The 46229-nt window shown below is 41.9% G+C and carries 35 protein-coding genes, 7 tRNA genes and 2 other annotated features (1 of these 44 running past the window's edge); of the genes, 10 read left to right on the plus strand and 32 right to left on the minus strand.

Annotated elements, in window-relative coordinates; all coding sequences use genetic code 11:
- From DW019_RS04265 to DW019_RS04295, 7 genes are all read right to left on the minus strand, one after another.
- A protein-coding gene (locus DW019_RS04265; protein ID WP_118442622.1) for an RICIN domain-containing protein crosses the window boundary here: on the minus strand, nucleotides 1-920 show its 5' portion. The gene continues 649 nt to the left of window position 1, outside the view; only the first 920 of its 1569 coding nucleotides appear in the window; its start codon is at nucleotides 918-920; the stop codon falls past the left edge of the window.
- Between the two features lie 31 nt (nucleotides 921-951).
- Nucleotides 952-2334 (minus strand): aminopeptidase, encoded by a 1383-nt coding sequence (locus DW019_RS04270; RefSeq protein WP_118442623.1) that lies wholly within the window; start codon nucleotides 2332-2334, stop codon nucleotides 952-954.
- A gap of 52 nt (nucleotides 2335-2386) precedes the next feature.
- Nucleotides 2387-2626, minus strand: a complete 240-nt coding sequence (locus DW019_RS04275; RefSeq protein ID WP_118442624.1) for a hypothetical protein — start codon at nucleotides 2624-2626, stop codon at nucleotides 2387-2389.
- 18 nt (nucleotides 2627-2644) lie between these two features.
- On the minus strand, nucleotides 2645-3385 hold the full coding sequence (truA, locus tag DW019_RS04280; RefSeq protein WP_118442625.1) for a tRNA pseudouridine(38-40) synthase TruA: 741 nt from the start codon (nucleotides 3383-3385) through the stop codon (nucleotides 2645-2647).
- Entirely contained in the window at nucleotides 3382-3924 is a 543-nt protein-coding gene (locus tag DW019_RS04285) for a hypothetical protein (RefSeq protein ID WP_118442626.1), read from the minus strand. Before DW019_RS04285 ends, truA begins: the two co-directional genes overlap by 4 nt.
- Nucleotides 3925-4031: 107 nt before the next feature.
- On the minus strand, nucleotides 4032-5228 hold the full coding sequence (locus tag DW019_RS04290) for a hypothetical protein (RefSeq protein WP_118442627.1): 1197 nt from the start codon (nucleotides 5226-5228) through the stop codon (nucleotides 4032-4034).
- A gap of 143 nt (nucleotides 5229-5371) precedes the next feature.
- Nucleotides 5372-7156 carry a hypothetical protein gene (locus DW019_RS04295; RefSeq protein ID WP_118442628.1) on the minus strand — a complete coding sequence of 595 codons (1785 nt, stop codon included), beginning with the start codon at nucleotides 7154-7156 and terminating at the stop codon, nucleotides 5372-5374.
- Between the two features lie 634 nt (nucleotides 7157-7790).
- On the opposite strand from DW019_RS04295, the gene nadA reads away from it, so the two are divergent.
- From nadA to DW019_RS04320, 5 genes are read left to right on the plus strand one after another with little or no spacing between them, the layout of a single operon-like run.
- A complete protein-coding gene (nadA, locus tag DW019_RS04300; protein WP_118442629.1) occupies nucleotides 7791-8699 on the plus strand; it encodes a quinolinate synthase NadA in 909 nt (302 codons plus the stop codon).
- Between the two features lie 17 nt (nucleotides 8700-8716).
- Entirely contained in the window at nucleotides 8717-10003 is a 1287-nt protein-coding gene (locus DW019_RS04305; protein ID WP_118442630.1) for an L-aspartate oxidase, read from the plus strand.
- Nucleotides 9996-10850, plus strand: a complete 855-nt coding sequence (gene nadC, locus DW019_RS04310; RefSeq protein ID WP_118442631.1) for a carboxylating nicotinate-nucleotide diphosphorylase — start codon at nucleotides 9996-9998, stop codon at nucleotides 10848-10850. Before DW019_RS04305 ends, nadC begins: the two co-directional genes overlap by 8 nt.
- A 15-nt stretch (nucleotides 10851-10865) precedes the next feature.
- On the plus strand, nucleotides 10866-11399 hold the full coding sequence (locus DW019_RS04315) for a transcription repressor NadR (protein ID WP_181974994.1): 534 nt from the start codon (nucleotides 10866-10868) through the stop codon (nucleotides 11397-11399).
- Nucleotides 11396-11791: a thioesterase family protein gene (locus tag DW019_RS04320; RefSeq protein WP_117478913.1), complete on the plus strand. Its 396-nt coding sequence runs from the start codon at nucleotides 11396-11398 to the stop codon at nucleotides 11789-11791. The genes DW019_RS04315 and DW019_RS04320 overlap by 4 nt, the downstream gene beginning before the upstream one ends.
- 53 nt (nucleotides 11792-11844) lie before the next feature.
- Here the strand turns inward: DW019_RS04320 and DW019_RS04325 are convergent, their stop codons facing one another.
- The 3 genes from DW019_RS04325 to tyrS all read right to left on the minus strand — a co-directional run bounded on the left by DW019_RS04325 (nucleotide 11845) and on the right by tyrS (nucleotide 14941).
- Nucleotides 11845-12885 (minus strand): Ig-like domain-containing protein, encoded by a 1041-nt coding sequence (locus tag DW019_RS04325; RefSeq protein ID WP_243024094.1) that lies wholly within the window; start codon nucleotides 12883-12885, stop codon nucleotides 11845-11847.
- A gap of 400 nt (nucleotides 12886-13285) precedes the next feature.
- A tRNA-Pro gene (locus tag DW019_RS04330) sits at nucleotides 13286-13359 on the minus strand.
- 358 nt (nucleotides 13360-13717) lie between these two features.
- Complete coding sequence (tyrS, locus tag DW019_RS04335; RefSeq protein WP_117478912.1) at nucleotides 13718-14941, minus strand: tyrosine--tRNA ligase; 1224 nt, start codon at nucleotides 14939-14941, stop codon at nucleotides 13718-13720.
- Nucleotides 14942-14997: 56 nt separating this feature from the next.
- Nucleotides 14998-15267 (minus strand) — a binding site (T-box leader).
- A gap of 187 nt (nucleotides 15268-15454) precedes the next feature.
- Between tyrS and DW019_RS04340 the strand changes: the two genes are divergently transcribed.
- Nucleotides 15455-17551, plus strand: coding sequence for a L,D-transpeptidase (locus tag DW019_RS04340; protein ID WP_182431039.1), 2097 nt, complete (start codon nucleotides 15455-15457; stop codon nucleotides 17549-17551).
- Between the two features lie 63 nt (nucleotides 17552-17614).
- On the opposite strand, the gene DW019_RS04345 is transcribed toward DW019_RS04340, so the two are convergent.
- Genes DW019_RS04345 through DW019_RS04355 form a run of 3 tightly spaced genes read right to left on the minus strand, consistent with a single transcriptional unit; the run spans nucleotide 17615 to nucleotide 19882 of the window.
- Nucleotides 17615-17875 carry a hypothetical protein gene (locus DW019_RS04345; RefSeq protein WP_022376242.1) on the minus strand — a complete coding sequence of 87 codons (261 nt, stop codon included), beginning with the start codon at nucleotides 17873-17875 and terminating at the stop codon, nucleotides 17615-17617.
- A gap of 1 nt (nucleotide 17876) precedes the next feature.
- Nucleotides 17877-19208: a replication-associated recombination protein A gene (locus tag DW019_RS04350; protein ID WP_118442633.1), complete on the minus strand. Its 1332-nt coding sequence runs from the start codon at nucleotides 19206-19208 to the stop codon at nucleotides 17877-17879.
- Nucleotides 19205-19882 (minus strand): YigZ family protein, encoded by a 678-nt coding sequence (locus DW019_RS04355; protein ID WP_118442634.1) that lies wholly within the window; start codon nucleotides 19880-19882, stop codon nucleotides 19205-19207. The genes DW019_RS04350 and DW019_RS04355 overlap by 4 nt, the downstream gene beginning before the upstream one ends.
- Nucleotides 19883-20007: 125 nt before the next feature.
- On the opposite strand from DW019_RS04355, the gene DW019_RS04360 reads away from it, so the two are divergent.
- Nucleotides 20008-22554: a transglycosylase domain-containing protein gene (locus DW019_RS04360; RefSeq protein ID WP_182431040.1), complete on the plus strand. Its 2547-nt coding sequence runs from the start codon at nucleotides 20008-20010 to the stop codon at nucleotides 22552-22554.
- Here the strand turns inward: DW019_RS04360 and DW019_RS04365 are convergent.
- From DW019_RS04365 to ftsH, 4 genes are read right to left on the minus strand one after another with little or no spacing between them, the layout of a single operon-like run.
- Nucleotides 22551-24389 carry a YgiQ family radical SAM protein gene (locus DW019_RS04365; RefSeq protein WP_118442636.1) on the minus strand — a complete coding sequence of 613 codons (1839 nt, stop codon included), beginning with the start codon at nucleotides 24387-24389 and terminating at the stop codon, nucleotides 22551-22553. The two genes, DW019_RS04360 and DW019_RS04365, sit on opposite strands and share 4 nt — an antisense overlap.
- Complete coding sequence (gene uvrC / locus DW019_RS04370; protein WP_118442637.1) at nucleotides 24373-26244, minus strand: excinuclease ABC subunit UvrC; 1872 nt, start codon at nucleotides 26242-26244, stop codon at nucleotides 24373-24375. Before uvrC ends, DW019_RS04365 begins: the two co-directional genes overlap by 17 nt.
- A 2-nt stretch (nucleotides 26245-26246) precedes the next feature.
- On the minus strand, nucleotides 26247-27059 hold the full coding sequence (locus DW019_RS04375) for a Cof-type HAD-IIB family hydrolase (RefSeq protein ID WP_118442638.1): 813 nt from the start codon (nucleotides 27057-27059) through the stop codon (nucleotides 26247-26249).
- Nucleotides 27059-28993 (minus strand): ATP-dependent zinc metalloprotease FtsH, encoded by a 1935-nt coding sequence (gene ftsH, locus DW019_RS04380; RefSeq protein WP_118442639.1) that lies wholly within the window; start codon nucleotides 28991-28993, stop codon nucleotides 27059-27061. Before ftsH ends, DW019_RS04375 begins: the two co-directional genes overlap by 1 nt.
- A gap of 213 nt (nucleotides 28994-29206) precedes the next feature.
- Here ftsH and DW019_RS04385 point away from each other — a divergent pair, with 213 nt between their 5' ends.
- Nucleotides 29207-30814, plus strand: coding sequence for a CTP synthase (locus DW019_RS04385; protein WP_117478944.1), 1608 nt, complete (start codon nucleotides 29207-29209; stop codon nucleotides 30812-30814).
- A 185-nt stretch (nucleotides 30815-30999) separates the two neighbouring features.
- Here the strand turns inward: DW019_RS04385 and DW019_RS04390 are convergent, their stop codons facing one another.
- The 5 genes from DW019_RS04390 to DW019_RS14960 form a co-directional block, all read right to left on the minus strand.
- Nucleotides 31000-31623 (minus strand): phosphoribosylanthranilate isomerase, encoded by a 624-nt coding sequence (locus DW019_RS04390; protein ID WP_118442640.1) that lies wholly within the window; start codon nucleotides 31621-31623, stop codon nucleotides 31000-31002.
- A 58-nt stretch (nucleotides 31624-31681) separates the two neighbouring features.
- Entirely contained in the window at nucleotides 31682-31816 is a 135-nt protein-coding gene (locus DW019_RS04395) for a FeoB-associated Cys-rich membrane protein (protein WP_117478902.1), read from the minus strand.
- A gap of 111 nt (nucleotides 31817-31927) precedes the next feature.
- A complete protein-coding gene (feoB, locus tag DW019_RS04400) occupies nucleotides 31928-34456 on the minus strand; it encodes a ferrous iron transport protein B (protein WP_118442641.1) in 2529 nt (842 codons plus the stop codon).
- Nucleotides 34457-34547: 91 nt separating this feature from the next.
- Nucleotides 34548-34766, minus strand: coding sequence for a ferrous iron transport protein A (locus DW019_RS14955; protein WP_022376254.1), 219 nt, complete (start codon nucleotides 34764-34766; stop codon nucleotides 34548-34550).
- Between the two features lie 12 nt (nucleotides 34767-34778).
- Entirely contained in the window at nucleotides 34779-34991 is a 213-nt protein-coding gene (locus DW019_RS14960; protein ID WP_182431041.1) for a FeoA family protein, read from the minus strand.
- A gap of 228 nt (nucleotides 34992-35219) precedes the next feature.
- Between DW019_RS14960 and DW019_RS04410 the strand changes: the two genes are divergently transcribed.
- On the plus strand, nucleotides 35220-35588 hold the full coding sequence (locus tag DW019_RS04410) for a metal-dependent transcriptional regulator (RefSeq protein WP_022376256.1): 369 nt from the start codon (nucleotides 35220-35222) through the stop codon (nucleotides 35586-35588).
- Nucleotides 35589-35648: 60 nt separating this feature from the next.
- Here the strand turns inward: DW019_RS04410 and DW019_RS04415 are convergent.
- Nucleotides 35649-35722 (minus strand) — tRNA-Arg (locus tag DW019_RS04415).
- A gap of 210 nt (nucleotides 35723-35932) precedes the next feature.
- Nucleotides 35933-36169: a binding site (T-box leader), on the plus strand.
- Between the two features lie 108 nt (nucleotides 36170-36277).
- Between DW019_RS04415 and DW019_RS04420 the strand changes: the two genes are divergently transcribed.
- Nucleotides 36278-38269 carry a 2-isopropylmalate synthase gene (locus tag DW019_RS04420; protein WP_118442642.1) on the plus strand — a complete coding sequence of 664 codons (1992 nt, stop codon included), beginning with the start codon at nucleotides 36278-36280 and terminating at the stop codon, nucleotides 38267-38269.
- Between the two features lie 59 nt (nucleotides 38270-38328).
- On the opposite strand, the gene DW019_RS04425 is transcribed toward DW019_RS04420, so the two are convergent.
- The 9 genes from DW019_RS04425 to DW019_RS04465 form a co-directional block, all read right to left on the minus strand.
- Entirely contained in the window at nucleotides 38329-40686 is a 2358-nt protein-coding gene (locus tag DW019_RS04425; RefSeq protein ID WP_182431042.1) for a leucine-rich repeat domain-containing protein, read from the minus strand.
- Nucleotides 40687-40751: 65 nt separating this feature from the next.
- Entirely contained in the window at nucleotides 40752-41888 is a 1137-nt protein-coding gene (locus DW019_RS04430) for a glycosyl hydrolase family 18 protein (RefSeq protein WP_118442644.1), read from the minus strand.
- A gap of 94 nt (nucleotides 41889-41982) precedes the next feature.
- Nucleotides 41983-42068 (minus strand) — tRNA-Leu (locus DW019_RS04435).
- A gap of 39 nt (nucleotides 42069-42107) precedes the next feature.
- A tRNA-Asp gene (locus tag DW019_RS04440) sits at nucleotides 42108-42181 on the minus strand.
- Between the two features lie 7 nt (nucleotides 42182-42188).
- Nucleotides 42189-42262, minus strand: a tRNA-Ile gene (locus tag DW019_RS04445).
- A 23-nt stretch (nucleotides 42263-42285) separates the two neighbouring features.
- Nucleotides 42286-42357, minus strand: a tRNA-Glu gene (locus DW019_RS04450).
- A 102-nt stretch (nucleotides 42358-42459) separates the two neighbouring features.
- Complete coding sequence (locus DW019_RS04455; protein WP_118442645.1) at nucleotides 42460-44415, minus strand: leucine-rich repeat domain-containing protein; 1956 nt, start codon at nucleotides 44413-44415, stop codon at nucleotides 42460-42462.
- A gap of 77 nt (nucleotides 44416-44492) precedes the next feature.
- Nucleotides 44493-45965: a sodium-dependent transporter gene (locus DW019_RS04460; RefSeq protein ID WP_118442646.1), complete on the minus strand. Its 1473-nt coding sequence runs from the start codon at nucleotides 45963-45965 to the stop codon at nucleotides 44493-44495.
- A gap of 74 nt (nucleotides 45966-46039) precedes the next feature.
- Nucleotides 46040-46111 (minus strand) — tRNA-Asn (locus DW019_RS04465).
- Nucleotides 46112-46229 lie beyond the last annotated feature (118 nt).

Raw genomic sequence — 46229 nt, forward strand, 5'->3', positions numbered from 1 at the left:
TTTCCCGATTTGTCATATACCGAAACACTAAATAAGGAAATTGAATATCTGGAAGCAATCATCCCTTTCAGTGTAAAAGCATGTCCCACTAACAGTCTTGCTGGGTATGTGGCACCGGAAACAAATGCTGCCGGTGTCGGTTTTGCGATTTTCTCCCAGACAAAACGCCATTTTTTATTTCTTTTCCGTGTACCTAACGTAAGCGTATTTCCCTCGGCACATACAAACGCCTTGGCTCCGACACACTTCAGATACGTGCTTCCCCCACTTCCCTGATAAAGGGAAAATATCTGATTGTTATCTTTTTTACTATATTTTTTCTGCACCAGCGAATTTGACGCTTTATGATAAGTAAGATAAAGACTGCTGTTTTCATTTTTCAGGCGAATCTTTTTACCGCCGGCACTTTCAACCTTCCACATACGGCAGGCATTGTCGCCCTTGGTCCACAGAGAAACCGCAGCATTTTCTGCCATGGAAGAATTCTTCACTTCCATGACAAGCTCTTTTTTATCCTGTGAGGCAATATAATAATATCCCACCGATTTATGTACCGTCTGATTTATCGTGATTTCATATTTTTTCTTTTCAAAATACAAATGCGTCAATTTCTTTTTCCCTGAGGTTGTTGTGACGCAGAGTGTGTACCAGCCTTTCTTTTTTATGGAAAGTATTTTTTCACTCTTTTTAATTTTCTTTCCCTTTTTCCATACTTTTCCTGATGTGCTGCGAATTTTCCCTTGTCGAAATGAGATTTTCTTTGTAGATTTCGCCAGCATTTTTTTCTCCAATGCCGCAACCGAACCGTCATCTTTTGCCTTTTCTTTGGCATGAGAAGGCACCGGTGCCAAAATAAGCACCAGTGCCAGAATACTTCCTATAATTCCCACGCATGCAAACCGCAGTCTGTTTTTTATCATTCTTTTGTTTCCTTTACTTTTTCATTGAAAACTACATAATTCGATTCAAAAATTCTACATAGCCTTTTTTCGTTTCATAAACATCAGCTTTGCTTGTAATTTCCCACGGTGCATGCATATTGAGAACGGCAACGCCGCAGTCAATGACATCCATGCCATACAGCGCCATAATATAAGCAATGGTTCCACCGCCACCGACATCTACTTTTCCAAGTTCGGCCGTCTGATAAGCCACCTTGGCATCTTTTAAGATACCACGGATTTGTGCCATAAATTCGGCATTTGCATCATTACTTCCCGATTTTCCGCGGGAACCGGTAAATTTGTTAAATACCATACCGCGTCCAAAGTAAGCTGCATTTTTCTTTTCATAAGCGGATGCATAAACCGGGTCAAATGCGGCGCTTACATCCGATGAGAGCATTTTTGAATTTGCAAGACATCGGCGAAGGGCAAGGTCTGAATACTGTCCGCACACAGAGAGCACTTCTGCTACTGTATTTTCAAAGACACGGGAACGCATGCCAGTCGCACCGACACTGCCGATTTCTTCTTTGTCTACAAGCAGGCAGCAGGTTGTGTATTCCGTATTTTCCACCTCTAGCATTGCCACCAAAGAGGTATAAGCGCAGACACGGTCATCCTGTCCATACGCCATAATCATGCTGGCATCCAGACCAGACTCACGTGATTTTCCTGCCGGTACCACTTCCAGTTCTGCCGAAAGGAAGTCTTCTTCTTCCATATCATATTTTTCTTTTAAAATAGAAAGAATCTGTTTGCTGACCGCCTCTTTTTCTGCACCTTTTAATGGGCGGCTTCCCACTAAAATATCAAGGGCTTCTCCCTCAATGACTTTGTTGGCTTTTTTCTCCATGTTTTCACCAGCCAGATGAATCAGCAAATCCGTCACACAGAATACCGGATCATTTTCATCTTCACCAATGCACACATCTACAATTGTTCCGTCATTTTTTGCAATCACGCCATGAATCGCAAGCGGCAGCGTTACCCACTGGTATTTTTTGATACCGCCATAGTAATGTGTATCCAGATAAGCAAGTTCGGTATCTTCATACAGTGGATTCTGTTTGATATCCAGACGCGGTGAATCAATATGTGCTCCTAAGATTGCCATTCCTTTTTCAAGGGGCTGTTTTCCTATCTGAAACAAAGCAAGCGATTTCTTCATATTAACAGCATACAATTTGTCGCCGGCTTTCACCTGTTTTCCTTCCTCTATCACTTTTTTTAAGTCGCGATATCCGGCTGCTTCCGCCATCACAACCGCCTGTTTCACACATTCGCGCTCCGTCTTTCCGGCATCCAGAAACTTTCTGTATGACTCATTCAATTTTTCTAATTCAGAAACTTCTGCTTCTGTATATTCTTTCCATGCATTTTTACGTTCCATTTTCATTTTCCTTTCTATTCATAATATCCGCAGATTTTTCTACGGTGTTTTTTCAGACGTCTTCCTCATCAAACTCTACTACAACGTAAAATCCTTTTTCCGTATGCTTTATTTCCTGCACAATGCCTGTCCGCGACTGCAGCCGCTCCCTGAATATATAGTTTCCGGACATCGCAACTGCCGGATTGATTGTGTAATAATAAGCACTTGGCAAAACACCTTCAGTAATGGTGACCTCGTCTCCTTCTTTTACGAGATTCGGACGCTCCATTTTAAATTCCATTCGTCTCATCCAATGCCTCCCGTCTTTTTAATCATAAAGAACCCGCACCAACGTAAGCCCTTTCGCAGGTGCCGTCACGCCCGCAAGCGCACGTTCTTTCTTTGCAAATACTTCATCAATCGATTCTGCCATTCTTTCGCCCATGCCAACCTCGACAAGAGTTCCCGTTAAAATACGGACCATATTGTACAAAAAACCACTGCCATAAAAGGTCAGATAAATCCGATTTTCATCCTCCGTTATCGTGATGTCGTACAAATTTCGTACGGTCGACTTTTTACGTGAGGCTTTGGTGCAAAACCCTTTAAAATCGTGCTCGCCGACAAGTTTTTCCACCGCTTGTTTCATCCGCATGACATCCAATTCTTTGTCCATCTGCCACATGTACTTTCTGCCAAATACATCAAATCCGTCCTTTTTGCAAAGACAGTATTCATATACTTTTCCGGTTGCATTGAGACGGCTGTGGAATCGCTCCCCCGCCTCTTCTACTTTCAGTATCCGTATATCTTCCGGTAAATATTCATTTAACACATCCTGCAATTGCTGCGTTGTTTTTTCTGTATTTAAACGAAAATTTGCAACCTGCTCTTTGGCATGCACACCTGCATCCGTACGTCCGGCTCCATCAATTGTCACAGGAAATCCCATCTGCTTTGACAGCACTTGTTCAATCCGTCCCTGAATCGTATTTTTTTCTCCCTGCTGCCTCTGCCATCCACGGTAACGGCTTCCATCATACTGTATTTTAATGCGGTAATTACTCACAGTCTGTCTCCCCGGTCACTTTCATATTTTTCTCTCATACGAAGTTCCGCCATAATTCTCTCGAATCCGTCTTCGTCATCCTCTAACGACAAATCCAGACTCACGGCAATATTATTCAATATGTGCTCTGTTAAATCATCCTGCATTTCTTCCAGAATCCGAATTTTCTCATGACACGATTCTGCATCCAAGAAGGCAAGCATCTTCTGAATTGCCTCCGGCACTTCCGGTTCTTTTGCTTCTTCCGGTTTCTCGGCTTCTGCCGGCTCGTCATCCATAATTTCTCCCTTGGAAATTCTTGGCTGCTTATTCGGCAAATCTTCTCTTTTTTCAATCTGTTTTCTTCCAACCAGTGGCAATTCTGCAAATTCTTTTACATACTCAGCAAAAAACTGCCGTTTTTCCATAACAAAATGGTCATAGGGTTTTGTCAATTCCTGATAACAGATTACTTCCTGATAAGTAGGCTTTGTCTGGGCTCTTGCAATAATCTGTACAGGCGCCCCTGTCTGCTTGTGGTAAAACAATCTTGATGTCATCCCAAACACTTCCTTTATAGTTTATAGTCAATCTTATCATAACAAAAAAAACGGGAAACCGCAAGAAGCATAAAGCTCTTTAGGGTTTCCCGTTTCGCTTTTATTTTTTAGTATACCGTAGCACTGCTTACGATTTTACTGGATACTTTTTTCTTACCGACCTTTGTCTGGTATCTCAACTGAATATAATATCTTTTTCCTTTTTTCAGTTTTTTCTTACCACACTTTGTAATCGTATAACTGGATTTCTTTGAGCTTAAGGATTTCACTTTCTTAAATCCACCATTTGATTTTGTGGATACATATACCTGATAACCGCTGGCACCGGAAACTTTCTTCCATTTCAAATAAATCTTTTTACCATTACTGCTGCGTTTTGCCGTTACTTTCTTACTGGATGCATGATATGTATATGGAGACCATGCACCATAATAAACTTTATTTCCAACAGTCACATAAGCTCTTACACGGGCTTTTACGAAAATTCCTCTTGGAAATGGTTTTACATAGGTGTAAGAACTTGTTGATGTAGCTCTGAAATATGTCTTTTTGCCATTTGCAGATTTCACTTCATACTGATAACCATCCGCATTGTTTACATCTGTCCAGATATATTTTGCTTCTTTCAGCGAATCCCAATAATACTGCATAGCAATCCGGCTTACTTTAATCGGAATCGCTTTCATCTCTACACCACTGCACTGGTCACCGGTTACTGTGCCGCCGGTCACATTTTTCACAGCAGCTACTGAAAATTTGGTAGATGTCGTTGCAGCAACACCGGTAATCGTTGCAGAATTTGTTGCTGATGTACCAATCTGTGTCCAATTGTAGTTAATATACCCATAAATCACATAAGAAGCTGCTCCTGCAGATGCATTCCATGACATGGAAACTGAATTCACACCTGCTGCTGTCTGTGTTAATCCGGTAACCTCCGTCGGTTTTGTCGATACGATAGCCGTCTCAGAAACACCGACCATCACATGAGTTCCCGAATAGTGACTACCATTGTATGCCACGACACGTGCATAATAGCTGGCACCTTGTGTTAAATTATATACCGAATCACTTGGTGATGAACTGTATTCCATATCGATCCAGTTTTTTCCATCCTGGCTAAACTGTGTATGGTAGTGTCCGGCTCCAAGCTGGGCATTCCATGCCAAATCCACGTAACTACTTCCTGCACCAGTCTGCTTTACACCCATGTTCACTGCTGCTTTACTCTGCGTTCCCGCTGCAAGGAAAACAACAAATGCAAAGACACATGCGGATAAAATTTTCGTGATACCTTTTTTCATCTTTTACTCTCCTTTTCTTTTCAAACTCAATCTGTGATAAATCAGATTAAATAATAATATAATACCGTCTCAATTATATAGCAGGTACATTTTATTTGTCAAGCAACAACGCGCAAAATTCAGGTAAATTTGATGTAAATCATTTAACAATTCTTTTCCTTTATCAGGCGCACTAATTTGTGTCTGAATGCTTTTTCGTAAACGTTTCCGGAATCGAACGCATACTTATTAAAATCGAACCGACTGTTTGCAATACGCTCCCTCGTATAAAATTTGTCTTCACCGTTTTGAAATGTCACCCATACAGCACCGGTCAGTTCCTCTGTCGTATAGTCTGATTTTTCCACCATCATCGGAATTGCCTTTTTACTAAGAAGAAATACGTGAGCGTAAGTGCCTACCGTCTCAGCCAAACGATTAATATTAATCTGACGCTCGGAGTCCTCTTCTTCCACAGCCAGAATAACCGGCAGTGTACGCGAATGGTCTGCGATAAATTCACTCAACATCTCAATTTCCTTCATTTTTTCTACTTTATGAGGCTTTGTCATCATTGGAATCACATCTGTATAACCAATCTTTCTAAAAATTTCATCTACAAAACGAGGTTTGTTAAAACTGTCACGAATCAAACGGTCCGGATTATGACAATAATCACAATCCACTTTCATACGAATATAGTCGCTTCGCTCCAAAATCACCTTAGTACGCCATACCACTCCTTTACGCTCCGCATCCGCGTGCTCAAATGTAAGTTTATAAAATCCAAGGCTTATATTCCCTAGTATTTGTAAATAATATCCTGCTTCATGGTATTCATAATCAATCGGTGTATCCGGTATTCCTTCCACAATATTCTGCAGCCGTCCCTGTGCCCATCCGGCAATGAATTTCACCGCCGTTAAAAATTCTTCATTTAAATCTCTTTGCGGGTCATGCGACAAAGTCACTTTTAGCTGGAATGAAGGCGTCACATCCAAAGGATTCAGTTCCAGTCTTTCATTTCGCTGAGGCTTCTCTACCTTTAATATGTCATGACATATTTTCGCAAGTTTGCGTTTTAACTTTGGCTCGTAATCCGCTACGGAATCATTAATGACTTTTACTATTAAATTGTAAGTAATTTTTTCATGGTAACCATCTCGAAGCAGTGCAAACAATACTTCCGGTCTGTTACATCGGTACAGACAGTAAGCTGCTTCTTCATTTTCATCCAAAAATTGACAGATTTCTTCTGCCAATGGCTCTAAATCAAACCGCAGGCGGAATTTTGCCTTAAGCATCATTTCCCACTTTCGCTCGGTATAATGATAATCTGCCAGCTTTTCAAATACATTTAATGTCGTCCAGTCACAAAGTTCCAGATTGGCAAGAACGCTGTTTAAGGTCCTTGACAAATCCTCGCGCCAAAAATCATCACCATACGGTGATTTGTAACGCATATCGTGTTCAATCTCATGCCATCCCTCGAAAGAAATGGTGCGAAGCTGAACTTCAAACGTCGCATCAATCGGCAGAAAACTAATGTCTCCATTATAGACACGCTGATATTCTTCCGGCACCCAGAACACGCCATTTAACTTAGATGCCTTAAATTCTTCTTCGGTATTGTCCGTTTTAGACCACTCGCCCACCTGCCGAAATGTTTTCTCCAAAATCGTCCGCACAATATCCATATCATCCTGATAATACACAACGACACGCAGTCCAATTAGATCCTGCATCTTCTTGTCGTGTTCCCCAAATCCATACCCCGGTTTTTCTAATTTCTGTGCAATGGAAAATGGTGTCTTCGCACGGCTGAAAATGCGAAAATAGATACCTGCACGGTTCAATATATTGCGAATGTCCTCTTCCAGCCTGTCTCCAATTCCTTCCACCTGTCGTATATGCATATTCTTTTGTATTTCATCTACATTATATTTCAATCCCCCATACCTTCTTTCTCAAAGCAATCTTTTTTTATTTTACCATTGTTTGGGTGAAAAAGAAAGCAGATTCAGAAATTCGTTTGTATCAAGTGTTCGTTGGCACTTTTTTTTGTTTTCCGTAATTCCGTAGAAAAGCTTTGCGTCTCGTGGGCACTCCCGTTTAACAAACACGTAAGGGTATGGGCATGCAAAATACGCAAGCCTCATACCCACGTGTTTGTACCCACGAGTCACAAAGTTTTTCTACGGAATTACGGAAGCCGAATAAAGGGACATCAAACACCCGGAGCAAACTATTTGTTTTACCCTCCACCGCTTTTAACAATCCCCCCAATTTCAATTCACAAACAATTCACAAATTATATTAAATTTGAACACCGTTTCGACACATTTGACTTTTATACTAAAGCCATAAGTTGAAACAAAGAACAACTTCAACTTATATGACAAATGCCAATTTCACATTTTTGATATTTTTTCATAAAACTCCTCTTTCAAAAGGGCGGCTGGGTTACCAGTCGCCCTTTCCCTTTTGTAAAGCTGTTACAGCAAATTTAATTTCTTTCTGTCTTGTCAGATGTAAAGTTTTGTGTTATGATAGGACACAATACACAGAAAGGAACAGATAATTATGTCTGATTTACAAAACCGTATTAAACAATTGAAACAAGAAAAAAATGCTGTTATTCTGGCACATTACTACGTTCATGACGAGGTACAGGAAATTGCTGACTACATCGGCGATTCCTTCTACTTAAGCAAAGTTGCCACGAAAACAGATGCTGATACCATCGTCTTTTGCGGTGTTTCGTTTATGGGCGAGAGCGCCAAAATCTTAAACCCGGAAAAGACTGTACTTATGCCGGATGAAACAGCAGACTGTCCGATGGCACACATGGCGGATATCGACCGAATTGAAGAACTCCGCAAAGAATATCCGGATTTAGCAGTTGTCTGCTACATCAATTCGACGGCAGAATTAAAGTGCCACGCAGATGTCTGTGTGACTTCTTCCAATGCAATCCGCATTGTAAAGGCACTTCCAAATAAGAACATTTTCTTTATTCCGGATGAAAACCTGGGACGTTTTGTTGCTAAACAGGTACCGGAAAAGAATTTTATTTTCAATGACGGCTATTGTCATGTACACGCATCTATCCGGAAGGATCAGGTAGAAGCTGCTAAAAAAGCTCATCCGAATGCACCTTTTATCGTTCACCCGGAGTGCCGCCCGGAAATTCTTGATTTGGCAGATTTCATTGGCAGTACATCCGAAATCATTGATTACGCTTCATCTGCCGATGCCAAAGAATTTATCATTGGTACGGAACTTGGCGTTTTATATGAACTAAAAAAACAAAACCCTGACAAGACCTTTTATTCGGCAGGTTCTGCTCAGTGTTGTCCAAATATGAAAAAGATTACACTCGAAAAAATTGTCCATGTTTTAGAGACAGGGGAGCATTCGATGTCTGTCACGGATGAAATGCGCACACAGGCAAACCGCCCTTTGGAGCGGATGCTTGAACTGGCAAAGTAAGGAAGGGAGATATTCTCATGAAACATACCGATTTTTTAATTGTAGGAACAGGGGCCGCCGGTTTATTCTGCGCCCTTCAGATTCCAAGCGATAAACAGGTTCTCATGATTACCAAAGAAGACGCTGACGAAAGCGATTCCTTTTTAGCGCAGGGCGGTATCTGTGTCTTAAAGTCGAACGATGATTACGACAGTTATTTTGAAGATACCATGCGTGCCGGGCACTATGAAAACCGAAAAGAATCCGTCGATATTATGATCCGCTCCTCGCAATCGATTATTAAGCAATTGGTGGAGTACGGCGTGGATTTCAAACGTGAAAATGGCGAGTTCTGCTACACCAGGGAAGGTGGTCACTCCGATTCACGTATTTTATTCCACGAAGATATTACCGGGGAAGAAATCACAAGCACACTTCTGGCGCGGACGAGAGAACGCGAAAACATTACCATTTTAGAACATACCACCATGTACGATTTTCTTATGGCAGATAATATTTGCTATGGCGTAATGGCTCAGATGGCGGATGGCTCAAAGGAAAAAATCACCGCTGATTATACGATGTTAGCATGCGGTGGACTTGGCGGCATTTACAAACATTCGACGAATTACCGCCATATTACCGGAGATGCTTTGGCAATTGCTAAAAATCATGGCATCCGGTTAGAGCACATTGACTACATCCAGATTCACCCGACTACTTTGTACTCCGAAAAACCGGGACGTCGCTTTCTGATTTCCGAATCCGTGCGCGGTGAGGGTGCGATTCTGCTGAATAAAGAGGGTAATCGTTTTGTCAATGAACTGCTGCCCCGCGACTTATTAACAAAAGAAGTCCACAAACAGATGGCAATTGATGACATGCCTTATGTCCGTCTATCGATGGCACCGATTCCAAAAGAAACGATTATCAGCCATTTTCCAAACATTTACAAACGCTGTCTGGAAGAGGGCTACGACTGCACAAAAGAACCAATTCCTGTCGTTCCGGCACAGCATTATTTTATGGGTGGTATCTGGGTTGACAAAGACAGCCACACTTCTGCCGGACATCTGTATGCGATTGGCGAGACGAGCTGCAACGGTGTACACGGAAAAAACCGTTTGGCAAGCAATTCTCTGTTGGAGAGTTTAGTATTTGCCCGCCGTGCTGCCACACATGCAATGGAAGAATATACCGCTTTGCCGGAAAAAACTTTTGATGATATTTTGCAAAATGATACATTAACAAACCTCACCGGATCCTACCACAAGGAATTGTTAGAGGCCATTGAAAAAGAAAGGGAGAAAACAAATCATGAATGAAATTACAATGCTTACAAATGCAGACCCGTTAATCCGCATGGCTCTTGCCGAGGATATCACGAGCGAAGACATTTCGACCAATGCCGTAATGCGGGAAGCAAAACAGGGTGAAGTTGATTTAATCTGTAAGGAAGACGGCATCATTGCCGGACTTTCAGTATTTAAACGTGTTTTTACGCTACTGGATGCGGACACGGAAATTACTTTTTTCTGTCAGGATGGCGATGAGGTAAAACAAGGTCAGAAAATGGGCGTCGTGCGAGGCGACATCCGTGTTCTCCTTTCCGGAGAAAGAACGGCACTGAATTATTTGCAGCGTATGAGCGGAATTGCCACTTATACCAATTCGATTACAAAACTGCTTGCCGGTTCTAAAACAAAATTATTAGACACGAGAAAAACAACACCAAATAACCGTATTTTTGAAAAATATGCCGTAAAGGCAGGTGGCGGTTATAATCACCGTTACAATCTTTCAGACGGTGTTTTGTTGAAAGATAATCACATTGGAGCTGCCGGCAGTGTGGCAAAAGCAGTTGAAATGGCAAAGGAATATTGTCCTTTTGTCCGTAAGATTGAAATTGAAGTGGAAAATCTTGATATGGTGAAAGAGGCGGCAGACGCCGGAGCAGATATTATTATGTTAGATAATATGTCGCATGACGACATGAAGGAAGCCATCCGTATCATTGACGGACGTGCAGAGACCGAATGTTCCGGCAATGTCACACGGGAAAACATTGCCAAATTAATTGACCTTGGCGTCGATTATATTTCCAGCGGTGCTTTAACCCACTCCGCACCAATTATGGATATTTCCCTGAAAAATCTACATGCAACAGAGTAAATGGAGGTACCGGATATGTCTGGAGAAAAACGACGAGACCGATTGCTTCAATATCTGGAGGAACACGACAAGCCGGTTTCCGGAACCGAACTGGCGAAGGAATTCGGCGTAAGCCGCCAGGTGATTGTGCAGGACATTGCACTTTTGCGAACCGGTCATGTAAAAATTATTGCAACCAACCGTGGATATCTGGTTCCACCGACTAAACCAAGCGGGGTTCGACGTATTTTCAAATGCCGTCATACGGATGAACAGGCAGAGGACGAATTAACCTGTATCGTGGATTTAGGCGGTATCGTAGAAAATGTATTTGTAAATCATAAAATTTATGGTAAAATTCAAGCAGATATGAATATCCGCTGCCGACGAGACATCAAAGAATTTATCGCAGGCATTAAAAGCGGAAAATCCACGCTTTTAAAAAATGTGACATCGGACTACCATTACCACACTGTCACCGCAGAGGAAGAACGGATTCTGGATGACGTGGAAGCGGAGTTAGCAAAGCGTGGTTATCTGGTAGAACAGAAAAAGGAGGAACTGCAATGAGTTTAGAAGTTGGAATTAAAGGAACCTGCACGGTTACTGCCGACGAGTCCAATTCGGCAAAAACAATGGGGAGCGGCACACTGGATGTATTTGCCACTCCTGCTATGATTGCTCTCATGGAAAAAACAGCATGGACAAGCGTGGCTCCGTATTTGGAAGCGGGCGAAGGAACCGTAGGAATCCATTTGGACATTTCACATGATGCCCCAACACCGCTTGGCATGACCATTACCTGCGAGAGTGAACTGGTAGAAATCGACGGACGAAAGCTGGTCTTTTCCGTCTCGGCAAAAGATGAAAAAGGGACCGTAATCGGACGCGGCACCCATGAACGCTTTGTGATTTTGGAAGAAAAATTCCAGGAAAAAGCAAATCGGGCTTTGTTAGGATAAAAAAAGAAGTTCAACCGCGTTGTAGTCTCCTGCGGTTGAACTTCTTTTTATTTTTAGTAAATCAATTCCACATCATCTAAATACCATGCTAAGTATTCTTTATTTGCCGGACCATAACTTCCACCAACTACAAAATCAAAGGTTGTCTGGCTTCGCAAATCTGCGGTCAGTTTCTTGTTAAACAACAGCGTCTTTGTCGCAAAACCAACATCTTTATCTGTCTCCTTGAACTTATGTCCTTTGGCGCTCTTGCCATTTTCCACCTGAGGCATACTGCCATCATCCGGTGTTTCCGGTGTCACCATACCCTCTGTATAATAGAATTTATAATACTCTTTCTCATTTGGAAGGGCATTGCTCTGTGTGGTATATGTGTTAAATGCATATTTTTTATTAATCGTGCCTGCTTTGCCAAAGAATGAGTTGATTCCAATTCCCACATGGCGGGACGCATCGCTGACAACACGAACTTTTACGCGGATTCCTTTATAATCACCCAATTTCTTTGCTGATATGCCTGTCAATTTTTCAAGGTCAACGGTAAATACCGGGCAAAAACTATAGAACTTTGGTATAACCTGAAGGACTTTGTTATTTGCATTTTCCGGATCTGTAATAACCTTCATTGTCTCTCCTTTTGCGAGATAATGTGCCGGTTCGTTTCCACCACTGGTAAGTCCCTCACCAAGTGTGTAATTTCCCCAATCCGTTCCTGCTGTGTAACTTTCAAAGTTTTCGACCATCTGAGACTGATATACAGCCTTTTTCTTTACTACTTTCTGTTTCACGGTAATTTTGCATTTCAGCTTCTTCTTACCGATTTTGGCAGTAATCACAGTCTTACCTTTTTTCTTTGCTTTTACAACACCCTTTTTCGTTACGGATGCAACTGCTTTTTTAGAAGATGACCATTTGACTTTTTTCTTTATGTTTTTCACTTTCAACGTCAGTTTTTTGCCAACATATAACGTTGCCTTTGTCTTATTTAATTTCATCTTCTTTTTGGCTGCCTGCCCCTCTGCCGGTGCAATCAAAAGTGTGCACGCAAGCGTCAGAGATAACACTGCTGCCATCGTTTGTTTCATTTCCCTCATAACGAAACCTCCTCCAATTTTTGATAGTTTAATTATAAGAAGATATGTAAAAAAAATCAACCGGAATTATAATTGAGTTTGTGGCAAGTGTTCGTTGGCACATTTTTTGTTTTCCGTAATTTCGTAGAAAAGCTTTGCGTCTCGTGGGCGCTCCCGCTTATTGAGTGCGTAGCGGTATGGGCGCTTATGCTGTCGCATATACAAGCACCTCATACCGACGTACTCAAAACCCACTCGTCACAAAGTTTTTCTACGGAATTACTGGAATCCAAATAAACTGACACATAACATTTGCCACAATCCAATTATTTAAAAATCCGCTTTTTATACCTTCTTTACAGCCGTTTAACTTTTTTGATATTAAAAAAGATCCTCTCTCCTACTAAGAAAGGACCTTATATCGGCGTGACGGGATTCGAACCCACGGCCTCTTCGTCCCGAACGAAGCGCTCTACCAAACTGAGCCACACGCCGAACAACAAAATATATTTTACTACGAAAATTGCATTTATGCAAGTAAAATTTTTGTCGTTTTTGTATTGGCAACAAAAACCCCCATGAGCGGCCACTCATGGGGGTTTTGTCGTAACTTAACGATTAATACTTATTACTTTTGCCTAATCACAGTATATCAGATTTTTGGCAAAATACAACACTTTTAAGTATATTTATCATAAAAATTTAAACATCCCAAGCCGCCATATCTCCTGAAAAACTTTAGTGGCTGCCATGCATAGGAATACGCGGGTATCCGGCATGCGTCGTGTGCATGCCGATACCCCTGCGCATTCCTCAAGCGAAAGCGTGCATGGTGCCACTAATTTTTTTCTTTTTATTTTAAGACCATCCTTCTAAAGTTCTTCTTACCTTTTTTCAGCACCACACCATCACCGGCTAATTTCCCGCCGTCAATCTGTGCATGAATGTCAGTAATTTTTTCACCATCAATGGCAACACCACCCTGCTGAACGGCACGGCGCGCTTCCGAATTGGATGGCACCATTCCGGATTTATTCAACAGATTAAGAATACCGATTGTGCCATTTTCCAAATCTTCATCAGTTAATTCTACGGTAGGCATTTCTGCCGCGTTTCCGCTGCTAAACAGTGCTTTTGCGCTCTCCTGTGATTTCATGGCCTCTTCTTCTCCGTGAACCAGTTTGGTAAGCTCAAATGCAAGAATTTCTTTTGCTTTGTTTAACTGTGCGCCTTCCCAGTCGGACATCGCATCAATTTCCTCCAATGGAAGGAATGTAAGCATGCGGATGCACTTCAACACATCGCTGTCATCCACATTTCTCCAGTACTGGTAGAACTCAAACGGTGATGTTTTCTCCGGATCAAGCCAGACAGCTCCCTTTGCGGTTTTACCCATCTTTTTGCCCTCTGAGTTTAACAACAGCGTAATCGTCATAGCATGCGCATCTTTTCCTAATTTACGGCGAATCAATTCCGTACCGCCGAGCATGTTGCTCCACTGGTCATCGCCGCCAAACTGCATGTTACAGCCATAATCCTGAAACAGTTTGTAAAAATCATAACTCTGCATAATCATGTAGTTAAATTCCAAAAAACTGAGACCTTTCTCCATCCTCTGCTTGTAGCACTCAGCGGAAAGCATACGGTTTACACTAAAATGCGCTCCTACATCACGAAGCACCTCAATGTAGTTCAAATCCATGAGCCAGTCTGCATTGTTGACAAGAATTGCTTTCCCCTCGGAAAAGTCGATAAAACGACTCATCTGTTTCTTAAAACAATCCACGTTGTGCTGAATCGTCTCCGGTGTCATCATCTGACGCAAATCCGTTCTTCCGGATGGGTCACCAATCATCGCTGTACCGCCGCCTACTAACGCAATCGGTTTATTGCCCGCCATCTGCAAACGTTTCATCAGGCAAAGTGCCATAAAATGTCCGACATGCAGACTGTCAGCGGTCGGGTCAAAACCAATGTAAAAAGTAGCCTTTCCATTATTTACCATGTCTCGAATTTCTTCTTCGTTTGTCACCTGAGCGATTAAGCCTCTGGCAACTAATTCTTCATATACCTGCATTTTTTCCTCCATTCTAAAGCTGCCGCTTTTTATAATAAAAAAATCTCTCACCCTATTCAAAGGACGAGAGATATCATATCCCGTGTTACCACCTTTTTTCACAATCGACTCACATCAACTGCCTCATCAAGTACACCTACCGGATGGCACGAATACTCCTGCACGATAACGTGTGCCGGGTTTCCCCTCTTCCGTCGGCACCTACCTGATTTCAATGCCGAAGCTCCAAGATGTATTCCAAATAAGCGATTTCCCATGCCTCTCACCAGCCGGCTATTCTCTGTTGGCTCTTTCTTACTCGTACTTCTTCTCTTCTTTGCCTATGTGGGTATCTTAATATATCAAAACATTTTTGTCAAGAACACTTTTTGTAAAAGAACTGACACATATCCTTCTTATAATAAGGCATGATTTCTTGACAAACATTAGGAAATGTGCGATTATGAAAGAACTTGGCGTCATGTTTAAAGTCATGCCGTCAAATAGTGAATGGAACAGAATGGAGGTTTTATCATGAAACGTACTTACATAAGAAGTTTGCTTGTGTTCGTATTTGCTTCTTTATTTCTGACATTTTCCTTTGTCAGCACACCGGCAAAAGCTGCGGCTGCTGCCACAGAAGCACCATCTACGCACAAAGCGGTTTTGACTACAAATCGTGCCGCCGGCACAGCAAATTACACCGTAACCGGTCTGGATTTGGCATCCGATACCGCACTTACGATTAATGCAGTAAATTCTTCCACAAAGAAAACTGCTTTTACAAAAAATGTCACTCTCGACGAGACTAACTGCAAAGAAGGCACTTTTACAGGAAACATTACTTTGGCGGACTTAAAATATGCATTTGCCAATTATACAGTAACCGTAACAATTGGTACAAAAACATTGACCGCCGGCACTGCTGACTTTACGATTCATACAGCAAAAGCAGGTCTTTCCATCACAGGAAATACCGGTGCCGCTGTTCGTACTGCTGCCTTCGTATCAAAAGAAGCCACAGGCGGTGTTTTAGTTCCCGGTACCGGAAACCAGATTTCCATCCAGATTTGGAACAAAAACCGCGCAGAATCCACCGCAGTAACCGTAGGCAAAGCAATGGGATTGAATGCGAACCAGAACTGGTCTGTTGATGTTTCCAAATCCGGAAATTATTATGGCAAATGGGGCGCAAAGGCCGTTGTTACAAACAGCAATTGGAAAACACAGTATACTTTAGCTTCTACCGAATATAATGTTGTCCCTTCCTGCACTTCATTTGTTACAAAGAAAACAAAAGCATTGGAGAAGAAAAAGGCATTTGCCATTCAACTTAGCGGATTGACTAACGTATTCGGTGTAAATGGTGTAACATTCCAGGTATTTAACAGCGATGGCAGACAGGTTGCTACACTTTCCGGCAAGAAAAAGACAACTTCTTATTATAAAGAAGTTACGATGAAAACCTTAAAATACAATTTGGATTTATTTACAATTAAAGCGGTTGTGATCGATTCCAACAATAAAACTTATACGCTTGCACAGACAACAAAAGCTGACCAGCGTATGAAAAAGGGAACTCTTACCGTTACTAAAAAGAAAAATGCAACCTGCATCTATAAATTGTCCGGAGCTTATGTTCCCGGCAATATCAAAAAGGTTGAATTTGATATTTACCGGATTAAAAACGGTAAAAAGAAAAAGCTTGGCACATACAAAGCAAAAGCTTCTTCCAATAAAAAGACCTACACCGTAACAGTAAAAAATGAAGCAAAAGGAACTTACGAGGTTCGTGCATTTGCGACATCCGCATGGAAAAGCAGACTGTTGCTGAAAAAGAAAAAGTTCAAACTGAAAAAGTCAGACCTTGGTAAAAACGGCTGGTATTATGAAAAATATAAGGGAAAGAAATACAAATTCTATTATATTAACAATGAAAAACAGACCGACCTTACTAAGATTTTGAAACTGAAAAAAAGCAGTTCCTCTCATCAGAACAAGTTTTACATCGAAGTAAACCGTGCCGCATGTGTTGTTACGATTTACATGTACAACGATGAGACAAACAAATACGATATTCCGGTTAAAACGTGTTCTGTATGTGTCGGCAGTGACATCTGGACCGTTGCCGGTACCGGTGGCCTCCATGAGAAGTCAGCATATACTCCAATAGGTACATATTCGGTATGCACAAACGGCCAGTCCGTAAAATATACGATGAAACCGATGCATGAGCCGGATGGCAGTACTGTATATGCACGCTGGGCAACCCACATTGTCGGCAATGTTTATTTCCACTCGATTGCCGTCGGCACACAGTCTCATTATGCACTGCCTGCTGTCACCTACAACAAGCTTGGCAGACCTGCTTCTGCCGGATGTATCCGTATGGCAGTAGCGGATGCGAAGTGGATTTACGATTATACTTCAACCGGCAATACCATTAAAATCGTAAAGGGAAGCACAAAGAAACCGGGTCCTCTCGGCAAAGCAAAGACCATCAAAGTGAAAGGTGGCATCAACTACGACCCAACAGATCCCGGTGTACCGGATTCCCGCAAGAAAAAAGATTATAAAGCAAAACGAATCAGTGGATATCTGACAAAAAAAGGTAAAAAAATCGGATACTAAAAAAGATAAAAGAAAAGCTGTAAATTGGTGAATTTCATCAGTTTACAGCTTTTTTAATATCTGTTATTTTTCTTTCTTTATGTTTTCCCTATCCCGGTTCATAAACGATTTGGCAAATTGAATATAAAGCCAAAACAGAATTGGCAGTAAAATGCTGGAACCAATACACATTTTAAACAATTCCGGTGCCGCCTTTGATGTGGTGATTCCTGCAATCAAAGTTACAATATACAACGCAACTAAAAAGATTACACCAATAATTGCTGCAATACGCACACCCTTCGGATATGAACTTTCAAATTTTTCTTTTTTCTCTTCTGCCATCTTACCATTCCTCCTTATCTGCTCCAATTTTCTTCATATGCTGCTTAATTTCCTTTTCATAACCATTCTCCGATAAATGGAAAAACCGCTCGGATTCCGCCTCATCCGGCAGATACTGCTGTCTTACATAATGATTTTCGTAATCATGGGAATACTGGTACCCGATGCCATGTCCGAGTTTTGCCGCACTTTTATAATGGGCATCCATCAAATGCGCCGGAATCCGGTAATTCGGATGCGTTTTAACATAATCCATGGCATCATCAATTGCAACAATTGCTGAATTGCTCTTCGGTGCACATGCCACATAAAGCGCCGCCTGTGAAAGCACAATTCTTGCCTCCGGCATACCAAGCCGCTCAACTGCCTGTGCCGCCGCGGTCGCCACGACAAGAGCCTGTGGGTCAGCATTTGAAACATCCTCCGCCGCACAAATCATGATTCGTCTGGCAATAAATTTGATGTCCTCACCGGCATACAGCATTCTCGCCAGATAATAAACTACGGCATCCGGGTCAGAGCCCCGCATACTTTTAATAAATGCCGAAATGGTATCGTAATGATTATCCCCTGTTTTATCATAGCGGAGTACACGTTTTTGAATACATTCCTCGGCAACTTCCATCGTAATATGAATTTTGCCATCTGCACCTCTCTCGGTTGTCAAAACACCAAGTTCAATCGCATTTAAAGCGCTTCTGGCATCACCACCGCTGATGTCAGCGAGAAATTCCAAAGCGTCTTTTTCAATGACCGCATCAAAACTTCCAAGCCCCTTTTCTTTGTCTGTCACGGCGCGCAACAAAAGTTCCTTGATTTCATCTTTTTCCAATGCCTTTAATTCAAAAATAATCGAGCGGGACAAAAGCGCACCATTTACTTCAAAATAAGGATTTTCCGTTGTTGCACCAATCAAGACAATGGTGCCATCTTCAACAAACGGAAGCAAATAGTCCTGCTGGCTTTTATTAAAGCGGTGAATCTCGTCAATAAACAAAATCGTCTTACGCCCATAAGCCCCCCAGTTTTCTTTTGCTTTTTCAACAACTTCTTCCATATCTTTTTTACCGGCTGATGTCGCATTAATCTGGAGAAATGCTGCACTTGTCGTATTCGCAATTACTTTCGCTAACGTCGTTTTCCCGGTTCCCGGCGGTCCATAAAAAATCAGTGAACTTAATTTATCTGCCTGAATTGCCCGGTACAATAATTTATCTTTTCCGATAATATGTTTCTGTCCCACAACCTCGTCCAAGGTAGTCGGACGGAGTCTTGAAGCAAGTGGCGATTCGGTCTCTTTTTTCTGCTCGCTCATATAATCTAATAAATTCATGATTCCTTTCCTTCCTGCCGTTTATCCATCTGTATAACTTCGTCTCCATGGAAACCATAACACAGTTTTTCGCCCCGTTCAAGTTTAGCTTTCGCAGCTGTTTTCTCCGTCAGTGCCGTTTCAAATGAATCAATTTTCTCCTCCGGCACCAAAACCCGAAACACAACCTCATTTCCATATTCACACGATAACTCGCGAATCTCGTTGGTTCTTGCTAAATATTGGATTTTTCCAACCTCGTTATAATCCACTGTAACGGTCAGCGGGTAACCGGTCTCTTTTTCTAAAAGTACACAGTGATTTAATCCCTCTTTCATCGCACCGGAATACGCTCTTACAAGCCCCCCAGTACCAAGAAGAGTTCCTCCAAAATATCTTGTGACGACTGCCACAACATTATAAATTCCCTGTCCATCCAAAATATCCAACATCGGTCGGCCGGCCGTTCCTGATGGTTCCCCGTCATCGCTGCAGCGCACCGTATCCTTATTTTCACCTAAAATATAGGCAAAGCAGTTATGTCTGGCATCATAATATTTTTTCCGCATCGCGGTAATTTTTTCAAGTGCTTCTTCTTCCGTTGTGACCGGAAAAATGTTCGCAATAAAACGGGATTTCTTTTCTATAATTTCCCCTTGTCCACCTTCGTAGAGTATCTTAGATGCTGTTTCCATCCGTTTCGTTCCTTTCTCTTACTTCGTTCCTACTCCTTACTATTATAGTAATTGCCCTTTCCCTTTTCAAGAGTTTTTGTTATACTAAAAAGAAAAGGAAACATTCAGGAAGGAAAGGACCGCACATGAATTTTAGTCATAAGGGAATCCAGAATCGAAAACATCAGCTTGAATCCGCAGCCACTCACCGTCTGCACAAATTACAGCTTATGGGAATTCGTCTTACTCTCATCGGGCTTATTTTTATCAGCCTTTTTGCTGGAAGTTTCCTGATTGGGATGTACACAAGCATCTTATCTTCGACACCGGATGTGAACTCTATCCAGATTGTTCCAAAAGGCTATACAACAACGATTGTGGACAGTGAGGGAAATCCGATTCAGTCCTTAGTTGGAAAAGATGCCAACCGTGAATATGTTACATTGGATAAAATTCCGGAGAATCTCCAAAATGCCTTTATTGCCATTGAGGACGAGCGTTTCCGCAAGCATAACGGCGTGGATACGCAGGGCGTTTTACGCGCACTGACCATCGGCATAAAAAACAAGGGCGATTTTACACAGGGTGCCAGCACGATTACACAGCAGTTATTGAAAAACCAGGTATTTGAGGGTGGCGAGGAAACCACTCTCTTTGAAAAAATAAAGCGTAAGCTGCAGGAGCAGTTTCTTGCTTTGCAGACCGAAAAAAAATACAGTAAAAACCAAATTCTCGAGTATTACTTAAATACCATTAACCTCGGGCAAAATACACTTGGTGTACAGGCAGCATCCAAACGGTATTTTAATAAAAATGTTTCTGACCTCACCCTTTCCGAGTGTGCGGTTCTTGCCGGCATTACGCAGAACCCATCAACGTACAATCCGATTTCCCATCCGGCGAAAAACAGTCAGAAACGCACAACTGTTTTAACCTATATGAAAAATCAGGGATATATTTCCAGTAAAGAATACACCGATACTCTCCGTGACCCGGTTTATGACCGCATCCAAAAAGTGAATAAACAAACATTTTCAAGTTCTTCCATTACCTCGTATTTTACCGATGCTTTGATTGAGCAGGTAATTCAGGATCTGAAAGCCAAATGCGGCTACACGGAAACGCAGGCTTATAACGCACTGTACAGCCGCGGCCTGACGATTTACAGCACGCAGGACAAATCTATGCAAAAAACCGTCGATTCAATGATGAACAACAAAAAATATTATCCTGCGAACTCTCGGTATGAACTAACTTATCAATTGATTGTTACGCACAAGGACGGAACGCAGATTACCTATTCCTTTTCCGATATGAAGAAATGGTTTAAAAGTAGAAAGAAGAAAGTTATATCCGGATTATATAAAAAGAAATCCACTGCCAGAAAACAAATCAAGCAGTTCCGAGCTGCTATGCTGACGAAAGATGATACCGTGCAGTCTGAGACGATTGACCTCGTAATTGAACCGCAGTCCTCCTTTGTTGTAATCGACCAGCATACCGGTGCCGTAAAAGCGCTTGTCGGCGGTCGCGGTGATAAAAACGCAAGCCGCACACTGAACCGTGCAACGGATTCGGTGCGCCAGCCCGGCTCAACCTTTAAGATTTTATCGACATACCTGCCGGCACTTGACACTGCCGGCATGACGCTGGCAACCGTACAGGATGACGCCCCTTATTACTATCCGGGTACAAAACGGAAAGTGAAAAACTGGTACGGAAACTCCTACCGCGGACTTACTTCCCTGCGTGAAGCAATGGCGCAATCCATGAATGTAGTTGCCGTCAAAACATTGAAGGATGTAAGTCCTAAAACCGGATATGATTATTTATTAAATTTAGATTTTACTACTTTGGTTGACAACTATACCAGTCAGGATGGAAACACCTATACGGATATTTCTCTCCCACTTGCTCTTGGAGGATTGACTAAGGGCGTTACCAACTTAGAATTAACGAACGGCTTTGCTACCATTGCCAATCAGGGACTTTATCATCCCGCCTTCTTTTATACAAAAATTGTCGACCATGACGGAAATGTGTTACTCGACAACACAACGAATACGGATACCAAACAGGTCATGAAAGAATCGACTGCATGGCTCCTTACCAGTGCAATGGAAGACGTGATTACAAAAGGAACCGGCAGCCGCTTAAAATTCAAAAAAATAAATATGCCGCAGGCAGGAAAAACCGGCACCTCCACCAGCAACCGCGACTTGTGGTTTATCGGCTACACACCGTACCTCACAGCTGGTATCTGGGGCGGTTATGATTCCGGGCAAAAGCAAACATCTCTCACCTATCAAAAAGATTTGTGGCGTGACACGATGGAGAAGTTAAATCAAAATTACACAAAAGTTTCATTCAAGAAACCGGACTCTATCACAACCGCTGTTATTTGTACAAAATGCGGAAAACTTGCAATCAACGGTATTTGCAACAAGGCTGTTGGCGGCTCCTGCATAAAAAAAGAATACTTTGATAAAGAGTCCGTACCAAAGGAGAAATGCGACTGCCATGTGCGTTGCAAAATCTGCAAAGCCTCCGGACATCTTGCCGGCGACGGCTGCCCATCCTCACAGATTTATACAGCCGTTTACCTGCAAAAAAATGAGTCCACGCAAACCGCAGACTCATCGTTAAGCATTCCCCGCTATCTCGTAGGCTCCACGTGTAAAATCCACAACTAACGGCGCTTACGCTTTCTCGGAGAAATCAGACATTTTTTATCAAATCCAATTAAATCATTCCGCCCTGCCTTGAGCAGGGCCTCTTTTACTAAATCATAATTTCCAGGCTCCCTGTATTGAATTAATGCTCGCTGCATAGCCTTTTCATGGGAAGATTTCGGCACATAAATCGGCTCCATCGTACGAGGATCAAGTCCCGTATAATACATGCAGGTCGAAATCGTTGATGGCGTCGGATAAAAATCCTGCACCTGCTCCGGCATGTAGCCGAGGTCTCTAATATATTCCGCCAGTTCAATCGCATCCTTTAGCGTCGAACCCGGGTGAGAAGACATAAAATAAGGAACTACATACTGTTTCTTCCCCGTCCTTTTATTTACTTTTTCATAGCGTTTGCAAAACTTTTCATAGACCGCATGCGGTGGCTTTCCCATCGCCCGCAAAACATTATTAGAAACATGTTCCGGCGCCACTCTAAGCTGCCCGCTGATATGGTCTCTGCAAAGTTCACTAAGAAACGTATCATCCGTTTCCTGCATCACATAATCAAACCGGATTCCGGAACGGACAAATACTTTCTTAATTCCCGGCAAACGCTTCAGTTTCCGAAGCAGTGAAACATAATCCTTATGGTCAACTTTCAGATTCGGACACGGTTTGGGGAACAAACATTGCTTCATCTGGCAGACACCTTTTTCAAGCTGCTTGTCACACGAGGGTCTTCTGAAATTTGCTGTCGGTCCTCCCACATCGTGTATATATCCCTTAAATCCGGTTTTAACAGTCATCCCTTTTGCTTCTTCCAAAATCGACTCATGGCTTCTGACCTGAACAATTCTTCCCTGATGAAATGTGAGGGCACAGAAATTACAGCCGCCAAAACATCCACGGCAGCTTGTCAGACTAAACTGAATCTCGGAAATTGCCGGAACACCGCCTGCTGCCTCATAGGATGGATGATACGTTCCCACATAGGGATAGGCATAAATATCATCCATTTCCTGCGTAGTAAGTGGCTTTGCCGGTGGATTCTGCACAACCAACACTTTATTCGGATATGCTTCAACTAACGGTTTTGCCGTAAATGCATCAGTATTTTCATATTGCACATAAAAACTTTGTGCGTATTTTTTCTTATCCGTACTAACTTCTTCAAACGCAGGAAGAGAAATCGGCTCATACGCACTCAATTCCCCTTCTTTTGTACGGTACACAGTTCCCGCAACATACGTGATATCATGAATGGAAATACCGGCGTCTAACGCCTCTGCAATTTCAAGCATACTGTGTTCTCCCATGCCATACGAAATCATATCCGCACCGGAATCCAGTAAAATCGAGCGTTTCACCTTATCCGACCAGTAATCGTAATGCGCCAGCCGCCGTAAGCTCGCCTCGATTCCACCAAGAATAATCGGCGTATGTTTATACGTTCTGCGAATCAGATTCGAGTACACAACGGTTGCATAATCCGGGCGTTTCCCCATCACGCCGCCCGGCGTATACGCATCCGTTTTTCGTCTCTTTTTCGCCACCGTATAATGGTTTACCATGGAATCCATATTTCCTGCACACACTAAAAAAGCAAGGCGTGGCTCACCCAATTTTGTGATACTTGCATCGTCTTTCCAATCCGGCTGCGAAATAATTCCAACTTTATAACCATTTGCCTCCAAATGTCTGCTGATAATTGCCGGTCCGAAAGAAGAGTGGTCCACATAAGCGTCCCCAATGACAAATACAAAATCGCACCGGCTCCACCCCCGCCGTTTCATTGCTTTTTTACTCATTGGCAGAAAATCATCTGCCGCTTTTTTTTCATTCAGATTTGTCATCTCTTTCACCTTCTCTCTGTTTCGCTGCAAAAAACTGAACAACGGATTCCGCAGCCTGACGATTCATTTCCGGAATCTCCATCAGCTCTTCCACATCTGCTTTCTGAATCTCAGCTAATGACTGATAGGTCCGCATCAGCGCTTTACGCCTTGTGGCACCAATCATCGGAATATCATCAAGAATCGAATGAACCTGCGTCTTACTTCGAATCTGCTTATGATACTCAATCGCAAAACGGTGTGTTTCATCCTGCACTCTCGTAATCAGGCGAAATCCCTCACCGTGTGTATCAATCGGAATTTCTTCATTCTTAAAATACAGCCCGCGCGTCCTATGGTGGTCATCCTTTACCATGCCGCAGACCGGTATTGTTATATCTAATTTTAACAAAACTTCTTCTGCAATATTTACCTGACCTTTTCCACCATCCATAAAAATAATATCCGGCAGATTGCGAAAAGAATCCATCTCCGACAAACCTTCCCGTTTGCTGTGTTCAAAACGTCTCGTCAGCATTTCCCGCATAGCACCATAATCATCCGGCCCGCTCACGGAACGGATACGAAACTTACGGTAATCATTCTTTTTCGCTTTTCCCTCTTCAAACACAACCATTGAACCAACCGTCTCAAAACCATTGATATTTGAGATATCATACGATTCCACACGGCTGAGTCCGGAAATACCAAGCAAGCCTTCGATTTCCTCCATCGCACCTTTCGTCCTCGCCCGCTCTCTCTGTAACTTCTCAGCATCCTTTTGAAGCACCATCCGGGCATTTTTCTTCGCCAACTCAAGCATGCGCTCTTTCTGACCGCGCTGTGGATAGCGGAAATACACCTTATGTCCGCGTTTTGCCGAAAGCCACTCAAGGATAGCATCTGCATCTTCCACTTCCTGCTCTAACCAGATTTCTTTCGGAATATACGGCGTTCCGGCATACATCTGTTTAATGAAAGCAGACAAAACAGCCCCTTCTGTCTCCTCATTTGTTCCGGTCAGATAGTAATGCTCTCTCCCTAGCATTTTTCCGCCGCGGATAAAAAACACCTGTACTACTGCATCCTCTTTTCCGCGCGCCATCGCCACGATGTCACGATCTTCAAAATCCTCTGATGTAATTTTTTGCCGTTCTGTCACCTGACGGACACTTTGTATCAAATCACGGTATGTGGCAGCCTCCTCAAAATTCATCTCTGCTGCTGCACGCTGCATTTTCTCCTCAAGTTCCTTCAATACCGATTTGGTATCCCCCAGCAAAAACTTCAGGGCGCGCTCAAAATCTGCCCGGTACTCCTCCTTTTTCACATGTCCTTGGCACGGTGCCGGACACTGCCCAATCTGATGATACAGACAAGGTCTTTCTTTTCCTATATCACGTGGCAGCACACGGTGGCAGTTTCGCAGATGAAACAACTGATTCACCAGTTCAATTGTATCACGAATCGCCTTGCCACTTGTAAACGGTCCAAAATACTTACAGCCGTCCCGTTTCATCTGACGCGCAAAAAGAAGCCTTGGGTAGGCTTCTGAAACCGTCGCTTTTAAGAAAGGATAGCTCTTGCCATCCTTTAACATTGTATTATACCGTGGGGAATGTTCCTTAATCAGATTGCACTCTAACACCAATGCTTCCAGTTCACTGTCCGTCACAATATACTCAAACCACGCAATACGGTCAATCATCCGCTGTATTTTAGGCGTCACATGACGGCTCTTCTGAAAATACTGGCGTACTCTGTTTTTTAGACTAATTGCCTTTCCCACATAAATAATCTCATCCGTTTTGTCATGCATGAGATACACGCCCGGCTTACCGGGCAGTTTTTTCAATTCCTCTTCCAGATTAAACACATTTACCAGTCCTTTATAAAACGCGTAATCACATCCACCAGTCCATCTTCGTCACAGGACGGTGCAACATAATCCGCTTTTTCTTTCAATTGTTCCGGTGCATTTGCCATAGCCACGCCAAATCCGGCATATTCAATCATCGGCAAATCATTAAATCCATCCCCACAGCACACCATCTGGCTGCGGCGGTAGCCAAGACGTTCTAACAGTTTTGCCACACCGTATGCCTTATCCACGCCAAGAGGCATCATTTCCAGATAAAATCCTTCGGAGCGGTAAACCGAAAGACGGCCCTCAAAATCTTTTGCCGCCTTCTTCTCCAGTTTTTCCAAATGCGCAGGGTCCCCGGTCAAAATGCATTTATTACCCGCAAACTTCACATCCCGGTGAAAATCTTCCGGTACCCAAATAGGAATATCACAGCCTTTTGCATCAATTGTAATATACGGATCCGTGTCACTGTGCGCCACGATTTTCCCGGCATCATACGTTAATATTCCGGTATGCTCTTTTTTTGAATAATCATACAATTCATGAATCATCCCATCCGGCAGTGTAATATCATATATCACTTCACCGGTTACAAAATTTGTAATGCGTCCACCGTTAAACGAAATAACATAGCCGCCGAACCGGTCAAGTCCAATCGCTTTTGCCTGATGGCTGATGCCCTCTGTGCACCGCCCGGAAGCAATTGCAACCTTGATACCCTGTTCCTGACATTCCCACAAAGCCTCTTTTGTACGCTCTGTAATTTCTTTTTTTGTATTGACTAATGTTCCATCAACATCCAGCACTAACAATTCGTAAGCCATTACTCTTCCTCATTCTGCGGGAGTTCTTTTACTTCTTCTTTCTGTTTTTCCTCGCCGCTTCTCTTTAACTTTTCACCGGTAATTTCTTCGTAAATAGCAACGAACTCTTTTCCGGTAATCGTTTCTTTTTCAATCAAATGCTCTGCCAGTTTATCCATAACCGTCTGGTTTGTCTCGATACATTCCACTGCCTTTTTGTAACTGTCATTCAAAATTGCCATGACTTCTTCATCAATCTGGCTCTCCGTCACCTCGCCGCAGTTAAGCACCGGTCTGCCATCCAGATAACGGCTCTGAATCGTCTCTAAGCCCATCATGCCAAACTTACTGCTCATACCGTACTGCGTTACCATCGAACGTGCAATTGACGTTGCCTTCTCAATATCATTCGACGCTCCGGTCGTAATATCATCAAACTTAACCTGCTCCGCCGCACGGCCGCCCATGAGCGTAACAATCTCTGAAATCAGTTCTTCCTTCTTCATCAGATATTTTTCTTCCTCCGGCACCTGCATCACATAGCCGAGTGCTCCCATTGTACGCGGCACAATCGTAATTTTCTGTACCGGCTCCGCATGTTTCAAATTGGTTGCCACAAGCGCATGTCCAATCTCATGGTAAGCAACAATCTTCTTTTCTTCCTCGCCAAGAATACGGTCTTTTTTCTCTTTTCCGGCAAGCACCACTTCAACTGCCTCAAACAAATCCTTCTGGCTTACAACCTGTCTGCCATCTTTTACTGCCATAATAGCAGCCTCATTAACCATATTGGCAAGGTCCGCACCAACGGCACCGGAAGTTGCCAACGCAATTTCTTCCAAATCTACCGTATCATCCATAAGCACATCATGCGAATGAACCTTTAATACATCCACACGGCCTTTCAAATCCGGTTTTTCCACAATAATCCGGCGGTCAAAACGTCCCGGACGAAGTAATGCCTTATCAAGCACTTCCGGACGGTTTGTCGCACCAAGAATGATAATTCCTTTCGAGGAATCAAAACCATCCATCTCCGACAACAGCTGATTCAGCGTCTGCTCACGCTCATCATTGCCCCCGCCATATTGGCTGTCACGGCTTTTACCAATCGCATCAATCTCATCAATAAAAATAATACAAGGTGCCATCGATGTCGCCTGCTTAAACAAATCTCTTACACGTGACGCACCGACACCAACAAACATTTCCACAAAATCGGACCCGGACAGGGAAAAGAACGGAACACCTGCTTCTCCTGCAAGTGCCTTCGCAAGCAGTGTCTTACCGGTTCCCGGAGGTCCGACAAGCAGCGCACCTTTCGGAAGTCTCGCACCAATTTTTTTGTATTTATCCGGATTTTTCAAAAAGTCAACTAACTCCGTCAGTGACTCTTTTGCCTCTTCTTCACCGGCAACATCCTTAAATGTCACACCGGTCTTTTTTTCTACATACATCTTCGCATTTGACTTGCCGACGCCGCCCATAATGCCGCCGCCCTTAGTTGCTGAGCGCATAAAGAACCAAAGGAGAATCCAAAGTCCCGCAATCGGAAGAATATAAGAAAGCAAAAAGTCCATAATTCCCGAACTGCTCTGAATCTCCGCCGTAAACTCGACTCCGTATTTATTCAGCAAATCCTGCACCAATTTCTCGTCATTGACATACCCGGTATAATAAGTGACCGTAAGCATCGCCACTTTTTCCTTCGTCTTTGGCTCAATGACAATCATATTCGACTGAAATGTAACCTTTTTCACCTGGTCCTTTTTCAGCATTTCAATAAATTTTGTATACGTGATTTCCTTTTCCGTATTTCTTTGAATCTCGGAATTCAGGAAAAAAATCAAGCCAATTGCAAACAGCGCCGCCATTAAACAAATCAAGAGATTGGTCTTGTTTTTCTTGCGCTTGTTCGGATCCTGATTATTTCTTTCATTATTATTAAAATCCATTCTATCTTGTCCTTTCGTATCCTGAATCGTTACTTTAATAAGTATAAAAGATTTTAAATGATAAATCAATGGTTAGTATGTGAAAGATTGGTGAATTTGACACTTGAAACAAACTGGTAAAAAGGGTATACTAGAAATAAGTTTGTTTATTTTCATTAAATATAAAATTTGTAAAAAGATTAAGGAGCTGTTGGCTCCGGAATGGAGATTAAAATGGCTGTAAAGTACGTTTTTGTAACTGGCGGTGTTGTTTCCGGTTTAGGAAAAGGAATTACTGCCGCTTCTTTAGGTCGATTGTTGAAAATGCGTGGCTACAAAGTAACCATGCAGAAATTTGACCCGTATATCAATATTGACCCGGGTACGATGAATCCAATTCAGCATGGTGAAGTATTCGTCACCGATGACGGTGCGGAAACCGATTTGGACTTGGGACATTATGAGCGTTTCATTGACGAAAGTCTCACCAAACAGAGTAATGTCACAACCGGTAAAGTTTACTGGTCGGTTCTTTCCAAAGAGCGCCGTGGTGATTACGGTGGTGGAACCGTACAGGTAATCCCTCATATTACAAATGAATTGAAAAGCCGTTTTTACCGCAACGATGGTGTAAAAGAAACGCAGATTGCCATCATTGAAGTCGGAGGTACGGTTGGTGATATCGAGAGCCAGCCATTTTTAGAGGCAATTCGTCAGTTCCAGTTAGATGTCGGACATGAAAATGCGATTTTGATTCACGTTACATTAGTTCCTTATTTAAAGGCATCGCAGGAATTAAAATCCAAGCCAACACAGGCAAGTGTAAAAGAACTTCAAGGTATGGGAATCCAGCCGGATATCGTTGTATGCCGTACTGAGATTCCTCTCGATAAAGCAATCCGCGACAAAATTTCTTTGTTCTGTAATGTACCAAACAGTCAGGTTATCCAGAACTTAGATGTGGAAACACTTTATGAAGTACCTCTTGCCATGGAGAAAGAAAACCTTGCACAGACTGTCTGCAAATGTCTTCACTTGGATTGTCCGGAACCGGATATCAAAGGCTGGGAAGACATGGTAAATTCCATTAAGAACTTAAACAAAGAAGTAACCGTTGCCCTCGTCGGCAAATATACTGCTTTGCATGATGCTTATATCAGTGTTGTTGAATCCTTAAAGCACGGTGGTTTCGCCCACAATGCACAGGTAAACATCAAATGGGTAAATTCAGAAGATGTAACCCCTGAAAATGTCGCTGATTTTTTAGGCGATGTAAGTGGTGTTTTAGTACCGGGTGGTTTTGGTGACCGCGGTATTGATGGTAAAATTTATGCTATCCAGTATGCACGCGAAAATAACATTCCATTCCTTGGTCTCTGCCTTGGTATGCAGTTATCCATCGTAGAATTTGCACGTAATGTTGTCGGCTGGAATGACGCTCACAGTGCAGAATTAGATCCATCTACAACGCATCCGGTAATTCACCTGATGCCAGACCAGAATGGTGTTGAGGATATCGGCGGCACCTTACGTCTTGGTTCCTACCCTTGTGTACTCGCTAAAGACAGTAAAGCGTATGCACTATACGGCGAAGAAACAATTCATGAAAGACACCGCCACCGCTATGAGGTAAATAACTACTATCGTGATGACTTAGAGAAAAACGGCATGAAACTTTCCGGACTTTCACCGGATGGACGAATTGTTGAAATGTTAGAGATTCCGGAACATCCTTGGTTCGTTGCCACACAGGCTCATCCGGAGTTTAAATCCCGTCCAAACCATCCACATCCGTTATTTAAAGGATTTGTTGGTGCAGCACTTGAGTATCAGGATAAGTAAGAATATATCAAGAGAAGAGAGGATTTGTCACACAAATCCTCTCTTTTTTTAATAATAAACAAAGAAGTCTAGAGCTGGCACTCTAGACTTCTTTCGCACATTGAAAATGCACTTACTTTTCTTAGCTAATATTATTATATACTTTTATTCTCGCAAAATCAACTACCTAACATTCTGAGTTCCTTTTATTTATTTCCCCGCACTGCTCTCACAAAAGCCTCTATTCGCTCTTTACTCTTTCCGTTACCATCTGCGCGCTCTACTCCGGAACTGGTGTCCACACCATCAATTTTCCCCGCGCAGGCAGTCAAAGCCTCTCCCACATTGTCCGGATTAAGCCCACCGGCAAGTAATACTTGTTTCTCTGTCGAAGGAAGCTTTTGCAGCAAATCCCAGTCAAATGTTTTTCCGCTTCCCGGAACTGCAGCATCCATAACAAATCCAGCCACTTCATCCATTTCTTCGTAATGTGAAAAAGCATCCATATCACTTACATTAAAAGCTTTAAAAACCGGAATCCGACAGGACGTAATAACCGAATTCTCTATCTTGCCATGAATTTGAATTGCTAAAAAGCCGGCTTCCACAACCGCTTCCACCTGCTCTTTTGTCGGGCTTACCGTAACCGCAACCGAAACAACGCCTGCCGGAAGTTTCGCAATTAATTTCTTGGCACACTCTAGGGAAAGATTCCTTTTACTTTTCGGAAAAAACAACACAAAGCCGGCATAATCAATACCGGCTTTTGCAATATATCCAATTTCTTCTTCGGAAGTAATACCACAAATTTTTATCAAAGGGTTCTTCATCCTATCCACCTCATTTCATTCAACCGTCCATGTTCTTTCATTATACATACTGAATGATTTAATGGCAACCCTTACATTTACTGCAGTCACCGCCACAGCTTCCTTTTCCATTTTTACGGTCTTTTCTCATGCAAAACAGAATAGCGGCTACAATCACCACAAGAATACCTGCTACAATAATTGTTCCCCACATATTGACACACTCCTTTCGATTCAAAAGGCTAGACCTGCATTCCAAAAAATGCAGGTCATATCCAAATGGCTTATTTATGTTCAAAATGTTTTTTACAAATTTTTGAGATGATTACTTGGAGGCAGCAACACTCGTTTTGCCAACTTTTAATGTCTGGCTTTCTTTATAAGGACGAACCAGAAGGTAAATCATTCCAATAATTACCAAAATAGCAACTACTGTCCAGATACTGAATACGCCCTGTGCAAGCAAACCAATGTTATTTACAATCAAACCAATCAAGTAAGCAAATCCACACTGATAACCAACGGCTACGAAGAACCATTTACGGTTATTCATCTCACGTTTAATCGCACCCATTGCTGCGAAACATGGAGCACACAAAAGGTTAAATGCTAAGAAAGCATAACCACTAACTGCGGTAAAGTTTGCTGCCATGTTCTGATATACAGTACCATCACCGGCAGTGTACAGAATACCAAGAGTACCAACGATATTCTCTTTTGCCACAAGCCCTGTAATTGAAGCAACAGTTGCCTGCCAGTTGCCCCATCCAAGAGGAGCGAACAACCAAGCGATTGCTTTACCAATTACTGCCAGAATACTAGCATCAATTTCATCCTCTGAAAGCATACGGAATGTTCCGTCTACTACACCGAAATAGGTTGTAAACCATACAAAAATTGTGGAAAGAAGGATGATAGTACCTGCCTTCTTAATAAAGCTCCAGCCACGCTCCCACATGCTGCGAAGTACCGTACCAACGGTTGGCATATGGTAAGCAGGAAGCTCCATAACGAACGGTGCCGGGTCACCGGCAAACAATTTCGTTTTCTTCAAAATGATACCAGATACGATAACAGCTCCGATTCCAAGGAAGTATGCGGAAGGAGCAACCCATGAAGCACCACCGAAAATAGCTCCGGCAACCATTGCGATAAATGGAAGTTTTGCTCCACAAGGGATAAATGTTGTCGTCATAATTGTCATCTTACGGTCACGGTCACTCTCGATTGTACGAGAAGCCATGATACCGGGAACACCACATCCGGAACCAATCAACATTGGGATGAAGGATTTACCGGACAAACCGAAACGACGGAAAATACGGTCCATGATAAATGCGATACGTGCCATGTAACCACATGCTTCCAAAAATGCTAAGAAGATAAACAATACAAGCATCTGAGGAACAAATCCAAGTACAGCTCCAACACCGGCTACAATACCATCCATAATCAATCCGTACAAAGGTTCTGCGCAAACCGGATTTCCTTCGTCGTCCAAAAGTGCCTTATTAAGCAATGCCGGGATACCGGGAACCCAAACACCATAATCTGCAGAATCCGGCTCTTCCAAGCCTTTTTCATTGACATATTTTTCTGCATCTTTGAATGACATACCATTTACAGTTTCCTCATCTGCATCATCCGGTACCGCATCATAATATACATCAATTTCATTTGTTGCCAAAGTCTCTTCATCTTCTACTTCATATTTTACAGAAGCTTCAGAAGAACCCTTTGCATCTAACTCTGCCATCTTTTTCTTTGTTGCATCAACATCAATGGCATCTTCATCGTCTGTTACCAAAACGCCATAAGCATCCAATGCGTTGGTTGCCTGTGTATAGCTGTCAGCATCTTCTTCGTAAGCGGAAGTTCCGATACCGAACAAGTGCCAGCCATCACCGAACACACCATCATTTGCCCAGTCAGTAGCAATTGTACCAACTGTTGTAACAGAAACATAATATACGATAAACATAACAACCGCAAAGATTGGCAGCGCCAAAATTCGGTTTGTCACAATCTTATCAATCTTATCGGAAATCGTAAGTTTTCCGGATTTTGCTTTTTTCAGGCAGTCATCAATGACAGATGTTATATAGCTGTATCTCTCATTTGTAATAATACTTTCTACATCGTCATCAAATGCCTCTTCCAGAGAAGAAATCTCACTGCTGACATCCGGCACGGAAGCCATCAGCTCAACAATCTTATCGTCACTCTCCAAAAGTTTGATTGCATAGAAACGTTTCAACTCATCTTTAATCTGTCCGTCTAACATTGACTCGACAGAATGAATTGCCATCTCTACTCCTTCAGCAAATTCATGAACCGGTGCTTCATAACCTTTCTTTGCTGCAGCCAAAGCCTTTTTCGCAGCATCCTCAATACCGGTTCCTTTCAAGGCAGAAATCTCAACCACGTCGCATCCAAGAACTTTGCTCAGCTCTTTTATGTTGATGACATCGCCATTTTTCTTTACAATATCCATCATATTGACAGCCATAACAACCGGAATACCAAGTTCCAGAAGCTGTGTTGTCAAGTACAGGTTACGCTCAATGTTCGAACCATCTACAATATTTAAAATCGCATCCGGTCTCTCATTGATTAAGTAATTTCTAGCAACTACCTCTTCCAATGTATATGGGGAAAGAGAATAAATACCGGGCAAGTCGGTGATAACAACGTCTGAGCTGCCACCTGCCAAACTCTTCTTCAGCTTTCCTTCTTTTTTCTCTACTGTTACACCAGGCCAGTTACCAACAAACTGATTGGCACCGGTCAAAGCGTTAAACAATGTTGTCTTACCGCTATTCGGGTTACCCGCAAGCGCAATCGTAATAGCCATTTCTTTTTCTCCTTTTCTAAGTTTGATATTTCTATCTTATATTTGTTTTGACTTTCCCTTGTTAGTTTTTACTAACTATGACACAAAAAAATTACTGAACTTCAATCATTTCTGCATCCGCTTTACGCAAGGATAATTCATAACCACGTACGGTAACCTCAACTGGGTCTCCAAGCGGTGCTACTTTCCTTACAAAAATATCAACTCCTTTGGTAATACCCATGTCCATAATACGCCTTTTTACCGGACCTTCGCCTGTCAACTTTGTAACTTTTACTGTGCTGCCAGGTGTCACCTCTCTCAATGTCATTGTCTTTCCTCCTTAAATCATTATCTTATTTGCCATATCTTTTCCAAGTGCAACGCGGGAATCTTTGACATTCAAAATCATATTGCCACTGATTTCCGATACCACTGTCACAACCGAGCCGGTCACAAAGCCTAAGTTCTCCAGAAATTTCTTTGTTTCTTCACGACCGCCAATTCTTTTAATCGTGTTTTTCTCGCCCACTTTCGCCATCGTTAAAGGCATCATTCCATCATCCTTTCTGTATCGCGTCATAAATGACATGACGGTTGATAATGAATTCTATCACTTACGCAAGTTAGTATACACTAACGAACATTAGCTGTCAAGAACTTTATGAGTTTTTTTCGCGATAAAACAAATTGATTCATCTGCAAAAGAATGTTATACTATACAGTACAATGTAAATGGGAATACCCCCAGTATATATTTTTTGGAGAGGAGTTACTTATATATATGAAGAAAAAGTATAACGAATCCGCTGAGGATTATTTGGAAACTATCCTTATGTTAAGTAAAACACTGCCGGTCGTCCGTGCCGTAGACATTGCTACCGAATTGGATTTTAAAAAATCCAGCGTCAGTGTCGCCATGAAAAACCTGCGTGAAAAGGGACATATTACCGTAACCGATGCCGGTTACATCTATTTGACGGATTCTGGGAAAAAAATTGCAGAAATGGTCTATGAACGTCATGATGTTTTGACGCACTACTTAATTTCTCTTGGTGTTGCCGAAAAAACAGCAGAAGAAGACGCCTGCAAAATCGAGCATATTATCAGTGAAGAGAGTTTTCAGGCGATTAAAAAGTCTTTTTCAAAATAAAATTGATTTAGAATTGTAAAAAATAAAACCGCTTATAACAACTGTTATAAGCGGTTTTCACGTACGTGAGAGGATTCGAACCCCCGACACCTTGGTCCGTAGCCAAGTGCTCTATCCAGCTGAGCTACACGTACAACGCAAGTATTATAATAGCGCAGTCGTCATAAAAAGTCAAGCACTTTTTTTATTTTTTTTATCTTTATGATTGAAGCTCCAATCCCGGTTTTAGGAAGGAATAAAAACTAGCTTTCGGCACGCTATCACCGTAGATTAAAAATAATCAATATAAATGATTAAATTTAATCATTTCCTTTTTACTAAAAGTATGATAACATATCATATAGCAAAAGGCAATGACGAGGAATAGTAACTTCCTTTTATTCTTTCAGAGAGCTGTCGGCTGGTGAAAGGCAGTAGAAGAATGGTTGTGAACTCGCCTCCGAGCTGTACATTTGAACCTTTAGTAGAATGTACCGGTCACCCACCGTTATGAGGGAAAGGCATGTTAGTGCTGATGAGGGCATGTCCATCGGACATGAAGTAGAGTGGTACCGCGAAGGATTATCTCTTTCGTCTCTACAACCACATTGGTTGTGGGGCACGGAAGTTTTTTTATTTATACCACAAATCATCCAATCCCCTGCAGCAAAACAGTATTTTAATTAGGAAAAGAAATGGAGGATTTGAACATGAAAAATTTTGACAAATATGAAAAAGCCTATTTTATGCCACCGGAATGTACCTATGACTGGGTAAAAAAAGATTCCATCACAAAGCCGCCGATTTGGTGTTCCGTCGATTTGCGTGATGGTAACCAGGCGTTGATTGAACCAATGAGTTTAGACGAAAAATTACAGTTTTTCCAGATGTTAGTAGATATTGGATTCAAGGAAATCGAAGTTGGTTTCCCGGCTGCATCGGAAACTGAATACGAATTTATGCGTGCTTTGATTGAGAAAAATATGATTCCTGATGATGTTACCGTTCAGGTTCTGACTCAGGCAAGAGAGCACATTATCAAAAAAACATTTGAGGCTGTAAAAGGTGCTCCTCACGCAGTTATTCATCTGTACAACTCAACATCGGTTGCACAACGTGAACAGGTATTTAAAAAATCCAAGGAGCAGATTAAACAGATTGCCGTTGACGGTGCGGTGCTTTTGAAAAAATTGGCAGACGAAACCGAAGGAAACTTCTCTTTCCAGTACAGTCCGGAAAGTTTTCCGGGAACGGAAGTGGATTATGCCGTTGATGTGTGCAATGCTGTTTTGGATGTATGGCAGCCAAAGAAAGAAAACAAAGCAATCATTAACATCCCTGCTACCGTTGAGAATGCAATGCCTCATGTATTTGCCACTCAGGTAGAATACATCAACAAACATTTGAAATACCGTGATGCAGTTACCCTGTGTCTGCATCCGCACAACGACCGTGGCTGTGGCGTAGCAACCGCAGAACTTGGTATTTTAGCAGGAGCCGAGCGTATCGAAGGTACTCTGTTTGGAAACGGTGAGCGTACCGGTAACGTTGACATTGTTACTTTGGCAATGAATATGTTTACACACGGTGTTGACCCGAAACTGGATTTTTCCAACATGCCAAAAATCCGTGCAAATTATGAGAAATTTACAAGAATGCATGTTTGTGAGCGTCAGCCATATGCCGGTGATTTGGTATTTACCGCATTCTCCGGTTCCCATCAGGACGCAATTGCCAAAGGTATGCAGTGGCGTGAAGATAAGAAATTAAAAACATGGAGTGTTCCTTATCTGCCGGTTGACCCTAAAGATGTCGGACGTACCTATGACGGCGACGTAATCCGAATCAACAGCCAGTCAGGCAAGGGCGGTGTCAACTATATTCTGAAACAGAACTTCGGTATTTCTATGCCGGATGCGATGCGGGAAGAAGTTGGCTATCTGATGAAACACGTTTCCGACGAAGAGCATAAAGAACTGTCTCCACAGTGGGTTTATGAAATTTTCGAAGACAATTACATTAACCCGACACCTTACTTCCAGATTTCCGAATGCCACTTCAAACAGGTGGATGGCATCATGGCAGAAGCAACGATTACCTGCGGTGACAAATCTACTATTGTGGATGCAAACGGAAACGGACGTTTAGATGCCGTAAGTAACACCATCAAGCAGTTCTTTGGCATCAGTTACCAGTTGTCCACCTACGAAGAACATGCTTTGACTCAGGGCTCCTCTTCTAAGGCAATTGCCTATGTAAGCATCACCTGCCAGGGCAATGTATTCTGGGGCGTCGGCATTGACGAAGATATTATTTCGGCTTCCATTCACGCATTGTGTGTCTGCGTAAACAAACTGCCGGACATAAAAAAAAACGATAATTTGAGAGATGAGCGGCTGGTTGGCATGATTAATTTCATGCAGGCAAATTACCAGACCGTAACACTTGAAGACATGGCAGAACAGTTCCACTTGAGCGTGCCGTATTTAAGTAAATTCATCCATGAAAAATCCGGCAAGACATTTGGCGAGCAGGTCACAAATATCCGGATGAAGAAAGCAAGAACGCTTTTGAAAAACGGAAATATGACTGTAGAAAATATTGCCGCGGCAGTCGGCTACCCAAGTGTAGAACATTTTAGCCGGACATTTAAAAAACTTTATGATATGACACCGGTTGAATATCGAAATAGCGAAAAATAAAACATAACAAAAAGAACCACCCTGTAATTTGCAGAGTGGTTCTTTTTTGTTAAATCCAACTATTTTGCATAATTAAAGCAAACACCGTACTGGCCGGTCACTTTCTTACTATTACGTGAAATCTTAATATAATACGTTCCTTTTGTTTTCAACTTATATTTCACAATCTTCGTATCTGAGCTGGTATCTTTCATATGCTTACTATCAAAGCGGTATGTTTTCACTGCCTTTTTCGTTCCTTTCTTGTAAATCGATGCCGTGAAACCACCGGACGAAAGCATATTATTATAAATCGTAAGTGCACCCTGCTTTTTATTCGTCTTCACAAAACGATACCATCTTGTATTTGCTTTGTCCTCATTGAAATAATATCCAAAACGGTAATACATATCATTTGACTCAAGATCAAAATCGGTCTTATAAAGATTTACCGCTTTCTTTTTCGTCTTTCCATATGAATCCTTTGCCAAATGCTGATAATCCGATTCATATGCCGCAATCTGGCTCACACATCCGGCTTTTGCCATAATCTTTAACCGGTACTCACCTTTCTTTAGAGCAAACCGGATATCCTTTGCCGTCGTACCATTCATATGCGTGTACAAATCAAACTTCTTACCCTTCTTCACCGAAATCTGTTTGGAAACCGAAGTCCACTTAGAACCATTTTTCTTTTGAACTTCAATTTTCATGTTTGGCGCGGTAACAAGATTCAAATCAACAATTCGAACAATCACACCGCCATTTGTTTTCTTTGTAAATGGCAGATACTGTACTGTTCCATTTGCCATGAAATAATTTTCGTTGATATCCTCACCAAGTTTTAACGCCGTCAGTTCCGGACAGACAAATGCATTATGAATCTTAAACGTACCGGTTATTTTTTCCGGTGTTTTCAAATAAAGAACATCTCCCTTTTTCACCTGTTTACAGTTGTTTACTTCTTTTTTGTCTGCATCATAAAGTTTTGCTTCTTCACTGGCATAGTAGTAAAAGATGCCGGACTCTTTCATTGTTAAGGTAATAAACTGATTCTGCATCGATGAGTCATATGAATAAGCGCCACTCACTGCATCAAATGCCTCGCCGGTACAATCAATGGCTTTCGCATTCCTGTGCTTTGCCTGCTCTTCTTTCTGCTTTTTCTCATATTCCGTGAAAGAAGTATAAAATGTATCTTTTTTTGCCTGCCACTCTTTTGAAATGCAGTCACCAATTTCTGTCCAGTAAAATGCATCTTTACCAATTTCCTTTAACGAAGCCGGGAAATTTATTTTTACAAGTTTTTTGCAGTTAAAAAATGCACTTGCACCTATTGTCTTTATGGTCGAAGGCAGCTTAACTTCCTTCATATTAAAATTACGGAACATTTCATCCGGAATTGTCTCAACGCCTTCCGGAATTTCAAGCGTCTCCTCTTCTGCCTTTTTCTTAGCATCTGCTTTGTCGGCAAATTTGGCAAGATATGTTTTATCAATAACCACATAGTCACCGGCAAAGGAAATCCGCTCAGGCATCTGACGCATTGCCTCTTTTTCTCCTATCGTGCCAAATAAGACGGCAACGCTCTCCTTCGTCAAATCCTTTGACAAAACACTATATTGAATACCCGCCGGTAAAGGCACGCCATCTTTCACAATATTTTTTACACCGGCAGGAATTGTAAATTCTTTCAATTCTTTTACCGGTACATAGTTGTCATCCCCTAAATCATTCGTAAATGCACTCGTCAAAATACTCTCGCAGGAAGGCTTTACCTCCGCCTGCTTCGCATAAAGAGCAAGGTACATCAAAGTGTCACCTTTTTTGTTATAAATAGCACCTTTATATGAGCTAAAATTCTTATCGTTCTTATTTACCACATAAGCCCTCGTATCAAACTGATTCAAACTGATATCATTCAGTGATTTAATGGCAGATGTAAACGTCAGCTGCTCTAATGGCGTATCATTGATCACACCTTTCTCATCCACCCGGTTATAAGCATATAAATCAGCCGGTGTTGATACCTTCTTCAATTTTTTACATTTATAAAAAGAATAATTTCCAATATACTTAACGCTGTTTGGAATTGTGACATTTGCAAGCGCTGTATTGTAAAAGGCATACCCGGAAATCTTTTTCAGTGTCGATGGAAGTTGTACCCTTTTTAACTTTTTACAATTTTTAAAGGCATTCTTAGAAATGGTAGTGACACCTTTTTTTATCACAACCTTCTTAATATTTTTCGTTTTTGACTTCTTGCCAAACACCATGCTCTTTGGCATCTCACCTTTTCCGCTTATTGTAAGCGTTGTTCCCTTTACTTTGTAAGTCACCTTACCGGCTGCATCCACAGGGGCTGCCGGTACTGCCGGAGCAATCAGTGATAACACCAAAGCACCTGTCATCACTGAACCAATTATTTTTTTACTCATAGCCATTCCTCCTTTGTTTTTCATTCTAATAATAAAACGATTTCCATGACAGAAAAGTTGCATTTTTATTCTCTTTTTTCAAAAAAATCATCAAACAATATCCACATTGCCCGGAACAAACGCATAATCTGCCATACCGCCATGCCACGCAGGTTATATTCCTTAATCAAACTATATTTTGCAGATAAACTTCTCACATCCTCAAACCATACCTCATGCCGTACATTGTCTCTTTCATAGGTAAAATACGGAGACTGCGCCGTCCCATCAAATTCGATTACAGCACTGTTATTAATTGCAATCTGCACCGCTTCCACATGTCCAATCGTGACTGCCTGACTCTCACCTCTCATAAAAGGAAGAATCCAGTCATATCCGTAATTTGGCACCCCCAATAATATTTTTTCCGATGGAATTTCTGTCAGTGCATACTCCACAACCTGCCTTACCTTATTAAGCGGTGCAACAGCCATTGGCGGACCATAACGATACCCCCACTCATATGTCATAAGAAGCACCTGATTTGCCGCCTCACCAAGTCCTCCATAATCTTTTCCCTCATATAAAAGTCCCGGCTGCTCTGCCGATGTTTTTGGTGCTAACGCCACACTCACGAGATACCCTTCTTCATTCATACGAACCCGCAGTTCTCTTACAAACGCCGTGAATAAATCCCTATCTTCTTTCAAAATATACTCAAAATCAACATCGACACCACGGAAATTCTTCTCCCTGACTTCTCTTTGCAGTTCGCTTAGCAGCCGCTCCGTGCTCTCTTCGCTCGTAAGTACCGCATGAATTCGGCTGTTACTGAATTTTCCATCCGGACCAAGCGGCGTCAAAGTCAAATATGCATTTCTCCCGTATTCCTCCGCCATCCGGCGCATCGTATCATCGGATGGCACCGGTTGAATCAATTCTCCCTCCTCCGTAAAACCATAAGAAAATACGAGCAGTCCGCTCATATAGGGAAGTGTCTGGCGCAATACCCATGGACTGATATACGGATAGGCATAGCCATTTGCCGACGCCGTCATTTTTACTCCAGAAGACACACCATCCGGAATCAGAAGTGCTTCTCCAACCGCCAAACGATACGGATACGGAATCTGATTGATGTAGGCTATTTCTTCTACTGAAACATCATACAAACCTGCTATTTTATCAATCGTATCTTCTTCTTTGACAAGGTAAATTGACATATCCGTCCTCTCTCCAATATTCCTCATTCTCATCTATTGTATGCTTTTCCGAAAAAAAAGAGAACTACCATAATTGGTAATTCTCTTTTTTGAATGCTGGTAACCGGAATCGAACCGGTACGGGTGTCACCACCCACAGGATTTTAAGTCCTGGGCGTCTGCCAGTTCCGCCACACCAGCATAATAAGTATTTCATCCAGCAGACATGGTCTGCCGAAACGACCCAGATGGGACTCGAACCCACGACCTCCGCCGTGACAGGGCGGCGCTCTAACCAACTGAGCCACTAGGCCATATCAATGGACCCTCGGGGACTCGAACCCCGGACCGTCCGGTTATGAGCCGGATGCTCTAACCAACTGAGCTAAAGGTCCGCATATCCTCAAGGAATACAAAGTGACCCCTACGGGAATCGAACCCGTGTTACCGCCGTGAAAGGGCGATGTCTTAACCGCTTGACCAAGGGGCCGTATATATTAGATGTCAAACACGACTTAACGCGTCAACATCTAATATAATAGCACAATGGTATTCAGATTGCAAGCGTTTTCGTTATTTCAAATAATTTTTTTTATAAAGTAATCAAAGTTGCCGATGCATAGTATGCCATCCGACGAATCGGATAACTGCTTGGTCCTACAATCACTGCTAATTTCGGGCAGTCACCAACGGCATATTCCCCATTTTTCAATTTGGTTCCGCTCGCAAATACAATCGATTTTAAGTTCTTTACCTTGTATATGCAATTGTAAGGAAGAGATTTAATTCCTTTTTCAAAATACAGTTTTGTCAAATGACTTACACGGTCAAAGGCTTCCGAAGAAACATATTTTACACTGTGAGGCACCGTAAATGATTTTGTAGTCTTCTTCGGTGGATACTTCATTAATCTCGTCATCGGACCATTATAAAGCACACCATCTTTTACCGTAAATCTACCTCCGCCTCCGGTAAACGCTGATAGTTTATCGCATCGGCTAAATGCATTTGCGTTCATTTTTACCAGTCCGGAAGGAATGTGTGCCACCCTGATATTTGTCTCAGAAAATGCATAGTCACCAATTGTTTTCACGGAATCCGCAATATCAATCCGGGACAGTCTCCTACATCCCAAAAAAGCCTCTTTTCCAATTTTTTTGGTTCCCTGCGTAATCCGCACTGTACGTAGTTTTGTCATTCCCTGAAATGCATAATTGCCAATCGCACCAGCCGAAATCGTAAGATTTCTAAGGTAATTATTATCATTGAAGGAATTCGATCGAATCGTTCTTACGCTTGATGGTACATGGAATGAACGATTGGTCTTATGTAACGGATACTGGATTAGTTTCGTCATGCTCTTATTATACAAAACACCATCTTTTGCACAATAATTTTTGTTGCCTGCCGCCACACGGATTTCCCGCAGACTGGAGCAGTCATTAAACGCATTCGCATTGATTCCCTTTACATTTGCCGGAATATAAATCGTTTTTAAGGAAGTACAGCTTGCAAATACTTTATTTCCAATATAAAGGACATTCTCACCCATCTGAAGATTTTTAATATTAGTACCTGCAAAAGCACTGTTTCCAATAAACTGTACTTTCTTATTCAAATGAATACTTTTCAGACCACTATATTTAAAAGCCCCATCTCCAATCGCATAGACCTTATTGGTAAGATGAATTTTTTCCAGACTCTCACATCCTGCAAAAGATTTTGCTTTAATAAAAGATACCGGTTTTGGAAGTGTCACACTTTTAAGATTTGTGCATCCATAAAATGTTTTTTCCGGAATATACTTCATTTTTGCCGGCAGTTTTACCTTTTTTAAACCGGTACAATCCACAAAAACACCTTTTCCAAGCTTTGTCTTTTTCCCCTTAAAGATTACGCTTGCCAGCGAATCACATTTTTCAAATGCATTTTCGTGAACTTTTGTTACGCTTGAAGGAATCGTAATCTTTTTCAGCTCATAATTTTTATAAAAGGCTCTGCTTCCAATTGAAGTAAGCTTGTTTCCAAATTTTACATTTGTAAGTTTAAAACATTTGTAAAAGGCATTACTTTGAATCTTCTTAAGAGAAACCGGCAAATTTATCTTTTGCAATTTTACACAATTATAAAATGCACCTGTCTGTATCTTTTTTACGGATTTACCAAGCGTAACTTCCTGTAGTGACACACAATCCTGGAACATATAATAACTTATCTTGCTAAGTTTTGCCGGGAGTTTAATCTTTTTCAAATTACGGCACTTATGAAATGCCTGTCCCTCAATAACAGTCACTGAATCCGGTATCGAAATGGACTCACAAATATTTTTGCTAAATGCAAATCCCGCAATCTCTGTGACTTTAAAACCACCAAGTTTTTCCGGCACCTGAATATGCCCTTTAACATTCGGCACCTTTTCAATCACGGCTTCCTTTCCATATAAACTGTACTCATACCCATTTTCCTGATACTCTTTTGCACTTGCCGGAAAAACCGAAAAGCAAAACATCAGAAGCAGCAGGGCTGCTGCAAAACAAATTTTTTTCATAACATTTTCTCCTATCCTTTTTTATTCTACTCATATAACGATATTATAGCAGAAAATGTTGCAATTTTCCATTTTTTTTATTTTTTTTGCACTTTTGGTTTATGAAATGCCACCGAAAAAATACCAGCCAGCAAAAGTAAAGCAAATGCCATCCATAACACAAGTGTTTTTATTCCCATCCCCACAAATGTATCATAATATCCCTTCAAATAAATAACAACGATAATCAATGGCAGTACATATGTCATATACCCACGCAGCCAGAGCGGAAATTTCTTTCCTTCTCCCTGATTCACTTCATCGCAGAATGCATGCCATCCCCATCCATTTTTTCTTGTACAAAACAGCACAAATACCAAACCACCCAATGGCAGAATGTTATAAGATACAAGGAAATCCTCTAAGTCCATAATACTTGAGCCAGCCCCCATCGGCTGAAACCATTTCCATATATTATAGCCAAGAACTGCCGGCGTACTAAGTACTGTCATAAGCGGTATATTTACTAAAACAGTCTTTTTCCGGCTCCATCCCAACGTATCCATATAATAGGAAATAATACTTTCAAATACAGCAATTACCGTTGACAACGCCGCAAATGCCATAAATACAAAAAACATTCCTGCCCATATACTGCCTCCCGGCATATTACTAAATACATTCGGCAGCGTCAAAAACAGAAGCGACGGACCGGCCCCCGGTTCTACACCAAACGAAAAACATGCCGGGATAATAATGAATCCTGCCATCAAAGCAACAAAGGTATCGACACACATAATCCGAGTTCCCTCGCCCAATAAGCCACGCTCTTTTCCCAGATAACTACCGAAAATTTCCATATTACCCATACCGACACTAAGGGTAAAAAATGCGTGCGACATCGCAGCAAAAATCGTATTTCCAATGCCATTTTCCGCTACGGACGAAAAATCAGGTATCAAATAAAAGGCAACACCTTTCATCGCTCCCGGAGACAGCAGCGAATGAATGGCAAGGATTATCATAATGATAATCAACACACTCATCATCACTTTTGTTATTTTTTCAATACCATTCTGCAAACCAAGCGCACAGACAAAAAAGGATACAAGAATAGCAAGAACATTCCAAAACATCATCGTCTGTGGCGAAGACTGCATGGTATCAAATGCATTTTGAATAGCACTGCTATCCAGACCATGAAGCTGTCCGGTCAGAGAACGGTAGGCATAATACAAAATCCATCCTGCCACCATCGTATAGAACATCATCAGCATATAAAATCCAACAATACTCAGCCATTTCATATGATGAAAGCGACTCCCCTTCTGCTCCAGTTTCTCATAAGCCTGCGCCATACTTTTCTGGCTGGCACGTCCAACCGCAAATTCGCAAAGCAGAATCGGCAATCCCAAAATCACCAAAAACATTAAATATATTAAAATGAAAGCAGCCCCTCCATATTCTCCACAAATATAAGGGAACTTCCATACATTGCCAAGTCCTACCGCACACCCTGCCGATACCAGGATAAATCCTAAGCGACTTCCAAATTTTTCGCGTTCTTTCATCTTTTTTCCTTTCTAAGGTACGTTCGTTTTATTAAAAAAAGTCCTCAGACCTTCATCTGAGAACTTTTCATCAGCTCCCCGAGTAGGGCTCGAACCTACAACAACTCGGTTAACAGCCGAGTGCTCTACCATTGAGCTATCGAGGAATATATATTATTATACAGCAAAAGTCTCCAAAGAATTCCTCTTTGAAAACTTTTCCTAACATAATAGTTAGTACCTTCAAAACTACACATTGATGTTTCTCTCTTTGAACCAACAAGG

The sequence above is a fragment of the Clostridium sp. AF37-5 genome (assembly GCF_003477605.1).
Taxonomy (GTDB): domain Bacteria; phylum Bacillota; class Clostridia; order Lachnospirales; family Lachnospiraceae; genus Eubacterium_F.

Coding starts and splice junctions, on each gene's coding strand:
- DW019_RS04420 (WP_118442642.1), top strand. CDS start 36,278: ATGAAAAATTTTGACAAATATGAAAAAGCCTATTTTATGCCACCGGAA.
- nadA (WP_118442629.1), top strand. CDS start 7,791: ATGTCTGATTTACAAAACCGTATTAAACAATTGAAACAAGAAAAAAAT.
- DW019_RS04355 (WP_118442634.1), bottom strand. CDS start 19,882: ATGGAAACAGCATCTAAGATACTCTACGAAGGTGGACAAGGGGAAATT.
- DW019_RS04340 (WP_182431039.1), top strand. CDS start 15,455: ATGAAACGTACTTACATAAGAAGTTTGCTTGTGTTCGTATTTGCTTCT.
- DW019_RS04320 (WP_117478913.1), top strand. CDS start 11,396: ATGAGTTTAGAAGTTGGAATTAAAGGAACCTGCACGGTTACTGCCGAC.
- DW019_RS04275 (WP_118442624.1), bottom strand. CDS start 2,626: ATGAGACGAATGGAATTTAAAATGGAGCGTCCGAATCTCGTAAAAGAA.
- DW019_RS14960 (WP_182431041.1), bottom strand. CDS start 34,991: ATGATGCCTTTAACGATGGCGAAAGTGGGCGAGAAAAACACGATTAAA.
- DW019_RS04460 (WP_118442646.1), bottom strand. CDS start 45,965: ATGAAAGAACGCGAAAAATTTGGAAGTCGCTTAGGATTTATCCTGGTA.
- DW019_RS04360 (WP_182431040.1), top strand. CDS start 20,008: ATGAATTTTAGTCATAAGGGAATCCAGAATCGAAAACATCAGCTTGAA.
- tyrS (WP_117478912.1), bottom strand. CDS start 14,941: ATGCAGGTATATGAAGAATTAGTTGCCAGAGGCTTAATCGCTCAGGTG.
- nadC (WP_118442631.1), top strand. CDS start 9,996: ATGAATGAAATTACAATGCTTACAAATGCAGACCCGTTAATCCGCATG.
- DW019_RS04305 (WP_118442630.1), top strand. CDS start 8,717: ATGAAACATACCGATTTTTTAATTGTAGGAACAGGGGCCGCCGGTTTA.
- DW019_RS04350 (WP_118442633.1), bottom strand. CDS start 19,208: ATGAATTTATTAGATTATATGAGCGAGCAGAAAAAAGAGACCGAATCG.
- ftsH (WP_118442639.1), bottom strand. CDS start 28,993: ATGGATTTTAATAATAATGAAAGAAATAATCAGGATCCGAACAAGCGC.
- DW019_RS04395 (WP_117478902.1), bottom strand. CDS start 31,816: ATGTGGGGAACAATTATTGTAGCAGGTATTCTTGTGGTGATTGTAGCC.
- DW019_RS04285 (WP_118442626.1), bottom strand. CDS start 3,924: ATGACATCAAGATTGTTTTACCACAAGCAGACAGGGGCGCCTGTACAG.
- DW019_RS04325 (WP_243024094.1), bottom strand. CDS start 12,885: ATGAGGGAAATGAAACAAACGATGGCAGCAGTGTTATCTCTGACGCTT.
- DW019_RS04315 (WP_181974994.1), top strand. CDS start 10,866: ATGTCTGGAGAAAAACGACGAGACCGATTGCTTCAATATCTGGAGGAA.
- DW019_RS04270 (WP_118442623.1), bottom strand. CDS start 2,334: ATGGAACGTAAAAATGCATGGAAAGAATATACAGAAGCAGAAGTTTCT.
- DW019_RS04425 (WP_182431042.1), bottom strand. CDS start 40,686: ATGAGTAAAAAAATAATTGGTTCAGTGATGACAGGTGCTTTGGTGTTA.
- DW019_RS04390 (WP_118442640.1), bottom strand. CDS start 31,623: ATGAAGAACCCTTTGATAAAAATTTGTGGTATTACTTCCGAAGAAGAA.
- DW019_RS04345 (WP_022376242.1), bottom strand. CDS start 17,875: ATGGCAGAAGAGAAAAAAGAAAAATTTGAAAGTTCATATCCGAAGGGT.
- DW019_RS14955 (WP_022376254.1), bottom strand. CDS start 34,766: ATGACATTGAGAGAGGTGACACCTGGCAGCACAGTAAAAGTTACAAAG.
- DW019_RS04290 (WP_118442627.1), bottom strand. CDS start 5,228: ATGAAAAAAGGTATCACGAAAATTTTATCCGCATGTGTCTTTGCATTT.
- DW019_RS04430 (WP_118442644.1), bottom strand. CDS start 41,888: ATGTCAATTTACCTTGTCAAAGAAGAAGATACGATTGATAAAATAGCA.
- DW019_RS04455 (WP_118442645.1), bottom strand. CDS start 44,415: ATGAAAAAAATTTGTTTTGCAGCAGCCCTGCTGCTTCTGATGTTTTGC.
- DW019_RS04410 (WP_022376256.1), top strand. CDS start 35,220: ATGAAGAAAAAGTATAACGAATCCGCTGAGGATTATTTGGAAACTATC.
- DW019_RS04375 (WP_118442638.1), bottom strand. CDS start 27,059: ATGGCTTACGAATTGTTAGTGCTGGATGTTGATGGAACATTAGTCAAT.
- DW019_RS04385 (WP_117478944.1), top strand. CDS start 29,207: ATGGCTGTAAAGTACGTTTTTGTAACTGGCGGTGTTGTTTCCGGTTTA.
- feoB (WP_118442641.1), bottom strand. CDS start 34,456: ATGGCTATTACGATTGCGCTTGCGGGTAACCCGAATAGCGGTAAGACA.
- DW019_RS04365 (WP_118442636.1), bottom strand. CDS start 24,389: ATGACAAATCTGAATGAAAAAAAAGCGGCAGATGATTTTCTGCCAATG.